We start from the raw sequence: 54,917 nt of genomic DNA on the forward strand, positions 1-54,917 counted from the left end.
GATCGCCGCCGTCGAGCGCGCCGCCCCGGACGCGAACCTCGCTAGGTACATTTGTACCTTAAAAGTTGCCTGATGTTTGCAGAGTGTGGCATGAATCGCTTTAGGTACATATGTACCGCTGAGGGCACGGCTGTACGTGCAATGAAATCGGACTACACCGGGACGATCTCCACCATGCTTTCCAGCCCGCGAAAGTCGGCGCTGTTGCGGGTGAACAGCGGCAGCGCGCGCGACGACGCGATGGCCGCGATCATCAGATCCATCTTGCGCGGGCGCGGGTCGCGTTTCGATGCCAGGGCGAGGGCGACCAGCGTGCCGTAGCGGGTCGCCGCATTGTCATCGAACGGCAGGGGATCGAACTCGACGATCGCGACACCCAACCGCTCCGACCGTTCCGCACGTGCGATCGGGTCCTTGGCCATCGCCACGCCTTGGTGGAGTTCGGCGAGCGTGATCGCGGTGAGCTCGGGCACCTTGGGCAGCGAAACCGGTTCGAGCTCGTAAAGATCGATGTAGGTGCAGGTATCCAGAATGCCGCTGTCGCGTCGTTCGCTCACCAGCGCGCTCCCCACGTGTCGTCATCGCCGATGCGGTCCTCGGTCCCGAAGAACTCGTCGGCTTCCTTGCGCATCTCCGCGTAGTTCAGGCGCGGTAACTTGCGATGCTTTTCGACCAGCTCTTCCGCGGTCAGCCGGCGTCGGCGGTTGACCGGCCGCAACTCGGCGATTTCGACCCCGTTGCGAGTGACCCGAAACGTTTCCCCGGCCTCGACCGCATCCATGACCGCCGCGGAGTTGTTCCGAAATTCCCGCTGCGTGATCACCTTCATTGCGCAAGTGTAGCCCCCTGTAGCACACGGGGCTACACGCGCTTTGTCGTGTCCCGGGCTAGCTTTGGGGGCGGCTGTGGGCCAGCGCGGTTGCTGAGGCGCGGAGGAGGGCGACCAGCTGGGCTCGGTCGGTGCGGGGGAGGCGGGCGCGCAGTTCTTGTTCGAAAGCGTCCCGGATGTCGGAGCCCATCGTTCGGCCCTGCCCGGTGATGATGACCCGAGTTACCCGGCGATCCGCGGAATCGGTTTGCCGAGACACGAAGCCTCGCCGCTCCAGCCGGTCTACCAGGCCTGTGACGTTGGTCTTGTCGCAGCCCAGCGCACTTGCCAGCTCGCCGAAAGAGGGTGGCTCGCCGTGTAGCTGGCACAGCAGTTCGGCCTGCTGCATGGTCAAGCCGAACCGCCGGGCGATCAAGTGGTATAGCGCGTTGACCTCGCGATTCAGCGCCGAGAAGGCGGCCGACAGCTCATGCTCTTCGATCGTCACGAGACAAGTTTAGGGAACCAACTGTTGACACCCTCAACAATTTAGTTGAGCATCTCTACTATCTATCTAATGGACTAATTGGGGAGGCGTTATGCCGGTCGCGATCGTTACCGGAGGATCCCGCGGGATCGGGCGGGCCATCGCAGAGCGATTGGGTGCGGAGGGCGCGTCGGTCGTCGTCAACTACCAGACGAACCGATCCGCCGCAGCGCAGGTGGTCGACACGATCGAGAGGGCGGGCGGGCGAGGCTTCGCGGTACCGGCGGACGTGGCCGACCCGGCACAGCTGCGGAGCTTGTTCGACAGCGCCGAGGAGCGGTTCGGCGGCGTGGACGTGCTGGTCAACAACGTCGGCACGGCCAGATTCGCCGCGATCGCCGAGGCGACCGACGACGACTACGAGCTGATGTTCTCGATCAACACCAGGGCCACGTTCGTCGCGTTGCGTGAAGCAGCGAATCGTTTGCGGGACAACGGCCGGATTATCGTCGTCTCATCCGGGGTGACGGCGACGCATCGTCCTGGGTCCGGTCTCTACAGTGCCAGCAAGGCGGCGGCAGAGGAACTGGTCCGGGTCTTGGCGAAAGAACTCGGCGCCCGCGGCGTCACCGTCAACAACGTGCTGCCGGGCGCGATAAAGACCGAGGCACTGGCGGCGGCGCGCAGCCCGGAGCTGACCGAACAGATCGTCGCCGCAACACCTCTCGGTCGTATCGGCGAACCCGATGATATCGCCCGCGTCGTCGCCTTCCTGGCGTCCCAGGCGGGTGGCTGGATCACCGGCGAAACAGTCCATGCGGGTGGGGGACTCTTCTGAGACCCCACCCGTGGCTCCGACTGCCCGTGTGTCACCTTGTCCGGCACAGGGTTCCGCGGCGTGTCCTCATAACCACGTGTCGAGGGTGGTGGTGGTGAGGAAGTGTTCGAGGTCGGCGCGCCAGGGGGCGGGGGTGGTCTTGTCGGGTTCGATGGCGGTGTATTGGCCTCGGTAGAACAGCAGGGGGCGGCCCGTGTCGGTGGACTCGGAGAGGGCTTGGACGCGGCCGATGACGATGTAATGGTCGCCGCCGTCGACGACGCGGTCCACCGTGCATTCGATGGTGGCCAGGGCGTCGTCGAGGACGGGCAGGGCGCGCGGGGAGGCGTGCCAGGCGGCGCCGGCGAACTTGTCGGGTTCGCGGGAACCGAAGCGGGCGCACACTTCTCGCTGCTCTTCGGCCAGGACGTTCACACAGAAGCGGCCGGAGCGCTCGATCGCCGCCCAGGAGCGTGACGCCTTGGTGGGGCAGAACAGGACCAACGGCGGATCCAGGGAGAGGGCGGCGAAGGATTGGCAGGCGAAACCGATCGGCGCGTCGGCCTCGTCGAAGGTGGTGATCACCGTGATGCCGGTGCAGAACTGCCCGAGCACATTCCGGAACTGCCTGCCGTCGATCTCGGGGTGGGCCATGGCCTCGTGCGCACCTACCCCGCCGTCCGCCGTCCTCTCGGCGGTCACTGCGGACGCTGCCCGACGGAGAAGTCGTGGCCCCACAGGCTCACCGCGGTGGATTCCCGGGCGATCCAGTCGTGGTCGTCGACTTCGAGTCCCTCACAACCGAATTCGACGTCGAAACCGCCGGGCGTCTTCATGTAGAAGGAGAGCATCTTGTCGTTGACGTGCCTGCCGAGCGTCGCCGACATCCGAACCTTCTTGCGCAGTGCGCGATCCAGGCACAGGCCGACGTCGTCGGCGTTCTCCACCTCGAGCATCAGGTGCACGATGCCGCTCGGTGTCGGCATGGGCAGGAACGCGAGCGAATGGTGCCGCGGGTTGCAGCCGAAGAACCGCAGCCAGGCGGGTTCGCCGTCGGCCGGGCGGCCCACCATCTGCGGTGGCAGCCGCATGGAGTCACGCAACCGGAAGCCGAGCACGTCACGGTAGAACTCGAGCGCGGCCTTGTCGTCTTTGGTGCTGAGCACGACGTGACCGAGCCCCTGCTCCTCGGTGACGAACCGATGCCCGTACGGGCTGACCACGCGCCGATGTTCCAGTGCCGCACCGTGAAACGCCTCCAGCGTGTTCCCGGAGGGGTCGTCGAAGCGGATCAGCTCGTACACCCGGCGGTCGGCGAGTTCGGCGGCGGTGCCCTCCTTGTAGGGCACGCCCGCGCCTTCGAGCCGGGTCCGGATATCCTGCAGCTCTTCGGCATTGGCGGTCTCCCAGCCGGAGATCTGCAACCGGTCGTGTTCGCCGGGCGAGATCACCAGCCGGGCCGGGAATTCGTCCATGCGCAGATACAGCGCGTCCGGGTCGGTGCCCTTGCCTTCGACCATGCCGAGCACTTTGAGTCCGTATTCACGCCAGGCGGCCATGTCGGTCGCCTCGATGCGCAGATACGCCAGTGATCGAATCCCCATCACTTCTCCTTGGAACCGGCCAGGAAATCGATGGCCAGTCGGTTGAATTCGTGGAACTTCTCCAACTGTGCCCAGTGTCCACACCCGCCGAACACATGCAACTGTGCCCGCGGAATCACCTTGGTCGCGATGAGCGCGCCGTCGAGCGGGTTGACCCGGTCTTCGCGGCCCCAGATCAACAATACGGGCTGGCGCAGCTTGTAGGCGTCGCGCCAGAGCATGCCCTTCTCGAAATCCGCACTGGCGAAGGACTTTCCCATCGCGCGGGTCGCGGCGAGCGATTCCGGCGTGCTGGCCGAGGCGAACCGTTCTTCGATCAACTCGTCGGTGATCAGCGACTGGTCGAAGACCATGATGCGCAGGAACGCTTCCAGGTTCTCCCTGGTCGGCTCGTAGTTGAACTTGCCGAGCAGCTTCACGCCCTCGGTGGGATCGGGCGCGAACAGGTTGTTGCTCAACCCACCCGGGCCCATCAGCACCAGTTTTCCGGCGCGCTCGGGATAGTCGAGCGCGAACCGCACGGCCGCCCCGCCGCCGAGTGAATTGCCGAGCAGGTGCACCCGTGCGGTGATCTCCAGGTGGTCGAGCAGATCATTCAGCGCCGAGGCGCTGTGCACGAAGTACTGCGGATGCTCGGTGGGCTTGTCCGAGCGGCCGTAGCCGGGCTGATCCACGGCGATCACGTGAAAGTGCTCCGCCAGCACCGGGATATTGCGGGCGAAGTTCGACCAGGAGGACGCGCCGGGACCGCCGCCGTGCAGCAGCACGATCGTCGGGCCGTTGCCGACGCCCGCCTCGTGGTAGTGCAGCTTCAGGTCCGGACGCACCTGGGCGTACCGGGAGGTCGATTCGGCGGTCAGTGCCACGGTGGAAGTCAAGGCAGCTCCTACACCATGCCGTCGGTGACGGGCAGTCCGAATTCGTGTGTGCCGTACATCAGGTAGGCCCGCTCGGGATCGTTCGCGGCGTGCACCCGGCCCGCGTGCGCGTCCCGCCAGAAGCGTTGCAGCGGTGTGCCGTTCGCGAGGGCGGTGGCGCCGGAGCTCTCGAAGAGCTTGTCGATCGCGGCGATCGAGCGGCCGGTGGCGCGCACCTGATCGCGCCGCGCCCGCACCCGCAGGTCGAACGGTACTTCCTGACCGGCGGCGAGCAGCGCGTATTCGTCGGCCACGTTGCCGGACAACTGCCGCCAGGCCGCGTCGATATCGCTGGACGCCTCGGCGATGCGCACCTTGGCGAACGGATCGTCCTTGGCCTTCTCGCCCGCGTAGGCCGCGCGCACCCGCTTGCCCTGGTGCTCGACGTGCGCCTCGTACGCGCCGTAGGCCATGCCGACGATGGGGGTGGAGATGGTGGTGGGATGGATGGTGCCCCACGGCATCTTGTACACCGGATCCGTGTTCTGTTCCAGGCCGGGCGATTTCATCTCGCTCATCGCGCGGAAGCTGAGGAACCGGTGCGACGGGACGAAGATGTCTTTCACCACAACGGTATTCGAGCCGGTGCCGCGCAGGCCGACCACGTTCCAGACGTCGTCGATGCGGTAGTCGTCGCGCGGGATGAGGAAGCTGCCGAAGTCGACCGGCTTGCCGTCCTTGATCACCGGTCCGCCGAGCACCGCCCAGCTGGCGTGGTCGCAGCCCGAGGACCAGGCCCACGCGCCGTTGACGAGGTAACCGCCGTCGGTCACCACGCCCGCGCCCATCGGGGCGTAGGACGAGGAGATCCGCACCTCGGTGTCCTCGCCCCAGACGTCCTCCTGGGCCTGCTGTGCGAAGAGCGCGAGGTGCCAATTGTGTACGCCGACAATGCCGGCCACCCAGCCGGTGGAACCGCAGGCGCTGGCGATCTTGCGCACCGTGTCGTAGAAGACGACCGGGTCGGCCGCGTGCCCGCCCCACTGCTTGGGCTGCAGCAGCCGGAAGAACCCGGTCTCCTGCAGGGCCTTCATGGATTCGTCGGGGATGCGCCGCAGGTCCTCGGCTTCTTGTGCGCGCTCGCGCAGGGTCGGCAACAGCGCGTCGACCCGTTCGGTCACTTCTTGCGTCATCTCGGGACCTGCTCCTGCCTGGTCGATTGATAACCGGTAGTCATTTGCCTCTGAGACTAGAACAGGTTCCTATTTATGTCGAGAACGGGTGCCGATCCCATCGCATTGATGGACATGTGCAGGAAGTGACCGGAATCGCTGGCATGGAACGCGACATTTTTGTAACGTGTTCTAGTACAGAAGGAGGAGGATTCGCGATGGCAGTTACCCCACAGGGGGGCGGTGCGAAGGCCAAGGGGTCGGCAGTCTGCGTAGCCGACGGGGTGGGTAAGCCCCGGGAGCTCGATGTCGGCACCGCACCCACCCGTTATGCACGGGGATGGCATTGCCTCGGCCTGGCCAAGACGTTCCGCGACGGGAAGCCGCACGCGGTCAACGTTTTCGGCACCAAGCTCGTGATCTGGGCCGACAGCAACGGTGAACTGCGCGTGCTCGACGCCTACTGCAGGCACATGGGTGGCGACTTGAGCATGGGCGAGGTCAAGGGTGACGACATCGCCTGCCCGTTCCACGACTGGCGCTGGTCCGGCACGAACGGCAAATGCACCGCGATCCCGTACGGCCGGCGGGTGCCACCGCTCGCACGTACCCGGAAGTGGACCACGCTCGAACGCAACGGGCAGCTGTTCGTCTGGCAGGACTTCGAAGGCAGCCAGCCGCCGCCGGAGGTGACGATCCCGCACATCGAGGGCCCGTACACCGACGCGGACGGCAACCCGACCGAGCAGCTCGACAGCGGCTGGACCGACTGGACCTGGAACTCGATGCTGATCGAGGGCGCCAACTGCCGCGAGATCATCGACAACGTGGTCGACATGGCGCACTTCTTCTACATCCACTTCGCCTTCCCGACCTACTTCAAGAACGTCTTCGAGGGGCATATCGCCACCCAGTTCCTGGAGACCAAGGGCAGGCCGGACATCGGGATGGCGTCCAAGTACGGCGGCGACACCCTGCTCAAATCGGAAGCGTCCTACTTCGGGCCGTCCTACATGATCAATCCGCTGATCAACATCTACAGCGGTTACGAGGTCAAGAGCGTCCTGATCAACTGCCACTACCCGGTCACCCAGGATTCCTTCGTCCTGCAGTGGGGAATCACGCTGGAGAAGCCGCAGGGCGTCGAGGGCGAGATGGCCGACAAGCTGGCCGCGAAGATGACCGAGGGCATCAGCGTCGGCTTCCTGCAGGACGTGGAGATCTGGAAGCACAAGTCCAAGGTCGAGAACCCGCTGCTGTGCGAGGAAGACGGCCCGGTGTACCAGCTGCGCCGCTGGTACGACCAGTTCTACGTGGACGCGGCCGACGTCACCGAGAAGATGACGCAGCGCTTCGAGTTCGAGGTGGACACCACCAAGGCGAACGAGGCGTGGGAGGCCGAGGTCGCGGAGAACCTGCGGCGCAAGCGCGAGGCCGACGAGGCCGAGGGCAAGCAGGCGGAGGCCGGGGTCTGATGGTCCGCTGGGCGAAAGCACCCGACTTCGCCGATCAGCCCGCTCGGCAGGCCGAAGTGCGCGCCCAGACGGTGGTCGACAAGCAGCGCTATCTGGAGCAGGGCCTGACACCGCTGCGGTGCCAGGCCTGCCAGAGCCAGGTGCTGGTGCGCAAGAGCAGCGCGCACCAGACCTCGGTGCAGTGGACCGAACCGCCGCAGACGCACTGCCCGGTCTTCGCCGAACTCAGCAAGAACGGCGCGCAGCCCGGCCGCCCCGACACCTGCGCACAGTTGGAGAAGACCATCAAGTGGGCCGTGGACGAGGGCGTGCTCGAGGTGCCGGAGTAGCGGACGGCGGACACTCGGCTAGGTTGAGGCCGAGAGCGTACTCGGCCGAGGGAGATCCGCGATGAAGGTGCACCATCTCGATTGCGCGACGATGTGCCCGCTCGGCGGGCGGGCGCTGCTCGGCAGCGGCGGGCTGCTGACTGCGGAGCTGGTCGCGCACTGCCTGCTCGTCGAAACCGAGAGCGGACTCGTGCTGGTGGACACCGGTTTCGGCACCGCGGAGATCGCGGACCCGAAGCGTCTCGGGTTCGGCACGCAGGCCATGCTGCGGCCCGCGCTGCGCTTGGAACAGACCGCGCTGCACCAGGTTCGCGCGCTCGGCTATCAGCGCGAGGACGTCCGCCACATCGTGGTCACCCACCTCGATTTCGATCACGCGGGCGGTCTCGCGGACTTCCCGGACGCCACGGTGCACGTGTTCGCGGACGAACTCGCGGCCGCGACCGCGCGCGCGACGCGGCTGGAGAAGAGCCGCTATGTGCCCCGGCAGTGGGCCCACGGCGCGCACTGGCAGACCCATGAGACCAGTGCCGAATCGTGGTTCGAGTTCAGCGCGGCGCCGTTGCTCGACGGCATCGTGCTGGTTCCGCTGGTGGGACACACGCGCGGGCACAGCGGTGTCGCGGTCCAGCAGGGCGAGCGCTGGCTGCTGCACTGCGGCGACGCGTTCATGCATCGCGGTCAGCTGCTCGACGACGGCACCGCGCCGGTGGGCCTGAAGTTCTATCAGCGCGCGACCGACGTCATGCACGAGCGCCGGGTGCACAACCTCGAGCGCCTGCGGAGCCTGCGCGCCGAGCACGGCGACGAGATCACGCTGTTCTGCGCGCACGACGCGCAGCAACTCGCGGATTTGCAAACGGTCTCCTGAGTATTGCCGGTTCGGGCAGGGCGATCGGCCGAATTCGCTTGTCGTCCTCTGGGCACTCCGCCAAAAGGTGTCGCGCGGCTTCTGCTCGCCGCGCCGGTTCCCTTAATGTCCGGGCATGGCTGTTCCGGAAAGGGGCGCACATGTCCGATGACGCGACGACCGCGGGGTTCGCCGAACTCACCGCACGGCTGACGGTGCCGTTGATCGCCGCGCCGATGTTCCGGGTCTCCGGGCCGGAGTTGGTGATCGCGGCCTGCCGGGCGGGCGTGGTCGGCTCGTTCCCGACGGTGAATGCCCGTACGCCGGAACAGTTGTCGCAGTGGCTGACCGAGATCGACGCCGCGCTGACCGCCGACGGCGCGCGTCCGGCGCCCGTCGCGGCGAATCTGATCGTGCATCCGGGGAACGCCCGGTTGCAGCCGGACCTGCGGGTGCTGTGCGAGCAGCCGACCGAGGTCGTGATCACCTCGGTCGGCACGCCGCGCGAGGTGGTGCGGCCGCTGCACGAGGTCGGCTCGCTGGTGCTGGCCGACGTCGCGTCGGTGCACCACGCGGTGCGCGCGCTCGAATGCGGGGCCGACGGACTGATCCTGCTCACCGCCGGCGCGGGCGGGCAGACCGGCTGGGCCAATCCGTTCGCCTTCGTCCGCGCGGTGCGCGAATTCTTCGACGGGCCGGTGGTTTTGGCGGGCGGGGTGGCCGACGGTGTCGCGTTGCGCGCCGCGATCACCCTGGGTGCGGACCTGGCCTACATGGGCACCAAGTTCCTCGCGACGGCCGAGAGCATGGCCGACCCCGCGCACAAGGAGTTGGTGGCCGCCTCCGGTCTCGACGACGTAGTGCTCACCTCCGCCTTCACCGGCCTGCCGACCAACATGCTGGCGGGCTCGATGCGGGCGCTCGGCATCGACGTCGCCGCGCTACGCGCCGGCACCTTCGACCTCGCGGCGCATTTCGCCGGCGCCGACGCGCCGAAGAACTGGACCGACGTCTGGAGTGCGGGGCATTCCGCCTCCGGGGTCGGCGAGATCCTCGGCGTCGCGGCACTGGTCGAGCGGACCCGCCGCGAGTACGTCGGCGACTGAGGTCAATCCATGTGGAAGTCGGCGAAATCGAAGCCGGGCGAGACGATGCAGCTGACCAGGACGTATTCGTCGCTCGCGGGGCGCGCGGCTTGGACGACTCCGCCGGGCACGACAGCCTGCAGCACCTGTCCGCGCTCCACTTCGGGGCCGAGGATGATCTCCTCGCCGCCGATATTCAGCACCAGCGGCCCGCCGCGATGCCACAACCACAGCTCGTCGGAGCGCACGGTATGCGGGGCGGACTGTTCGCCGGGGAACAGCAGGAAGTGGATCGCGGTCGCACTCGCGCGGCTGCCCACATAGCCTTCGGGCGTGAATTCCACAGCGCTGCGCCAGGTTTCGCGAAACCAGCCGCCCTCCGGGTGCGGGGCGAGGTCCAGTGTGGCGGCGAGTTCGGGTCGGGTGTCTGTCACCGTTCCGACTATGCCCGATGATGGGCGAACGCGCCGGTTGCGTGCGCGGAAAATGAGGGCGATCATGTTGCCATGAGTGGCGTCTATGGCGACTGCCTGAGACGATCAATGGCTTTATCGCGCTCATCTATATTTCGAACACTCACCGAGAGAGCGCTATGGTGAGCGAGTGGACGTGCTCAGTGAAACCATCGCCGCGATCCGTACGGGCAGCCCGACCTCCGGCATGTTCGTCCGGCATGCGCCGTGGGGGCGTCGCTATCCGGTTGTCCCGGGTGCGGGCTTCCATGTGGTGCTGCAGGGTTCGTGCTGGCTGGTGCCGCCGACCGGCGCCGAACCGATGGCGCTCGGGACCGGTGACGTGGTCTTCATGCCGCGGGGCGCCGATCACGATCTGGTCGACCATCTGGACAGCCCGGTCACCGAAACCGCGCGCCCTGGTGAGCCGCGGGAAGTCGAGGGTCCCGGCGTGCGGACCGCATTGCTTTGTGGCGCCTACGAACTCGGCAGGCAGCGAAGTCATCCGCTGCTCGACGAGCTGCCCGAGTTCATCCATCTCCCCGCGCGTCCCGGCCGGCACCCGGCCTTGCGTGGCGCGGTCGACCTGCTCGCCGCGGAGATCGCCGCGCCGCGCCTGGGGAGCGACGCCGCGGTCCCCGCATTGCTCGAAATGCTGCTCCTGTTCGTCCTGCGCGCCTGGTTCGAGGAGCAGGCCGGTGCCCGAACCACCGGCTGGGCAGGCGCTTTCGCGGACCCGGCGGTCGCCGCGGCGCTCCGGGCGGTCCACGAAGAACCCGCCCGCCCGTGGACCGTCCCCGATCTGAGCGACGTCGCCGGCGTCTCCCGCGCCACCCTCGCCCGCCGTTTCACCGCCACAGTGGGCGAACCACCACTCGCCTACGTCACCAGATGGCGCATGCTCACCGCGGCCCGCCTCCTGCGCGAGACCAACGCTGCACTCGGCACCGTCGCCCGCAAAGTCGGCTACACCTCAGAATTCGCCTTCGCCAAAGCCTTCAAACGCGAGTACGGCCTAGCCCCCGGCCGCTACCGCAGCACCGACGACAAACCACCCCTCGTCGCGGTCTGATCCCGCACCCTTTCTGACTTCCCGCACTGCTCCTGACTTCCCGCACCCGCTCTGGCATGCGAAAGCGCGTGCGACAAGACAGAAACGGTGCGGGAAATCGGTGGTGTATGGGGGCGCCACCGGTAAGAGTGGACGGGTGGACGCGGTGATCGAGGGACATCGGGAGTTGCTGGAGCGTGTGCTGCCTGGTGCGCGTTTGCCTGAGCTGACGGTGCGCGAAGGGCAGTTCCACTATCTGGTGATCGGTGCCGACCGGGTGGTCTGCCTGGCCCGCACGGCGGCCGCCGCGGCGCGGCTGCCACTGCGTGCGGCTGCGCTGCGCGCCGTCGCGGGGCTGGAGCTGGTTGCGGCGCAAGGGATAGCGGTGCCGCGGCTGGTGGACGTGTCCGGCGACCCGCCGTACCTGGTCATGACGCGGGTCGGTGGCGAACCGTTGGCGGCGACTGTGCTGAGCGACGCGTGTGCCGTGGAATCGGTTGCGCGGCAGTGCCATGCGCTCCTATCCGCATTGTGCACGGCTGGCGCCGACCAGCAGTCGGCATTGCCTCTGGCACCCGCCGACCGCTGGACCCAGTTCGCCGCCGACGTCCGTGCCGAACTGTATCCGCTGATGAACGCTGCCGGACGCGCCCGCGCCGACCGCGAACTCGCCGGGCTCGATACCTTGCCGCACCGCACCGATGCCGTCGTGCACGGTGACCTGGGCGGTGAAAACCTGCTGTGGGACAACGACACTCATAACCCGGCGCTCCGCGGCGTCGTCGATTGGGACGGTGTGTGCCTCGGTGACCAGGCCGAAGACTTCGCCGCGATCGCCGCGAGCTACGGCGACGAGGTCTTCCAGACGATCATGCAAATGACCGAGCATGCCGCCGACCTAGCCGCCCGAACAGCCATCATCCGAGGAACTTTCGCCCTGCAACAAGCCCTGGACGCCCACCGCGACGGTGACGCGGACGAACTCGCCGACGGCCTCACCGGTTACCGCTGAGCGGGTTTCAGCTGAACGGACTGCGCGGGCGTTCCTGGAGTTCGCCGTCGAGATAGATGTCGACCTTCTCGTTGTAGAAGCAGACCAGACCGGCGATCTTCTGGCTCTCGGGTAGTGGCGTGCGATAGCCCCAGACGTAGTCCTGGTAGTCCTGCTCGCCGACACGGACGGTCCAGTAGTCCGCGGTGCCTTTGTAGGGGCAGCTGGTGTGCGTGTCCGAGGGGCGCAGCAGATCGATCCGGACGTCGGTCATCGGCAGGTAATACCTTGCGGGAAGGCCGGTTTCGAAGAGGATGCGGGGCGAATGCGAATCGGCGACGGTGACGCCGTCGATCGCTACGCGCACGTGCCGGGAACTGCCGAGGATGTCGACCCTGGTGTAGGGGTCGCGCGGATGGACGTAGACCGGCTCGTCCTCCTCGAACCATTCGTCCATCGTGTGCCACTCCAGCCGGACCAGCTCGTTCAGCTCGGGTAGCGGCGAATCGTGGTAGCGCAGCGCGGCCGCCGGCGCCGTAGTGCCGTCCACCACCACGTCGTACTCCGTCGCGTCGCCGCGGCTCGGGGAGTGGTGGGTTTTGCCGGTCGGCTCGAGTTTCGCGTGCAGATCGGCGGCCGGCAGGTAATACGTCGGATAGTGCGGGCCCTCCCAGACCAGCACCGGATGCGCGGTATCGGCGACCACGTGGCCGCCGAGGAATGTCCGCACCCGCTTCTGGCTCGTCTCGATCTTCACCCGGCCGCGCTGCGTATTGCCCATACCACCCGAGGGTACGCGGCACGGCTGCCCGAATTCGGTGGACCGATCCAGGCAGCCGTGCGTAGCGGAAGTCTCAGTCGCCGACGGTGATCGCCTCGGCTTCGTCGACGCTGTGCGGCGCGGGATCGTGCTCGTCGATGTGTGCGAGCGCAGCGCGACCGGCGAGCAGGACGAGCACCGCGGCCGCGGTACAGGCGGCGCCGACCCAGAACGGCAGCGCGATGCTGTGCTCACCCAGCTTGCCCGCCAGGTAGGGCGCGGCCGCGCCACCGGCGAAGCGCACGAAGCTGTAGGCCGCCGACGCGGTCGACCGCTCGACCGGCGCGGAGATCATCACGGCCTCGGTGATCAGGGTGTTGTTCACCCCGAGGAACAGTCCGGCGAGCACGGTCCCGGCGATCAGCACCGGCTTGTGCTCCGCGAATGCCGCCATCACCGCGAGATCGGCGGCGAACAGCCCCAGCGACAGACCCATCATCGGCAGTGAACCGAACCGCCGCTGCAGGCGCGGCGCCAGGAAGACCGAGGCGAGCGCGAGCAGCACGCCCCAGCCGCAGAAGATGAAGCCGATCGCATAGGTGCCCATGTCCAGCGGGAACGGGGTGTACGCGAGCAGGGTGAAGAAGCCGAAGTTGTAGAGCAGCGCGGTGAGGCTGACGGTCAGCAACCCGCGGTGCCGAAGCGCCAGGAACGGTGCGGCGATCGAGGTGTGATGCGTCGGCTTCGGTCCCTCGGGCAGCAGCGTCACGATGCTGATCAGCGCGACGGCCATCAGCACGGACACACCGAAAAATGGTCCACGCCAGCTGATTCCGCCGAGCACACCGCCCAGCAGCGGACCGGTGGCGATGCCGATACCGAGCGCCGCCTCGTAGAGGATGATCGCGCGGGCGACGCCGCCGCTGGCCGCGCCGACGATGGTGGCCAGCGCCGTCGCGATGAACAGGGCGTTACCCAGACCCCAGCCTGCGCGGAAACCGACGATCTGCGTGACAGTGCTGGACATTCCGGCCAGCGCCGCGAACACGATGATGATGGCCAGCCCGGCCAGCAGCGTCTTCTTCGCGCCGAACCGGCTCGACACCACGCCGGTGATCAGCATGGCCACGCCCGTCACCAGCATGTAGCTGGTGAACAGCAGCGACACCTGCGAGGGTGAGGCGTGTAATTGCTCGCCGATCGGTTTCAGGATGGGGTCGACCAGCCCGATGCCCATGAACGCGATCACGCTCGCGAAGGCAACGGCCCAAACGGCTTTCGGTTGCCGGGCCGGCTCGGTGGGTTCCGTGCCCGCGCCGCGGGTGGATGCCAAAGTACTACTCATCGGTGTTCCCTCGATATCGGATGTTGCTGTCGCGTAGCCGTTTTCAGGGCCTCCAGCAGTTCGTTGAGATCGGTGTCCAGTTGCGCGAGCCGCGCGGTGTCGAAGCCTTCGAGCCGGGTGGTGAGCGCGGTCGCGAAGGCTTGACGCGCCTGGGTGAGCCGAGTGCGCCCGGCCGGGGTGAGTTCGACGACGACCGCCCTGGAATCGTCCGGGTCTCTGCGCCGGGTCGCGAATCCGTCCGCGACCAGCCGCCCGATCAGCGTCGTTGCCGCCGGTTGCGAACACCGATCGATCCTGGCGAACTCGCTCACCCGCACCGCGCCGTGCTCGTCGAGCACGGCGAGCGCGCGCAATACGGCTCGCGGTAGGTCGTCGCCGCTGATCACCCCGGCCAGCCGAGTGAGCCTGCCCGCGGTCACGAGTAGATCGACGACGATGTCATCCGCTGTGGTTTCCTGAGCATGCTGCACCAGAATATTATTACATAAGCTAACTATATAAGTCTCGTGAACCTGATCACGACCCGGAAAGGCCCGGTCGGCGCCGGTTCCCGCCGAGGCGGCTATGCGTCCGCTGCTTCCCGACGGTAGCTTTCATGGTGTCCCCGGGAGGAGCCGCACCGTGACCGACCCCGCCGTTACGTTCGCCCTGGTGCCCGACGAAGTGACCGATGCCGGGCGCTACGTCCAACAGGCCGCCGCCAACCTGATCGCAGGCCTGCGGTCCGGCTCGGCCGAGGTCGACGGGTTGATGACGACCTGGCACGGCACCGCCGCCACCGCCTACGCCGCCGCCTGGGACGAAACTCATCGCGCCGCCCTCTCGGTGTTCGAGGCTCTCGCCGACATGGCCGAACTGCTCGGGGTGGTGGTCGACCGCAGTCAAGCCACCGACACCGGCACCGCCACGGCGGTGAGCTCGCTGGATCTGCCCTGAGTCTTAGAAACCGAAGGGGGACAACAGAAATGACTGAACAGTATCGAGCCGACCTGGCCCATATCGAAGCCGTGACGGCGAAATTGGCCGGTCTCGACGAGTTCGTCACCGAGTCGCTGCGCGAGGTCGAAGAGCGTATCGCCGCCGTGCAGCGCAACTGGTCCGGCAAGTCGGCCGACGCGCACGCCACCGCGCACACCGAATGGACCACCGCGGCCGCCGAAATCGCCGCGGGCTTGGCGAAGATGCATCAAGCCGCCGCCGCGGCCCGGACCTCCTACGCCGACGGCACCGTGACCATCCTCTCCGCCCTCGGCCGCGGCGGATCCACGCAATGACCGGCACGGTCCTCGACGTCGACACCGCCGTCTACTACGACACCGCCACCAAGATCGCGGCCGGCGCCGCCGCCTGGTGGTCGGCGATCGATGCCCGCTGGCCGGAAATGGCCAAGGCCACCGACATGGCCGGCTCGTACACCGACGGCAAGGAGTGGGGCAAGAGCTACGACCAGCGGGCCAAAGACATCCTGGCCATGGTCACCAAGGTGGCTTCGGCGGCGCACGCCTATGCCATCGTGCTCAACAACTGCGGCTATCAGCGGGCTCTCGACGAACACGGCGCCACGATCGACGCCGGACCCGCGCCGGTCAAACCCCCGACTCCGATGTACCCGGTCCTCAACTGCCGAGTCCCGCTGCCGTCGGCGGGCGGCCCGGGCAGTGGGCTGCTCGACGAGGGCCTGGGTCTGGTCGAGAAGATCGGGCTCACCGTGCCCGACGGCAACGCCACCACGATTTCCAACGCGGCATTGACCTGGGACGCGGCCCGCAATGCCGAAGGCGCGGCAGGGTTTCCGGCGATTCTCGAGGCCGCCGCGGTCGCATTCCAGGACGTAGCCGCGCCGGAGGTCGAGTTCATCGACGAGGACCTGCGCGCCCTGAAAGCCGCCGCCGAGGCCGCGCTCACAGCCATGGGCGACCTGGCCCAATCGTGCCGCGACCACCGCGCCGCCCTCGACGAACTCCGCGACCTGCTCAAACAACAGCTCGAAATGGTGCGCGACGCCCTCATCCAAGAGCTGGCGATCACCGCCGCCATCTCCGTCGCCTCCTCCTTCATCACCTTCGGCGCAGGCGCCGCGATCGGCCTGGCCGGCGCCGCCGCCATCTGCGCCCGCTACGCCCGCCCCATGCGCCTCATCGTCGAGCAATGGCAGGCCCGCCGCCGCCTCGCCGCCGGCGTGAAGTTCGACCAAGACCTGGCCCGTCACGTCCGCGAATGCGAACGGTTGGAGGAGTTGGGCCCGGCGGGGAAGTTGAAGCCGAAGGCGGATCCGCCCGCGAAACCTGCCGATGTAGAACTCGGCCCGATTCAGCACCCGCCGGGCATTCCCAAAGTTGAACTGTCCCAAGCGGAGCGCGACGTGATCTCCAAGTACACCAGCAATTCCTACGACATCAATACCGCTCTACGATCTGGTGACAAACTCACCGACGCTCAACGTGCCGAAGTGGAACAGCTCGACACGGTCCTGGACAAGATGCCGGCATTCACGGGAGAGGTGACCCGGCGAACCGATTTACCTGCGGACATACTCGAGCGATATCAGATCGGCGGACAAGTCACCGAGGCGGCGTTCACGTCGTCCTCGGCAACAGCCAAGGCTGCCAAGGACCTACCGGTGGAGTTCCAGATCATTTCTGACACAGGGCGTTACATCGGCCACCACTCGACCGCACCACAAGAGCTCGAGGTCTTGTTCAAGAGTGGTACACCGTTCCGCATCGTCGACCGGTTCCCGGCCGACGACGGAAGGCTCATCATCCAAATGCGAGAAATGCCGCGGTAGCGGTGTGGGGAGATGGAGACACATGCCTGAAGAAATCGATGGAAAGATCTTCTACTCACCTGACGAGGTCGAGCCACTGCCGCCCGAGGAGATCGCCCGATTGAAGGAGCGGTTCGCGGCGTTCAACAAGAAGCGTGACGCTGTGCCGGAAGAGGAACGCATCCACCTGCGTGACCGCTTCGGTGATGATGCCGTCGGCACCGACCGGGAAGCGGAGTACTGGGTTCAGGTGGAAGAACGGAAGAAACGAGGGGAGTACTGGGGATAGATCTCCTCAGGGCGCTCGGGCACTCGAGGGGTGGCGGACTGATCGAACTCCCGCACCCTTCGTTGTTCTGAACCCGGCGTGTCTTCCGGCAAGTCGGGGTGCGGGAACACGGAACGGGTGCGGGAACCTCGCTCTCGCGAAAGCGAGGGGTTCAGGCGGTTTGGGCTTGGGGGCGGGGTGGGGTGCCGAAGAGGTGGGCATCTCCGTGGGCGCGTTTGAAGAAGAGGTGGGCGTCGTGTTCCCAGGTGATGGCGATGCCGCCGTGTAGTTGAACGGTTTCGGCGACGATGGTGGTGAGGGCGTCGGAGCAGTGCAGGCGGGCGACCCAGACGTCTTCGGCGGCGCCGGGGGACTGCTCGGTGACCGCGAGGGCTGCGGCCTGAGCGGCGGACTTGGCGGATTCCAGCAGCACGTACATGTCGGCCATGCGGTGTTTGAGTGCTTGGAAGCTGCCGATGGCGCGGCCGAACTGGACGCGGGATTTGGTGTAGTCGACGGTCAGCTCGAGGCAGCGTTCGGCGGCGCCCACCTGCTCGGCCGCGATTGCGGCCCAAGCGATTTCCCGCAGCTGCGTGCGCACGGCGACCGGGTCTCCGGTGCCGAGGCGGCGCGCTTTCACCTCGGTGAAGGTAACGCTGCTCAATTTCCGGGTCGGGTCCATGGTGGGCACCGTCCGCCGCGATACGCCTGCGGTGTCCGCCGGTACTTCGAAAAGCCCGCTCGCGGTGACCACGAGGAAGGTGTCGGCCCCCACGCCGTCGAGCACGTAATGGGCGGTACCGGTGAGCTTTCCGTCCGCCTCGCGGACTCCGGCTTCGTCCCACCCGCTTTCACCTGCCCAGCAGACCGCCAACGTCCGGGTGCCCTCGGCGACCTCGGGGAGGAGCCGTGCGGACGCCTCGGTATCGCCGGACAGCAACACGGCTTGCACGCCGAGCACGGCAGACCCGAGCATCGGCACCCCGGCCAGCGTGCGCCCGAGTTCGCCTACGACCAGCAGGGATTCGACCAAGCTGGCCCCGATCCCGCCGTACTCCTCGGGCACGGCGAGCGCCGCGACGCCGATCTGCTCGCACAGCAGCCGCCACAGCGCGGGGTCGTAGCCGAGTTCGGTGTCCATCGCCTTACGCACCGCCGCGGATCCGGCGTGCTTGGTGAGCAGTGCGCGCACCGAGGCGGTGAACTCCTGGTGTTCGGTGTTCGTCATGCTGTTCCTCGCTCGGCCGTCGCCTCGTCGCGCAATGCGCGGGCGATCCGGCCGCGATGCAGATCCGTTGTGCCCCAGGCGGAGCGCAGCGCGGTGACCCGGGTGAGCCACAGCGAAAGGTCGTATTCGGCGGTGTAACCGATCGCGCCGTGCACCTGCAGGGCAGCGCGCGAAGCCCGGTAAGCCGCATCACCGCAGGCGATCACGGCTGCCGAGACGTCCCGCCCGCGGGTCGGTGTCGCCATGGTGAGCGCGGCGCGGTAGAGCAGCGGTTCGGCCAGATCGAGTCCGATCAGCACGTCGGCGAGCTTCTGCTTGACGGCTTGGAATTCGCCGATCGGTTTGCCGAACTGCTTGCGCTGCTTGGCATATCCGGTGGTGGCGTCGAGCAGCGCCCGGCCCGCGCCGAGCAGCTGTGCCGCACAGGCGAGCGCCCCGGTGTCGAAGGCGGCGGCCACGGCCGCGGGCACCGCGTCGCCCTCGGCGACCGGTTCGTCCGCCGCGACGGTGAACAGTCGCCGAGCCGGATCGATCGATCGGATGGTTCCGGTGCGTTGCGCGGTGGACAGCCGCGCGCCGTCGGCGATCAGCACCACTTCGGCGGTGTCGGCGTCCAGCGCGACGCTGCCCTGCTCCGGCGCGGTGAACGCGAGGGTGCCCAGCGCGCTGCCTTCGGCGAGGCCGGGCAGCCAGCGCGCAGCCGGTTCGTCATCCGGAAGTGCCTGCAGGAGAGCAGGTATCGCGGCTGCCGTCTCGATCAGCGGTCCGGGCGCGGCGGCGCGGCCGAGTTCGATGAACGCCACCACCAGATCGATCGGTTCGGCCCCGACCCCGCCGTGTTCGTCAGCGGTGGCCAGGCCGAGCACCCCGGCACCGGCCAGCTGTCGGATGAGCGCGCGGCCGGGCCGCGGATCGCCGGTCGCCCAATGGCGCACGGCCGCGGGTGTGCGCCCGGCGTCGAGCAGCTTGCGTACGCTGCCGCCGAAGTCGAGCTGCTCGGGACTGAGCGCGAATCTCATCGGCTGCTTCCTCTCGGTAGTCCGAGCAGCCGCTCGGCGATGATGTTGCGCTGAATCTCGTTGGTACCCGCGTAGATCGGGCCGGAGAGCGAGAACAGATAGCCGTCGGTCCAGGGCCCGGATCGTTCGGCGGCGGCGCCGAGCACGTCGAGCCCGGTCTCGTGCATCGCGATATCGAGTTCGGACCAGAACACCTTGGTGATCGACGATTCCGCGCCGAGTTTGCCGCCCTCGTTGAGCCGGGTGACCGTGCCGAAGGTGTGGAGCCGGTAAGCCTCGCTGCCGATCCAGGCGTCCACCACGGCATCTCGCTGCGCGGTGTTGGCCTGGTCGCCCTGGTCGAGCCAGAGGTCGATCAAGCGTTGCGCGGTCGCACTGAACCGCCCCGGGCTGCGCAGGGACAGCCCGCGCTCGTTGCTCGAGGTGCTCATCGCGACCCGCCAGCCTTCGCCGGGCGCGCCGATCACGTCACGGTCGGGCACGAACACCTCGTCGAGGAAGATCTCGGCGAAGCCGGGTTCCCCGTCCAGCTGGGGAATCGGCCGGACCGAAACACCGTCGGCGGTGAGCGGGAACATGACGTAGGTCAGTCCCTTGTGCCGTTCGGCTTCGGGGTCGCTGCGGAACAGGCCGAAGGCCCAATCCGCGTACGCCGCACGGGAACTCCAGGTCTTCTGGCCGCTCAGCAGCCAGCCGCCGCTGGTACGGCGGGCGGTGGAGCGGATGCCCGCGAGGTCGCTGCCCGCTTCGGGTTCAGACCAGGCCTGGGCCCAGATATCGTCACCGCGCGCCATCCGCGGCATGATCCGGTCCAGCTGCTCGGTGGTGCCGTGTTCGAAAAGCGTTGGTGCCAGCAGGAAGATGCCGTTCTGGCTCACCCGGCCCGGCGCGTTCGCCGCGTAGTACTCCTGCTCGAACAGCACCCACTCCAGCAGGGACACGTCGCGGCCGCCGTACTCGTCCGGCCACGCGACCACGGACAGGCGCGCCTCGGCGAGGGTGCGCTCCCACGCACGGTGGGCCTCGAATCCCGCCTTGGTGTCCATCGAGGGGAGCGGTTGCGCGGGTTTGTGCGCGGCCAGGAAGTCGCGGACTTCGGCCTGGAACTCTTGTGTCGCCTGGTCGATCTCGAGGTCCACTTACTTCGCCCCGTTCTCGCCGGTCGCGGTGGCCTTCATCGACTTGGCGTTCATGCCGCCGAGCGAATCGGCGCCGACTTCGGCGTTGTGTGCGTGGGCGAAGTGATGCAGGCCGAACACCGAGTCCATCCCGGCCCGCATGCCCATCAGGTCTTCGGCCTGATTGACCGCCTTCTTGGTCAGTGCGAGGCCGAAGCGCGGCATGGTGGCGATCTTTTCGGCCAGCGCGAGCGTCTCGGTTTCCAGCTCCGCGCGGGGCACGACCCGGTTCACCATGCCCCACTCCTTGGCCTGGGCCGCGCCGAATCGGTCGCCGGTGAACAGGAACTCCTTGGCCGCACGCGGTCCCATCACCCAGGGGTGCGCGAAATACTCCACACCCGGAATGCCCATCCGCACAACGGGGTCGGAGAAGAATGCGTCGTCGGACGCGATGATCAGATCGCACACCCAGGCGAGCATGAGTCCGCCCGCGATGCACGCGCCCTGCACCATGGCGATGGTCGGCTTGGGGATCTCCCGCCAGCGCCGGCACATGCCGAGGTACACCTCGAGCTCGCGCGCGAAACGCTGGTCACCGCCGGCCTTGTCGACGTGGTCCCACCACAGCGTCGCCTTGTTCGGGTAGTGCACGTGGTGGTCGCGGCCCGGCGTGCCGATATCGTGGCCGGCACTGAAGTGTTTTCCGTTGCCCGCCAACACGATCACCCCGACCTCGGGGTCCTCGACGGCTCGCTCGAACGCGGCGTCGAGCGCGTAGGTCATCACCGAGTTCTGCGCGTTGCGGTAGTCCGGCCGGTTCAGCGTCACGATCGCGACGCGGCCACGCACCTCGTAGGTGACGACTTCCCCCTCGTCCGGGACAGCCGGTTCCGACATCACGAAATCTCCTCACGTAGTTGACGCTTGAGCACTTTCCCGGCGGCGCTGTAGGGCAGCTGATCGCGGAATTCCACGAATCGCGGCACCTTGAAGTTGGCCAGCACGGTGGTGGCGTGCGCGCGCACCTGTTCTTCGGTGAGCGTCGCGCCCGCCTTGCGGACGACGAAAGCCTTGCCCACCTCGCCCATCCGGGTGTCCGGCACCCCGACGACCGCGGATTCGGCCACGCCGTCCAACCGGGCGAGGGCCTGCTCGACTTCGGCCGGGTACACGTTGAATCCGCCGGAGATGTACATGTCCTTGAGCCGGTCGGTGATCTTCAGATAGCCGCGCTCGTCGACGGTGCCGATATCGCCGGTGTGCAGCCAGCCGTCGGAATCGATGGCGGCAGCGGTGCTTTCGGGGTCGTCGAGGTAGCCGAGCATCACGTTCGGCCCGCGCAGCAGCACCTCACCGTCGCCGGCGAGGCGCAGTTCGAAGTCCGCGATCGGCCTGCCGCAGGTGCCCGCGATGGTCGCCGCGTCGTCGTCGGTGCGGCACATGGTGCCGAACCCGGAGGCTTCGGACAGGCCGTAGGCGGTGAGCACGATGTCGAAATCGAGTTCGTCGCGCATCCGTTCGATGAGCACCACCGGCACGGTCGCCGCGCCGGTCACCGCGATTCGCAGCGTGCCGAGATCGAAGTCGCCACGCCGGGGGTGGTCGAGGATCGTCTGATAGATCGTCGGCGGGCCGGGCAGGACGGTGATCTGCTCTTCGCTGATCAGCCGCAACGTGACGGGCACATCGAAGACCGCCTGCGGCACGATCGTGGCGCCGGTGACCAGGCAGGCCAGAATGCCCGCCTTGTAGCCGAAGTTGTGGAAGAACGGATTCACCACGAGATACCGGTCGTCGCTGCGCAGCGTGGTGCACTCGGCCCAGGCCCGGACCACCGAGAGCGCTTGGCGGTGCGCCACGAGCGTGCCCTTGCTGCGCCCGGTGGTGCCGGAGGTGAACAGGATGTCGGCGATATCGTCCGGCCGGACCGCCGACGCGCGGTCCTCGGCCTCGGTGAGTGTGGCCTTTTCCGCGATCCCGGCCAATTCCGACCAGTCGAACGCAGTGGCGTCGGTGGTCGCGGTGTCCGGTTCGACCGGGATGACGACCACCGTCTCGATGCTGAGATCCGGTGCGGTCGCGCGTAATTCGGCCAGGCGGTCGCGCCCGAGGAAGGTGCCGGCGATGAACAGCGCCCGTGCGTCCACCCGGGCGAGCACGTCCGCGGCCTCCGCGGCGACATAGCGGGTGTTCAACGGCACCAGGGCAGCGCCGACGTAGTGCGCGCCGAGCGCGGCGACCACCCAGTGGTGGGTGTTCGGCGCCCACATCGCGACGCGGTCGCCGGCTTGCACACCGCGCGCGATCAGCGCCCGCGCCACGTCCAGGACCGCGGCGTGCAGCTGTGTCCAGTCCAGCCGGACCGCGCCGTCGGCGAGCGCGGGCGCGGCGCCGAAGGTCTGCGCGGCCTGCCGCAGCGCCAGCGGTGTCGTCTGTGCAGGGGTTGTCACGGTTGTCCTTACCGTTCGTGCAGGGCACTTATGTGCGCGCCCTACAAAGCAAGTGCTTGGTAGGTTATCCTACCGGCGTGGGTGCGATCCAGACCTCAGAATCCGATACCGCCGGTTCGGGCGGGCGGTTTTCCGCGAGCGCGGACCAGCAATTCGCCGCCGACGTGCGCGAGTGGCTCGCGGACAACCTGAACGGCGAGTTCCGCGAGCTGCGCGGACTCGGCGGGCCGGGCCGCGAGCACGAGGCGTTCGACGAGCGCCTCGCCTGGGACCGGCATCTCGCCGCCGCCGGCTGGACCTGCCTCGGCTGGCCGGAGGAATACGGCGGCCGGGCCGCCAGCGTGCGCCAGCAGGTGATCTTCCACGAGGAGTACGCGAAAGCGAATGCGCCCGCGCGGGTTTCGCATGTCGGTGAAGAACTGCTCGGACCGACGGTGCTCGCCTTCGGCACCCAGGCGCAGCGCGACCGCTTCCTGCCCGGCATCCGTACCGTGTCCGAACTGTGGTGCCAGGGGTACTCCGAACCCGGCGCGGGCTCGGACCTGGCCGCGATCACCACCTCGGCCCGCCGCGACGGCGACGAGTGGTCGATCAACGGACAGAAGATCTGGACGTCGCTGGCCCACGTCGCCGACTGGTGCTTCGTGATCGCCCGGACCGAACCCGGCTCCACCCGCCACCACGGCCTGTCCTACCTGCTCGTGCCGATGCAGCAGCCGGGCATCGACGTGCGGCCGATCATCCAGCTGACCGGCACCTCGGAGTTCAACGAGGTCTTCTTCGACGACGCGCGCACCGCCGCGGATCTGGTCGTCGGCGAACCGGGCGATGGCTGGCGGATCGCCATGGGCACATTGACCTTCGAGCGGGGCATCTCCACTCTCGGCCAGCAGATCCGGTTCGCCAGGGAACTGGCGGATGTCGAGGCCTTGGCCCGGCGTACCGGTGCCGCGACCGATCCGTTGATCGCGGAGCGGATCGACCGCGCCTGGGTCGGCCTGCGGGTGTTGCGCGCGCACGCCATCCGCACCATGCAGGGTGCGGGTGTCACCGACGGCGGTCAGGCCTCGGTCGCGAAACTGTTGTGGGCCAACTGGCATCGCGGACTCGGCGAACTGGCGATGGCCGTGCTGGGGCCCGCGGGCCTGGTGGCCGACGAGGACGATCTGAACGAATGGCAGCGGCTGTACCTGTTCACCCGCGCCGACACCATCTACGGAGGTTCGAACGAAGTGCAGCGCAACATCATCGCCGAGCGGGTGCTCGGCCTACCGCGTGAGGCACGAGGATGACCGACCTCTCCGTGGCGCCGCCGCCGGTTCCGGGACACGGCCTGCTCACCGGACGGGCCGCCGTCATCACCGCGGCCGCGGGCACCGGCATCGGCTCGGCCACCGCGCGCAGGCTGCTCGCCGAGGGCGCCGATGTGGTCGTCTCCGATTGGCACGAGCGACGTTTGGCCGAGACGGCGGCCGACCTCGCGGCCGAATTCCCGGACCGCAAGGTCGCCTCGATCGCCTGCGACGTGCAGAGCACCGAGCAGGTGAACGCGTTGGTGCGCGGGGCGGCCGAGGCGATCGGGCGGATCGACATCATGGTCAACAATGCCGGCCTCGGCGGGGAGACGCCGGTCGTCGACATGACCGACGAACAGTGGGATCGCGTGCTCGACATCACCCTCAACGGCACCTTCCGCTGCACGCGCGCGGCACTCAACTACTTCCGGGCCGCCGGGCACGGCGGCGTGATCGTCAACAACGCGAGCGTGCTCGGCTGGCGCGCGCAGCACGGCCAGGCGCACTACGCCGCGGCCAAGGCGGGCGTGATGGCGCTGACGCGGTGCAGCGCCGTCGAAGCCGCCGCACTGGGGGTCCGGATCAACGCGGTCGCGCCCAGCATCGCGCGGCACGCTTTTCTGGACAAGGTCAGCTCGACCGAGCTGCTCGATCGGCTCTCCGAGCGCGAGGCGTTCGGCCGGGCGGCCGAGCCGTGGGAGGTCGCGGCCACCATCGCCATGCTCGCCAGCGACTACACCACGTACCTGACCGGTGAGGTGGTGTCGGTCAGCAGCCAACGAGCCTGAGCCGGTTCGGGTTTGCGGTCACTCGCCCCGGTTCGCATCGGGTAGCCGACCGGTGGCTCGCGGCCCGGAACAGTCCGGTCGGGACGGACTGGACGGACCGTCGAGCACGCCAGAATGCGGTCGCGAGCACGCTCGGGCGCACCTCCGGCAAATGGGCGGCTGATCAGGTAGAAAAGCCGACGGCAGATGTCGCCGGGTTGTGCCATGCTGGTTGAGATCGGAACCCGCACTCTCCAAAGGGGCGATGGCTATGGGCCTTGATAGCCCAGCTGCCCGCGAACAACTGGAACTCGAATTGGTGCGCGAAGTGGTGCTGGCTCGGCGCAGGCTGGACAGCTTGGTGCTCGCCGCACTCACCCTCGGCGCCGAGCTGATCGAGCACACCTCCGAATGTGCGACCGCGATGCGTGCCGCGCAGATTCTCGAGCAGTTCGCGATCGATGAGGCCGCTGTGGCCCGTGATCCGCGCGGCGCACTACGGGCCGACCTGGCCCGAGATCACGAGCGCGCCAAACAGATCGGTCTCGAACCCGATCCCGACGACCTGTCCGCCGCGGAGTCCGAACAGGATCGGCGCAGGCATCGCCAGGCCGCGCTGCTGTGCGAGGTGCGCGCGGACCTGCTCGACGTGGTGGCCAAGTGCCGGAAGTTCCGCCTCGACCGCGTCGCCTTCGACGAGGAGATCGCGCAGGGGCTGTGCGCCGCCACCGACAAGCTGGTGATCGGTGCCGATATGGATACCTACCAGGCGTGGCAGCGCGGCATGGTGCTCAAGCTGATCGAAGAGCCGGTGCCCTCCGGCCCGCCGCGCGTCATGGCGACCGTGGACGCGGGGCCGGGCCGCGGACAGCTCACCGTCGAATGGGACAGCTGCGAAAGACGGCTGGCGCTGGTCGCGCGCATGGCCAGAGCCGGGGTGGCGCCGGTGGTCATCTGCGACCGGTTGCTCGCGGACCTATCGGTGTCCTCGCCCCTGCGTTATTCGGTGCGCTGATCGGGTCCTCGCGGCCTGGCGAAGCCGTGATCCGCCGCCTCCCTGCGTGCCGCTCTGTACCAAGCAAACGCTTGGTTGTATTATGGCCGGTGTGACGGCACCCGACGCTTCGAAATCAGCACGGCGCAATGAACTGCTCACGCTGGCGGCCGAACTGTTCGCCGAACGCGGACTGCGCGCCACCACCGTGCGCGATATCGCCGACGCGGCCGGGATTCTATCCGGGAGCCTCTACCACCACTTCGATTCCAAGGAGTCGATGGTGGACGAGATCCTGCGCGGCTTCCTGGACGACCTGTTCGGGCACTACCGCGAGATCGTCGCCGCCGGGCTCAGCTCGCGAGACACCTTGGAAGCCTTGGTGATCGCGTCCTACCAGTCCTTCGACCGGCATCATGCCGCGGTGGCGATCTATCAGGCCGAGGCGAAGCGGCTGCGCACCGCCGAACGGTTCACCTACATCGCCGACTACAACCGCGAATTCCGCGAGCTGTGGCACCGCGTATTGACCAACGGCGTGCAGGACGGCAGCTTCCGGCCCGAGATCGACGTCGAACTGGCGTACCGATTCCTGCGCGACACGGTGTGGGTGGCGGTGCGGTGGTACCAGCCCGGTGGCCCGATCACCGTCGACAACCTCGCCAAGCAGTATCTGACCATCGTGCTCGACGGGCTCACCGCCTCCGAAAACGGCTAGGCCGAGCACATCACGTAGGAGTACTCCGATGTCTGCACCCTCCGCTCCCCGCCGCCCCTACACCCCGCTGCGGGACGCCTACGTGATCGATGCGGTGCGCACGCCGGTCGGTAAGCGCGGCGGCGCCCTCGCCGCCGTGCACCCGGCCGACCTCGGCGCCGCCGCGCTGCGCGGGCTGCTGGATCGCCACTCGATCGACCCCGGCAATGTCGACGACGTGATCGTCGGCTGTGTCGACAACGTAGGCCCGCAGGCCGGCAACGTCGGCCGGACTGCTTGGCTGGCCGCCGGATACCCGGAAGAAGTACCCGGCGTCACCGTCGACCGGCAGTGCGGATCGAGCCAGCAGGCCATCAATTTCGGCGCGCAGGCCATCATGAGCGGCACCGCCGAGGTGATCGTCGCGGGCGGCCTGCAGAACATGAGCGCCATCCCGATCTCCGCCGCCATGTACGCGGGCAAGGAGTACGGCTTCGATTCGCCGTTCGTCGGCTCCGCCGGCTGGGACCACCGCTACGGCACCGCCGAGGTCACCCAGTTTCGTGCCGCTCAGTTGATCGCCGAGAAGTGGGGCATCAGCCGGGAAGACATGGAGCACTGGGCTTTGCGCAGCCACGAGCGGGCCCGCGACGCGATCAAGAACGGCCGTTTCGATCGCGAGATCGTGCCGGTCGGCGACTTCTGGATCGATCAGGGGCCGCGCGAGACCACCCTGGAGAAGATGGCGTCGCTGCCGCCGCTGGCCGAGGGCAGCCCATTGACCGCGGCCGTCGCGAGCCAGATCTCCGACGGCGCCAGCGCCACCCTGCTCGCCTCCGACTGGGCCGTCGAGGCTTACGGTTTGACCCCGCGCGCCCGCATCCATCACGTCAGCGCGCGCGGCGCCGACCCGATCTTCATGCTCACCGCGCCGATCCCGGCCACCAAGTGGGCGCTCGAAAAAACCGGCCTCACCATCGAGGACATCGACGTCATCGAGATCAACGAGGCCTTCGCCCCCGTCGTCCTGGCCTGGCTGAAGGAAACCGGCGCCGACCCCGAAAAGGTCAACGTCAACGGCGGCGCCATCGCCCTGGGCCACCCCCTCGGCGCCACCGGCGCCAAGCTTTTCGCCACCCTCCTCAACGAACTGGAACGCCGCAACGGCCGCTACGGCCTCCTCACCATCTGCGAAGGCGGCGGCACCGCCAACGCAACCATCATCGAGCGCCTCCCCAACTGATCCTCCTGCGGCGGGGTCGGTAGCAGATCCCGCCGCGTGGCGGTCAGTTCTTTTCGGCGGGTTCCAGGAGGACCGCGGTGCCGTAGGCGGCTACTTCGCTCATGGTGTTGGCGATCTCGTTGCAGTCGAAGCGCATGGCGAGGATGCCGTTGGCGCCGAAGGACATGGCGTGCTGGCACATTCGCATGATCGCCTCGTGGCGGGAGTGGTAGAGCAGCTGGGTGTATTCGGTGATCTCGCCGCCGCCGAGGGAGCGGAAGCCGGCGGCGAGGTTCGAGCCGAGGCCGCGGCTGCGCACGGTCAGGCCCGCGACCTCACCGAACACCCGGACGACCCGGTGGCCGGGCACGTCGTTCATGGTGGAGACGAGGATCGGGAACTGCGGGCCGGGCTGCTGCTGCGGAGGTTGCTGGTATCCCGGCGGCGGCTGCTGGAATCCGGGCTGCTGCTGCGGGTAGTGCGGTTGTTGCGGCGGCATGGGCTGGTTCATGAGCGGGATCGTACGGCCCGGGCGAACTCGACCACCAGGTAGTTTGCCCGCCCGGCCGCAACACGGACCGGCAGAACCGAGCAATAGGCCCTGAGCACGCGAAATGCCCCGGCTTCCGGTAGGAACGGGGCATTCGCGGTAGGTGTTCAGAGGTTCTTCTGCAACGCCTCGATCCGGCCGACCGCGTCGGCGACGATCCGATCGATCAGCTCCTTACAGGTGGGCAGGTCCTCGATGATGCCGGTGACCTGACCGGCGGCGAGCACGCCCGCCCCGGTGTTGCCCTCGACCAGCCCGGCGCGCAACAGCATCGGCGTATTGGCCGCCATGACGACCTGAGACCAGCTGAGGTCCTTGGCCTTTCGCATGGTCAACCCGTCGCGCACCAGGGTGGACCATTTCATGCCGGTCATGCTCTTGAACTTCGCCGCGTTGGCGACCGCCGCGGCGAGCCCGCGGGCGCGACCCGAATGTTCCAGGCGCTGCACCAGTTCGGTGTTCAGCACCCGGTGCGGCATGCCGTCGACTTTGGTGGAGACGACGGTGTCCTGCAACTGCCGGGTGAGGTACTCCTTTTTGACCGCGTCCGGCACGGTGCTCTCCTGGGTCAGCAGGAATCGGGTGCCCATCGCGACGCCCGCCGCCCCGTAGGAGAGGGCGGCGGCCAGCCCGCGCCCGTCGAAGAACCCACCCGCCGCGACGACCGGAATATCGACCGCGTCCAGCACCGAGGGCAGCAGCAGTGTGGTGGCCACCGGTCCGGTGTGCCCGCCGCCCTCGCCACCCTGCACGATCACCGCGTCCGCGCCCCAGGACGCCACCTTCACGGCGTGCTTGGCCGCACCGATCGACGGAATCACCACCACGCCCGCATCTTTCAGCTTCGCGATGAGCTCCTGCTTGGGTGCCAGGGCGAACGAGGCGACGGCGACCTTTTCTCGGATCAACAGGTCGATGCGTTCGGGTGCGTCCGAGGCATCGGCGCGGATGTTCACACCGAACGGTTTCGCGGTGTGCGCCTTGGTCTTCGCGATCGCCGCCTCGAGCTCCGCATAGGTCATCGTGGCGGAGGCGAGGATGCCCAGCCCGCCCGCCTCGGCGGTGGCTGCGACCAGACTCGGCCCGGCGACCCAGCCCATGCCGGTCTGCACGATGGGATGGTCGATGCCGACCAGTTCGGTCAGCGCGGTGCGCAACCGCGGCGTGGGCGCGCTCATGCCGGTACCTCGGCTTCCCGGATCTTCTTGGGATCGAGCACATCCCGGATCAGTCGCAGTTCTTCGGCGGTCGGCAGCCGGGTCTCGCCCGCCGCGGCGAGTCCGTCGATCTCGAAGCCGGTGTTCTCGGCGACCTCGGCGGCGGTGACGCCGGGATGCAGGCTGCGCGCCCGCATCGTGTGGCCCGGACCGGTGAAGTCGAAGACGCCGAGGTTGGTCACCACCCGGTGCAGGTGGTGGAACCGGTACGCCGGGTTCGCCGGATCGATCTTGTCGTAGCCGACGCCGGAGACGATGTCGACCTGGTCGGTGAAGACCCGGCTCGTGTGCCGCGAAACCCAATAGCTGGTCGCGTGATTGAGGGTGTTGCCCGGCGCACCTCGGACCCCGAACATCTGCCGGGTGGGTTGCTGCAGGGCGCCGAACGCGGACAGGTTCTGATTGCCGTACCGGTCGATCTGGTTGGCGCCCATCACCACGTGCCGCCGCCCGGAGGCGACCACGTCGAACACCTTTCGGAACGGAATCCACCCCTCGATCGGCGCTTTACCACCGATCGGCGGGGTGTCGGCGAAAAGCAGCGCCTCGCCGTCGGAGAGCAGCAGATCGGGTTCGGTGGTGAGTTTCGCCAGCCGCGCGCCGATGATCGACATGGGCGACATCGGGCTGGCCATGATTTCGCCTGCGCCGCTGAAGATCTCCGCGCAAGCCACCGCGCACACCTCGGCGCGGGTGCAGGTCTCGGCCGCGCCCGCTACGGAATCGCCTTGCGCTGCGGTCATTTCTGGGCCTCCTGGGCGAACTCGCGAACGGCGGCCTGGTACTCGTCTTCGGAGACCGCCAGGTACTTGTCGACGAACCGCTGCCACGTCTCGGGCGTCTTCGCCGACTGCACGTAGTGTTTCTGGAACTTCTCGTCGCGGCCGTAGCTGTCGCCCGCGAGCGTGAAGTGGGCCCCGCCGGGCGCCTCGACCACGCCGTCCACCATCATCCGGTTGAGCAGCAGCGATTGCAGCGGCACGGTTTTCACCAGCTCGTCGGTGTCGACGAGGCGCTCCACCGAGACGTACCGGCGCTCGGCGGCCAGGCAGTACAGGTCGTCGAAGTACGGGTCGACACCGGTGTAGGCGGCGTTGCCGTGCTTGTCACCGAGGTTCAGATGCACCAGCGCCGCATCGAGATTCAGCGCGGGCATCGCGATCAGGGTTTCGGTGCGACCGTCGCCGTCGGGATAGGGTGAAGCGACCGTGCGCAATTCGCCGTCCCAGAAGTTGGGCACATCCGAGCCGAGCCCGGCCCGGATCGGCAGGAACGGCAGCCGGGCGGCGGCGGCCTCCAACCCGCATTTGAGCATGCCTTCGTCCATTTCGCGGGCCACCAGCGCGCCGGTGGTGCGCGCGTGCGCGAACCACGGATCGTAGAACGGCGGCGAATCCAGGGAGACGAACCCGTAGTACGCCTTGCGGACCTTCCCGGCCGAGCACAGCAGCCCGAGGTCCGGCCCGCCGTAGCTGACCACGGTCAGGTCGGTGAGGTCCGAGCGCAGGATGGCGCGCACCAGCGCCATCGGCTTGCGTCGCGAACCCCAGCCGCCGATGCCGATTGTCATCCCGCTGCGCAGTTCGCCGACGACCTCGTCGAGCGACATTCGCTTGTCTCGCATGAGTGCTGAACTCCCTATTTCTCGGCCTTGCGCGCGGCCAGGTCGTCGTCGAACCGGGCGCGGATCTCGTCGGCGACACCGGCGAGGTTGAGTTCGAAGGTGAATCCCTGTTCGTAGCGGTAGCTGCGGTGCACGTCCTGCCCGTCGATACCGTTGAGCGCGCGTTTTGCCGCACGGATCACCCGGCCGTCCTTGGCGGCGATGTTCTTGGCGACTTCCATTGCCGCGGCGTCGAGTTCGGCGCGCGGCACCACCTGATACACCGAGCCGAAGTGCTGCAACTGCTGGGCGGTGATGGTGCTCGCCGTATAGAACAGGGCGCGCATCAGGTGCTGCGGCACCAGCCGGGACAGATGGGTGGCGGCGCCGAGCGCGCCGCGGTCCACCTCGGGCAGCCCGAAAGTGGCGTCGTCGGAAGCGATCACGACGTCGGCATTGCCGACCAGGCCGATGCCGCCGCCGAGGCAGAAGCCCTGGACCACCGCGATCACGGGCACCGGGCAGTCGTAGACCGCCGCGAACGCCTCGAAACAACCATGATTCGCGTCGATCAGTGCCTGATGGCCGGGCTTGCTCTGGATCTCCTTGATATCGACACCGGCGTTGAAACCGCGATTCTCCGCGCGCAGCACCACAACCCGGGTCTCCGGATCGCGCCCGGCCTCGCGCAGCGCGTCGGCGATGGCGAACCAGCCGTCCGTCGGTATCGCGTTGACCGGCGGGTAGTCGACCGTGACCACGGTGATGCCGGTTGATTCGGAGTGACGGTTGATCCCCATCGCCTATCCCATCGTGAGTAGCTCGGCTCGTGATAAATCCAACACAGTGGCAAAGCAAGCAGTTGCTTGGTAGATTAGCACGGTGGCACTCGAAATCGATCTGGTCGATCGCGTCGTCCTGGTGACCGGCGGCGTCCGTGGCGTGGGCGCCGGGGTGAGCCGGACGTTCCTCGCGGCGGGTGCGACCGTGATCGCCTGTGCCCGGCGTCCCGCCGAGGCCCCGATCGAGGTCGACGGCCGCGGCATCGAGTTCCTGCCCTGCGACGTCCGGGACGCGGACGCGGTACAGGGCCTGGTCGACACCGTCGTCGAGCGGCACGGCCGCCTCGACCATCTGGTCAACAACGCCGGTGGCGCGCCCTTCGCCCTCGCCGCCACGGCGAGCAAGAACTTCCACGCCAAGATCGTCGAGCTGAATCTGCTTGCGCCGCTGCTGGTCTCCCAGGCCGCCAACGCGGTGATGCAGCAGCAGCCGGACGGCGGTTCCATCGTGAACATCTCCAGCGTGAGCGGGCACCGCCCGTCGCCGGGTACCGCCGCCTACGGCGCGGCCAAGGCGGGCATGGACAGCCTGACCGCCTCGCTCGCCGTGGAATGGGCGCCCAAGGTGCGGGTCAACTCGCTCGTCGTCGGACCGGTGGTCACCGAGCTGAGCCAACTGCACTACGGCGACCAAGACGGCATCGACGCGGTGGGGGAGACGATCCCGCTGGGCCGGATGGCGCACCCGGACGATATCGGCCGCTGTGCGGTCTTCCTGGCCTCGGAATTGGCCGGCTACGTCAGCGGGGCGAGCCTGCTCGTGCACGGCGGCGGCGAACGCCCGGCCTTCCTCGCCGCGTCCACCGCGGACGTAGGCCGACAGCAGTCCTGAACACATCGGACCCACACGAAGAGGACACAGGTATGGACACCGAGCAGATCTGCGCAGGACGCACCGTCATCGTGACCGGTGCGGGCCGCGGTATCGGCCGGGCGCACGCGCTCGCCTTCGCCGCCGCCGGGGCGCGGGTGGTGGTCAACGATCTCGGCTCGGCGCTCGACGGCGCGGCGACGGGGGAGACCCCCGCCGAGCAGGTCGTCGCGGAGATCGAGGCGCTCGGCGGCGCGGCCGTGGCCAACGGCGATGATGTCGCGGATTGGCAAGGCGCGCAACGTCTTGTCCGGCAGGCGGTGGACACCTTCGGCGGGTTGGACGTGCTGGTCAACAACGCCGGGTTCGTGCGCGACCGGATGCTGGTCAATCTCGGCGAAGACGAATGGGACGCGGTTATCCGCGTGCACCTCAAGGGTCACTTCGTCACCATGCGGCACGCGATCGAGTACTGGCGCGGCGAGTCGAAGGCCGGTCGGCCGGTCGATGGCCGCATAATCAACACCAGCTCCGGCGCCGGCCTGCAGGGCAGCGTCGGGCAGGGCAACTACGGTGCGGCCAAAGCGGGTATCGCCGGCCTCACACTCACCGCCGCCGCGGAGTTCGCGCGCTACGGCGTCACTGTGAATTCCATCGCACCGGCGGCGCGCACCCGGATGACCGAAACGGTGTTTGCCGAGACCATGGCGCGGCCGGACGCCGGCTTCGACGCGATGGCGCCGGAGAACATTTCTCCGCTGGTCGTCTGGCTCGGCAGCGCGCAGTCCAAGGGCGTCACAGGCCGCATGTTCGAGGTCGAGGGCGGTAAAGTGGCCTTGGCAGACGGGTGGCGGCACGGCGTCGCGGTGGACCGGGGCGCACGGTGGGATCCGGCCGAGCTCGGCCCGGTGGTGGCCGACCTGATTGCCAAGGGGATGCCGCCCGAACCGGTGTACGGGGCCTGACCTGGCACCACCCTTCTTTCTGCGCAGGTAACGATAGGGGTTTACTATGGCCCCCGTCCGTTAAAAATCCCGTGTGAGCGTCGTGACCGGGGAAGTTCTGCGCTTTGCAAATGAGGGGAAGGCTCGACGCATGGCCGTTGGTCGCACGTTACGTGTGCTTGCAGTAGCGGGGACCGTGGCCGGTTTCGCGCTACTCGGCCCGGTAGCGGCCGAGGCACAGCCCGTCGGTGGCTGCCCCCAGTGCGCCCTGGACCCCGCTCCGCCGCCGTATGACACCGGTGGTCCCTGGTACCCCCTTTCGGTGCCCGGACAGCCCAGTGACGTCAGTGCGGTGCCTACCAACCCCGCGATCGGTACCGGTTCGGCGGCCGGGTCCGCGGCGGCCGGCGGTTCGGCTGCGGCCGGGTCCGCGGCGGCCGGTGGCTCGGCCGCAGGCGGGTCCGCGGCTGCGGCCGGCTCCGCGGGCCTGGGCATCGTGCTCGGTTCCGGTTCGGCCGGACTCGGTCTGACCCTCGGCAGCGGCTCGGCCGGGCTCGGTGTCGTGCTCGGTTCCGGCTCGGCCGCGCTAGCCGCGACCGGGTCCGCCGGATTGGGCGCCGCCGCAACGGGTTCGGCCGCGGTCGGGTCCGCCGGTGTCGGCGTCGGTACGACCGGTTCGGCCGCGGTGGGTTCGGCCGGTGTCGGTTCGGCCGCGGTGGGTTCCGCCGGGGTCGGGTCCGCGGGCGTCGGGTCCGCGGGCGTCGGTTCCGCCGCAACCGGTTCTGCCGCAGTCGGTTCCGCGGCGGTGGGTTCGGCCGCGGTCGGTTCCGCGGCTCCGCTGCTCCTGCTGCTGATCCCCATTCCGCCGCCGCCCGCCCCGGTGCTGCCCCCGATCGCGGTGCCGCCGGTGCCCTCGCCGGTGCTGCCCGCCATCCCGCTGCCCGTGCTCGCTCCGGTGCCCGCCGCGGCCCCGGCCGCCGTGCCGCCGCCCGCACCGCCCGCTCCCGCGGCGCCGCCACAGGCCGCGCCCGCCAAGCCCAACCCCGACGTGCGCCCGACGAGCGCCAACGACGGTCTCCCGAAACCGAAGCTGCTCTCGGTGATCGGCGGCCTGATCGCGCTCGGGCTCGCCGGTGCGGGTTCCGGCGCAGTCAGCTTCCAGGGCGCCTCGGCCGCACAGGCCCGAGTCGACGCCGCCCGTGCCATGTTCTTCCCGAGGCCGTGAGGGGTGTGGCATGAGTGAGCGGAGCGAACGAATCGTGTCACAGCGTGCGTCGCGCATGCCGGAACCGAGCGGCAGCGAGGTGCAGGCATGAGTGAGCGGAGCGAACGAATCGTGTCACAGCGTGCGTCGCGCATGCCGGAACCGAGCGGCAGCGAGGTGCAGGCATGAGTGACTCGAAGACTCAGAGCAGTTCGCGGTCTTACCGTCGGGTGGCCGCGGCCGTCGATGCTGTGTGCGCGGTGGCGGCGGACTCCGACGCCACCACGTTGGACGAGGTCGTGCTCGCCATCGCGAGCGAGCGGCGGCGCGAAATCGAAATCGCCAGTGCGCATTTGGGGCCCGGCGTGTGCGGTCAGCGCCGGTTCTATCCCGATCGGGACGTGATCGTGCTGGCCGAATCGCTGCCGAGCCGCGAGCACACGCTCGCGCACGAGCTCGGCCACATCGTGTTCGATCACGAGGGCGCACCCGCGCCCGAGGTGACGCTCGAGGCCAGCGACGACCTGATCGCCTACATGCTGAGTCAGCGGGCGCACCAGCAGATCGTCGACGACGGCGCGGACGAGCTCGCCGAGTGGGAGGCGGAGACCTTCGCCGCCATGCTGATGACCCGGCTCCGGGTGTTCAACAGCCGAGGCGCAGGCGTCTCGGTCCTTCGATTCGATGAGGCGCTGGGATGACCCTCTGGTTGACGGCACTGCTGGTCTGGATGGCGGCAGGCGCCCGGGTGGGGCGCGTGCTGGTGAAGCCGGCCACGACGGCCCGGGTGGCCATCGTGATCGCGGTCGCCGCCGTTGCGCTGGCCGCAACCGTGGCGGTGCCGGAGATCGCGGTCGCGATCGACAACCTGCTGCCGGGTGGCGTGCACGCCGGCTGGCTTTCCGACGGTGTCGTGGTGTCCGCGTGGATCGCCTTCGTGACGGCCACCTCGGTGGTGGCTTCGGCGGCTTGGCCGGTGGTGTCGCGCCGAAACCTGCGCCAGGTCGCGCTGGTGATCTACAGCCTCGGCCTGTTCGCGGTGGCCGCGACCATCGCGTGGTCGTTCACCTTCGGCTGGGAGGTGGTCGCGTTCGGCGCGGTGTTCATCGTCATCACCGGTCTGCGCAACCTCGACTGGACCACGCTCGGCCGCGGTATCGCGATCTACACCACGGGCACCGCGGTCGTCGCAGTGCTTGCGGTGCTGCAGGTTCGGCGCGCGTTCGACCATGTGCCGCGGGTCGCGCCGGGGAATCCGACCTGGGCGTGGCCGGCCTGGGAGGCAGCGAGTCTGCTGATCGCGTTCGGCGCGGTCTGGATCGTGGTGGAGCTCTGGGTGCGAGCCCGGGTGCTGCTGCGCCAGATCCGGCTGTTGCACAAGATCATGGTCGGGCGCTTCCCCGAAGTCGTCGCGCACGACCAGACCGGTACCTCGACTCAGCTACGTGCTTCCGATCAAGTGGCCCAGATCATGGACGCGCTGTATCTGCAGTCCGGCGGCGGCGTGGTGCTCGCCGCGGTGGCCCCGCCGCCGCGGTCGATCGCGGAGCGGGCGGGCACGGTGGCGGAGTGGGCGAGAAACCCTTTGGGCGACGTGGCAATCGATGCGCGGTGGATTGCTCCGCCGGAGGGCATTAGTCCGCGTGGCTGGGTCCAGGCCATCGCGCGGGCATATGACGCGACAAGCCTGGAGCACGCCCGAAATTGAGCTGAGCGGTCTGTTCCGCCGGTATTTGGTGCACCCGTAGACACCCCGGGATCCGCGTTGCGGGCCCCGGGTCGAGTTCTGCCCGGTGAACGCTGACTTATCGAAGCATGCACAAAATCAGGGGTCCGGGATAACCGGTGCGGCAGTCTGTTCCGAGATAGTCGAATGCGGGTCCGCACGCGCGCGTGATCGGATACCGCAAGCACCCTTGACAGGGCAAGCCCCTATTACCCGGGGCGCGCCATCATGCATTGTCCAGGGTGTGAACGCATAACACAGCACAGTGCGACCCGTGGGGCCGCACTGTGCTTCGTGCAAGTGAACCTATTCGGTTCCATCCGGAGGAATTTCGGGCAAGCCTTCACTTGCCCGCAACTTCTCCGCCATGGAGGTGAGGAGGTTCTGTGATTCTTCGGACAGGTCGAACGCTCTACTCGACAGCCGTCGCAGTCCGTAGCCCTGCAGCTGGGACAGCAACTCCAGATCGTGATCGATCTTGGCGGCATAGATGTCGTTGAAGAAGTAGTCCGGCTTGACCTTGAAGAACTTCGCCAGGGCGGCCACCGTCTCATCGGACGGGTTCGTCCGTTGTCCCGACCGCAACTGCGACAGGTACGGTTTCGAGATCGGATGTCCGGAGGCCGTCAGCGCAGCCGCAACCTCCGCGTTGGTGTGCGGCTTACGCCCCGGGGGATGCACGGTTTCGAACAGCTTGTTCAGCCGCGCCGCGAAATCAGCCATTGTGAGCCGCCCAATTCCCTTCGCTGTACTAACAGTCGTTATCTCGGATACGTATCATTGATATTAGCGGCTCAGTAACTGAAAACCTACGCCTGATTCCGGATTTCCTTGAAGCTTCTAGGTGCCGGTTGGGCGAAGGTACTGGGACCGTTGCGTTTGCGGGTCACCCCAACGGCTCTCGAGAAGCCGAGGTACGGACCGGTTCTGGCCCGTCCTGGAGGTCTTCCCCGCGACACCCATGATAGCGGAAAGATAGCTGACGTCTCATCTAGTTGACGAAGCTCACTCATGTGTGGCGTACGACACGTTTTCGAGCCTGGGGGATGAACGTTCAACAAACCCGTTTCGTGGAGTTGAACACCCTATAGACGCTCGATGATCGTGCCTGTCGCCAATGCGCCACCGGCACACATCAGCACCATCGCGGTGCTGTTGCCGGTGCGCTCCAGCTCGTGCAAAGCCGTTGTGATCAGCCGGGATCCGGTCGAACCGACCGGATGTCCCAGCGCGATCGCGCCGCCGTTGACGTTGACCCGATCCAGGTCCGGCCGGTGCACCGAAGCCCAGGAGAGCGCGACCGAGGCGAAGGCCTCGTTGATCTCGAACAGGTCGATGTCGCCGATGCTCATCCCGGAACGTTCCAGCAGGCGCGAGCAGGCCTGCACCGGTCCGTCGAGGTGGAACTCGGGCTCGGAGCCGACCAGGGCCTGGGTGACGATCCGCGCCCGCGGCCGCAGGCCCGCTCGCTGCGCCGCCTGTTCGTCCATCAGCAGGACCGCGGCGGCGCCGTCGGAGATCTGCGAGGAGCTGCCCGCGGTGTGGACGCCGCCCTCGAGTACCGGCTTCAGCTTGGCCAGTCCCTCGACTGTCGTCTCCCGCAGACCCTGGTCGCGCGACACGTCCAGTTTCTCGCCGGTCGCGTTGCCTTCCTTGTCCACCGCCGGAGCGGTGATCGTGAGCACCTCGCGGTCGAAGCGGCCCTCGGCCCAGGCCTGGCCGGCCAGGCGCTGTGAGCGCGCGCCGAACTCGTCGACGTCGGCGCGAGTGATGCCGCGGCGCTTGGCAATCCGCTCGGCCGCTTCGAACTGGTTGGGCAGGTCGATGTTCCAGGAGGCCGGCCTGCGTGCGCCCGCGTGCTCGCCGACGTTGGCGCCCAGCGGAACTCGGCTCATCGCCTCGACGCCGCAGGCGATGCCGACATCGATCGCCCCGGTGGCGATGAGCCCGGCGACGAGATGGTTGGCCTGCTGGGCCGAACCGCACTGGGTGTCGATGGTGGTCGCGCCGACCTGCCACGGCAGTCCGGCGTGCAGCCACGCGACGCGGGTCACGTTGTTGGACTGTTCGCCCGCCTGGGTGACGCAGCCGCCGATCACCTGCTCGACCTGTGCCGGGTCCAGGTGGGCGCGTTCCAGCAGCCCGCGCTGCGCGAGGCCGAGCAGTTCCGCGGCGTGTAGGCCGGACAGCCAGCCGCCGCGCTTGCCGATAGGGGTGCGCGCGGCCTCGACGATGACGGGTGTGCCCATGTCCAACCTTTCGTATGGGACAGAAACTGTAACGAGTTCAGGGATGTTTCTGGCGGTTCTGTCCGGTTTCTTTCCTGATACTGCCGCCTATGCTTCAATGATTATAGAACGTGTTTCAGTTTGTCGAAGGAGACATCTGGTGGTAGACCCTCGGAATGTCCGGCCGAATCTGCCGGACGGATTCGACGTCACAGACCCCGGCATCTATGCCGAACGAGTCCCGGTCGAGGAGTTCGCCGAACTGCGCCGAACCGCCCCGGTCTGGTGGAATCCGCAACCGGCCGAGGTCAGTGGCTTCCATGACGAGGGCTTCTGGGTGGTGAGCAAGCACGCCGATGTCAAAGAGGTGTCCCGGCGCAGCGAGGTGTTCTCCACCTACGAGAACACCGCGATCCCGCGCTTCAACGACGACATCACCCGCGAGCAGATCGAACTACAGCGCTTCGTGCTGATCAACAAGGACGCGCCGGAGCACACCAAGCTGCGCAAGATCATCTCCCGGGGCTTCACCCCGCGTGCGATTAACGGTCTGCGCGCGGAACTTTCGGCGCGGGCCGAATCGATCGTCAAGGCCGCGGCCGAATCCGGTAGCGGCGACTTCGTCACCCAGATCGCGTGTGAACTGCCGTTGCAGGCGATCGCCGAGTTGATCGGGGTGCCGCAGGAAGATCGGATGAAGGTCTTCACTTGGTCCAACGACATGACCGGATACGACGACCCGGACAACGACGCGGACCCGGTCATGGCCTCGGCCGAAATCCTCGGCTACGCATACCAAATGGCCGCCGCGCGCAAGGAATGCCCGGCCAACGACCTCGTCACCACGCTGATCGAGGCCGACGTCGACGGCGACAAGCTGAGCGAGGAAGAGTTCGGCTTCTTCGTCATCATGCTGGCCGTCGCGGGCAACGAGACCACCCGCAACGCCATCACGCACGGCATGAACGCCTTCATGGAGCACCCCGAGCAGTGGGAGCTGTTCAAGAAGGAGCGCCCGGCCACCGCCGCCGACGAGATCATCCGGTGGGCCACGCCGGTCACCTCCTTCCAGCGGACCGCGCTGGAAGACACCGAGCTCGGCGGCGTGCAGATCAAGAAGGGTGACCGGGTCGTCATGCTGTACCGCTCGGCCAATTTCGACGAGGACGTCTTCGACGAGCCGGAGAAGTTCGACATCCTGCGAAAGGACAACCAGCACTTGTCCTTCGGCGGCACCGGCGCGCACTTCTGTATCGGCGCGAACCTGGCCCGGCTCGAGGTGGACCTGATCTTCAACGCCATCGCCGATCATCTGCCGGACATCACCAAGCTCGGCGACCCGAAGCGGCTGCGTTCCGGCTGGCTCAACGGGATCAAGGAATTCCCGGTGGACTACAAGAGCTGCCCGGTCGCGCACTGAGCGCACCGAAACCACAAAGGCCCTCGGCCCGGTAGTCCCCACTCCGGTCCGAGGGCCTTTCGCCGGTCGGTCTGTCAGTCGATCTTCTTCGCGGTCGCCATGGCGCGGTCGACCTCCCAAAACGCGCGCAGCGCGGCGATTTTGCCGGTCTCGTCCACCCGGTAGGTGAACACCCCGTCGGCGTCGATCCGATGGCCGCCGAGCGTGCTGCGGATGGTGCCGGTGAACGCGATCTCGTTGCCGCACGCGAACGAGTCACCGAACAGGAACTCGATCGAAGTGGTCTGCGCGATCGCCTTGTCCCAGAACGCCGCGATCGCTTCCTTACCGCGGTGACCCTTGCCTTCCGGGTCGAAACCGGAAGGGCCGATGGGATCTTCGACGATGCCGTCCTCGGCGAACAGGGCGACCCAGGCCGCCTTGTCCCGGGCGCGCACCGCGGCCTGCGACGCGAGCCCGGCGGTGCGGGCGGGATGGTCGGTGGTGGTGGTCATGCCGGTACCTCCGCGACGATCGGGTCCTCGATATGCGCCGCGGCGAATCGGCGCAGCGAGTCCTGTTTGGCGGCGAGTTCGCCGTCGAAGCCGATGCCGTCCATCAGCCACGGCACCACGATCGCATCGGTGACGCCGGCATCGGCCAGGTCCTGATAGCCCGACCGGCCGTACCGGTCGACGCATACCGCCTGGATCTCGAACGGTTCGGCGCCCCGGCCGAATTCGGCACGCAGGGCGTCGAGTTTGCCGATGGTCCGGCGCAGCTCGTCGTAGGTCATCATCGCCGAGGCCCATCCGTCGCCGACCCGCGCCGCCCGGCGCAGTGCCGCCTCCGTGTGCCCGCCGATATAGAACGGCACCGGCTCGGTGGGCGCCGGGCTGACCTGCAACGGATCGAAATCGAAGAATTCGCCGTGGTATTCGACCATGCCGCCGCCCAGCACCAGCTTGATGACCTCGATCATCTCGTCGACCCGGGCCCCGCGGCGCGCGTACGGCACGCCGCACCACTCGAATTCCTCCGGCGCCCAGCCGATGCCGACACCGAAGCCGAACCGGTTGCCGGACATGGCCGCCACCGACCCCACCTGGCGTGCCAGCAGCAGCGGGTTGCGGGAGCCGAGCTTGAGCACGTTGGTGTAGAAGCGGATCCGGGTCGTCGCCATGGCCATCGCGGTCGCCCCGATCAGCGGGTCGACCCAGGGTGTCTCCGGTCCCCAGAACCTGCTCCCGTCGGCGGTGTAGGGGTACTTCGCCGCCGCGGACTTCATGTAGAACAGCGAGTCCGGCAGTGCGATCGACGAGAAGCCGCACTCCTCAGCGGTTTTCGCGAGTTCCGGCAGCTGCTCCAGCGGACTGAGCGCGATGCCGAGGGTGAACTGCAGTGGGCTCATCGCCGCTCCGAGCCGACGACCCAGAGCGAGAAGTACTGGGAGCCACCGCCGTAGGCATGGCCGACGGCCTTGCGGGCGCCTTCCACCTGGTACGCACCGGCGCGGCCCATGACCTGCTTGGCTGCCTCGGCGAACCGGATGAGCCCGGACGCGCCGATCGGGTTCGAGGAGAGCACGCCGCCGGACGGGTTGACCGGCAGAATGCCACCGATCTCGGTTTCGCCCTTGTCGGTGAGTTTCCAGCCGTCGCCCTGCGGCACGAAGCCGAGGTTCTCCAGCCACATCGGCTCGAACCAGGAGAACGGCACGTAGATCTCCGCGACGTCGATCTCGTTGAGCGGGTCGGTGATTCCCGCGGCCTGCCAGAGTGCGGCCGCCGCGTCCTGACCGGCCTGCGGGTTCACCTGATCGCGTCCGGCGAAGGTGGTCGGCTCGGTGCGCATCGCGGTGCCGTGCACCCAGGCCACCTTCTTGCCGGTCGCCTCCACCGCGGTCGCCGCTTCCTCGTCGCCGATCACGATGGCGCAGGCGCCGTCCGAAGACGGGCAGGTCTCGTCGAAACGAATGGGGTCCCAGAGCATTTGCGACGCCAGCACGGATTCGAGCGTGATATCGGGCTGCTTGAGGTGGGCGAGTGGGTTTTTCGCGCCGTTGCGGCGATCCTTGACCGCGACCATCGCGCCGATGTGGCTCGGCGCGTTCGAGCGCCGGATGTAGGAGCGCACGTGCGGGGCGAAGTAGCCGCCCGCGCCCGCGCCGACCGGCATGGTGAACGGCACCGGAATCGACAGTGCCCACATGGCATTGGACTCCGACTGCTTCTCCCAGGCGATCGCGAGCACACGCTTGTGCACGCCGGCCTGCACCAGGTTGGCCGCGACCACGCCGGTGGAGCCGCCGACCGAGCCCGCGGTATGCACGCGCAACAGCGGTTTTCCGGTGGCGCCCAACGCATCCGCGAGATACAGCTCGGGCATCATGACGCCCTCGAACAGATCCGGTGCCTTGCCGACCACCACGGCATCGATATCGGCGATGGTCAGGCCCGCGTCGACCAGCGCGCGGTCGATGGCCTCGCGGCACATGCCCGCCATCGATACATCGGTTCTTTTCGTCACGTGATGGGTTTGGCCGGTGCCGAGCACCGCAGCGGGATTGGTCATCGGCTCGCCTCCGAATCCAGGACTGTCACAAGGTTCTGCTGCAGCGCGGGGCCGCTGGTGGCATGGGCGAGTGCGCGATTCGCGGTGCCGCCCATGATCGCCTCGGCCGCGAAGCCGATCCGTTCGAGCCCGGCGGCGAACATCGGATTCGCGGCGAGCGCGCCACCCGACGGATTCACCCTGGTCCCGTTCTTCAGGCCGATCGCCTCGGTGAGGATCAGCTGCTGATGGCTGAACGGCGCGTGCAGCTCCGCGATATCGAATCCGCCGGTGTCGCCGCCGGTAACCGCCTGTGCCGCAGCCGCGGTCGAGGGGGAGACGGTGAGGTCGCGGGCGCCGAGATTCGGCGTGTCCACCCGATGCGCCATACCGGTGATCCAGGCGGGCCGCTCGCACAGTTCGCGCGCGCGGTCACCGACCGCGAGCACAATGGCCGCCGCGCCGTCGGTGACCGGCGCGATGTCGTGGGCACGCAGCGGATCGGCGACATACGGTGTGCCGAGCAGACTTTCGACGTCGCCGTCATTTGCCGCGGCGACCGCGGCCATGTCCTGCTCGGTCCAACGGCCCGCGTCCAGGCCCGCCCGGGCCTGCAAACCCGCGATCGACCAGGCGTCCGGCCAGAGCGGTGTCACCAGGTACGGGTCCAGCTGCATGGTGAGCACCTGGCGCAGCGTGCCGGCCGAGGACTTGCCGAAGCCGTACACCAGCGCGGTCTCCGCCTGTCCCGAACGCAGTTTCACCCACGCCTCGTACAGCGCCCAAGCCGCGTCCATCTCCACATGGGACTCGTTGATCGGCGGCACCGCGCCGATCGCGTCGATCGCCGAGATGAACGAAAATGCGCGTCCGGCAAGATAATCCGAGGAGCCGGAGCACCAGAAGCCGATATCGGACTTGGTGATCCCGAGCCGGCTGTAGAGCTGCTGGAAGCAGGGCACCAGCATCTCGACGCCATTGGTGGTGCCGAAGGTCTCCGGCACGTGCGGCGCATGGGCGAAGCCCACGACCGCGATGTCCGTTCCGTGGTCAGTCAACGTGGGCCTCTCAGAGGTGGTGCTTGTAGGTCTCGTAGTCGGCATCCGGCTCGCCGGTGGGGCGGAAGTGGTCCACGTTCTCGAGCCCGAAGCCCCACTGCTCGCGCGGCTTCCACACCGCCTCCACCCGCATGCCCATCCGCACTTCGCTTGCCTCGCAACCGAGTACGAGGTGCAGCACCGGGATGTCGGCGCCGTCGAGCAGCACGTACGCCGCGACATAGGGCGGCTTGATCCGCTGGCCGAGGAACGGCACGTTCACGATGCAGAACGTGGTGACGGTGCCGCGGTCGGGCAGTTCGACGGTCTGGTCGGTCGGCCTGCCGTCGGTCGGATTGGCGCCGCGCGGCGGGAAGTACACCTTGCCCGCGGCGTCGGTGCGCCCGCCGAGCAGCTTGCCTTCGGCGAGTCCGCGCAGGTAGACGGTCTCCTGCGGCGACGCGGTGTGCTTATAGCTGAGATCGACGGGCGTGGTGATGACCGAGATCGGCTCGCCGCCTGTCTCGGTCGCCGCGGTGGTCGCTTCCGGTTGTTCGCCCGGGACGAAGCAGGCGATGTCATGGATGCTGCCGCTGGTCTCGGCGGCCCATCGGACGGCAACCCGCATGCCGGTCCGGATGTCCCCCGGCGCCGCGACATCGACGGCGTGCAGCAGTGTGGTGTCCGCGCCGTCCAGCTGGATCAACGCCCAGGCGAACGGGCGGTCGAACGGCTGGCCGGGCAGCGGTTCGCGCACCCAGGTCCACGATGCGACGGTGCCGACCGCGGCCACGTCGACGAAATCGGTGAGCGGCTCCGCGCTGACCGGGTCGTACTCGGGCGGCGGCACCAGCACCCGGCCGTCCGTGCCGCGCACACCGACGATCTTGCGGTCGCGCAGGGCGGTCAAGAACTTGCCGATCGTCGGTCCGACGGACCGGGTGTAGTCGAATTGCACCCTTAGGGGCGCACTGAGTACATCAGGTGCGGTGGTGTTCAAATCCGACCCTCTCTCATCCGCGATTACGCCGGATGCGGTATTCCCCTGAGTCACAATGTCGAGTAGAACAGGTTCTTATTCTGCTGGCAAGATGCGGTGTCGGTGACGGGCTGTGCAAACGGCTCGGAGGTCGGTCGGAAGGGTCGAGCATGAAGTTCGGATTGCAACTCGGGTACTGGATGGCGCAGCCGCCGCAGCACGCGGGGGAGTTGGTGCTGGCGGCGGAGGCGGCGGGTTTCGATGCCGTGTTCGCCGCGGAATCGTGGGGCTCGGATGCGTTCGGCCCGCTGACCTGGTGGGGTTCGGCCACGCAGCGGGTCCGGCTCGGCACGTCCGTCGTGCAGATGTCGGCGCGCACCCCGGCCGCGACCGCGATGCACGCGCTGACCCTGGATCACCTCAGCGGCGGCCGGGCCGTGCTCGGGCTCGGCGTATCCGGCCCGCAGGTCGTCGAGGGCTGGTACGGCCAGCCGTTCGCCAAACCGCTGCAGCGGACCCGCGAATATGTCGGGATCATCCGGCGCATTCTGGAGCGGGCGGCGCCGGTGACCAACGACGGGCCGAACTACCCGCTGCCCTACACCGGCCCGGGGGCGACCGGGCTCGGCAAGCCGCTCAAGCCGATCGTGCACCCGCTACGTGCGGATCTGCCGATCTGGCTCGGTGCCGAAGGGCCGAAGAACGTCGCGCTCACCGCGGAGATCGCCGACGGCTGGCTCGCGATCTACTACGCGCCGCGGCTGGCGAACATGTACAACGACTGGCTCGACGAGGGCTTCGCCCGGGCCGGTGCGCGCCGGTCGCGGGCGGACTTCGAGATCGCCGCGAGTTGTCAGGTGGTGATCACCGACGACGCCGCGAGCGAACTCGAGCGGATGCGCTGGGTCATGTCGCTCTACATCGGCGGGATGGGCGCGCCGGAACAGAATTTCCACGCGCAGGTCTACCGCCGGATGGGCTACGAACGCGAGGTCGACGAGATCGGCCGGCTGTTTCAGGCGGGCAAAAAGGCCGAGGCGGCCGCCGTCGTGCCGGACGAAATGATTCTCGATACCGCGATCATCGGCGACGAGGCGCATGTGCGTGAACAACTGAAGGTGTGGGAGGCGGCCGGGGTCACCATGATGCTGGTGTCCGCGGCGGATGCCGAGCAATTACGTCGGCTCGCCCCCCTTGTCGATATGTAGAACACGTTCTAGATTCATAAAGATGACGGCGCAGGAGTCAACGAAAATTCTCGGTCTGTGGAACATCGCCGAAGCCGAACCGGATCGCATCGCCTTGGTCGATCCGGCGGGCCGGGAGGTGACGTATCGCGAATTGGCCACGCTCGCCGACCGATACGCCACCGGCCTGCGCGGGCTCGGCCTGGAAACCGGTGACGTGCTGGTCAGCATGGTGCACAACTGCACGGAGGCGGTCGCCGCGTACTTCGCGGCGTATCAGGCCGGGCTGTACATCGTCGCGGTGAACTGGCACCTGACCGGCCCCGAGGTCGCCTACATCCTCCAGGACAGCGAGGCGAAGGCGTTCTTGGCCAGCGACCGCTTCGCCGCCACCGCGACCGCCGCGGCCGATGAGGCGAAACTGCCTGCCACGGCGCGCTTTTCGGTCGGCGAGATCGAAGGGTTCCGGTCGGTGGCCTGGCTCGGCGCCGCCGACACCGGACGGCCGTCCGACCGCAGCACCGGCGCGCCGATGCTCTACACCTCCGGTACCACCGGGCGGCCCAAGGGCGTTCGCCGCCCGCTCACCGGCGCCGACCCGGATGTCGTGCCGCCGCATACGACGGCCTTCTTCGGATTGTTCGAACTCGCGCCGTACGACGAGCACGTGCACATCTGTGGCTCGCCGCTCTATCACACGGCCGTGCTGAACTTCGCGACCATCTCGATCCAGTTGGGGCACAAGCTCGTTCTGATGGATCGGTGGGAAGCCGAGGAAATGCTGCGGCTCATCGACCGGTACCGGGTGACGCACAGTCACATGGTGCCCACCCAGTTCCATCGGCTGCTCGCCCTGCCCGAGGCGGTGCGCGCCAAATACGACGTCTCCTCCCTGCGCAGCATGGTGCACGGCGCGGCCCCCTGTCCGCAGGAAACCAAGCGGCAGATGCTGGACTGGTGGGGTCCGACGGTCACCGAGTACTACGCGGCCACCGAGGGCGGCGGCACGGTGATCAACGGCACCGACTGGCTGCGCAAGCCCGGTTCGGTCGGCAAGGCCTGGCCCTGGTCGGTGATCAAGGTGCTCAGCGAGGAGGACGGCACCGAGGTGCCCACCGGGGAACCCGGCCTCGTCTACATGCGCATGGGCGCTTCGAGTTTCGAATACCACCACGACAAGGCCAAGACCGAGGACTCGCGCGTCGGTGACCTGTTCACCGTCGGCGACATCGGCCACCTCGACGAGGACGGCTACCTCTACCTGCACGACCGTCGCTCCGACCTGATCCTGTCCGGCGGTGTGAACATCTATCCCGCCGAGATCGAGAACGTGCTCGTCACCCACCCCAAGGTCGCCGACGTCGCCGTCTTCGGCATCCCGCACCCCGACTGGGGCGCCGAGGTCAAAGCCGTCGTCCAGCCCGCTCCCGGCGTCGAAGGCGACGACGCCCTCACCACCGAACTCTTGGCCTTCGCCGCCACCCAACTCGCCAAATACAAGATGCCCAAATCAATCGACTACCTCCCCGAACTCCCCCGCGACCCCAACGGCAAGCTCTACAAGCGCAAACTCCGCGACCGCTACGTACCCGCCACCTAGCGGACCCGCCCCCGCGCCCTCCGCCTGTCGCGTCGTCTGGCCATGCGAGGACCCGCGCGGCACGCGAGAACCCGCGCGGCACGCGAGAAACGCGTGGCACGCGAGATTCCGTGCGGCACGCGAGATTCCGCGCGGCGCAGCATCGCACGCGTGCCCCGCGGGGCTGCAGGTGCAAACGGAACGTCCCCTCGCGCGTCTCCGCGGCTCTTCCGGTGTGTCGTCCGGCAAGCCGTCGCGCGCGGTGCGAGAACGAGCGCGGAACGCGAAACGTGCGCGGCGCAGCACGGCGCAGGCGAGACCCGGTGCGGCAGTTTGGGCGTCGCGCCCACGTTTTCGCCAGCCTTCGGGCGCGTTGCCCGGCAAGTCGTCGCGCGGGGCGCGAAAACGTGCGCGGCAGAGCCGGGCGGGTGCCCGGAGAGGCATGCTGGGACAAACGGACTGCTCCCCGCGCGCGTCTTCGTCAGCGTTCCGGTGTGTCGCCCGGCAAGTCGTCGTGCGCGGTGCGAAACGTGCGCGGGGGGCGAAGACCTGCGCAGCGTTGCGTCGGGCGGGTGCCAGGTGGCGCCCGCCGCGGCTAACGGGTTGCTCCCGCGCGCGTTTTCGTCAGCCTCCCGGTGTGTCGCTCGGCAAGTCGTCGCGCGGGGCGCGAAAACGTGCGCGGGGTGCGAAAAACATGCGCGGCGGCGTCGGGTGGGTGTCCGGCGGGGGCTGCTGGTGCTAATGGAGCGCTCCCGCGCGCGTTTTCGTCAGCCTCCCGGTGTGTCCCTCGGCAAGTCGTCGTGCGTGGCGCGAAAACGTGCGCGGGGCAGTGTCGGGTCGGTGCCTGGGGAGGCCTGCTGGTGTCAACGGATTGCTCCCGCGCGCGTCTTCATGACCCTCCCGGTGTCGCACGGCAAGTTCATCGCGTGGCACCCGTGAACCCGCGCGGCGCGCGAAGACGTGTGCGGCACGCGAAGGCATGTGCGGCACGCGAAGGCATGTGCGGTGCGCGAAGACATGTGCGGCGCACGGGCCGTACCCGCTCGCGCGCAGGCGCAATCCCAGCCCGCAACGGGCTGGGCGCAACGCCGTCTGCCCCATACCCTTCCGGGAGCGGCGGGGCGGAACCTACACCGCTTCCCGCAGTTCCGGAGCCAGCCCGAACAGCGGGAACAGTTTTTCGGTGTCGAGGAAGAAGTTGAGGCCGGAGATGGTGTCGCCGTCGAGTTCCAGGACCGTGATCGACCAGGGCACCCAGACGCCGGGCTCGCCGCTCGGCTTGTAGTGGCCGAAGGCGGGGTGACCGTTGGCGCCCTCGAGGCGGATCATCCGGGAGTCGCGGCAACCGCTGCCGTGGCCGAGCATGAACGCGACCACGTTCTCCGGGCCGGAGATCCACAGCTCGATCGGCGGCATGGACAGCGCCACATCGGTTTTCAGCAGCGAGGTCAGGGTGTCCATGTCGTAGGCCTCGAAGGCCTTGACGAAGTTGTCGACCAGCTTGCGCTGGTCGTCGTCGGACTCGTCGTAGTTGTCCGAGGTGGTCGGCTGCACCTTGGACATGGTCGCCCTGGCCCGCTGCAGCGCGCTGTTGACCGACGCGGGCGACATGGTGAGGGCCTCAGCGGTCTCGTTGGCGGAGAACCGCAGCACCTCGCGCATGATCAGGATGGCGCGCTGGGTGGCGGGCAGGTGCTGGCAGGCGGCGACGAAGGCCAGCCGCAGGGTGTCCTTGGCCGAGGCGTGGTCGGCCGGGTCGGCGCCGAAGGCCAGGGCGTTCGGGATCGGCTCGATCCAGACGTAGTCCGGCTGGGGCGCGGGTAGGGGCGAGTCCGGTCGCGACGGACCGGACAGGTCCATCGGCCTGGCCCGCCGCTGCGGGCCGTCGAGCATGTCCAGGCAGACATTGGTGGTGATCCGATACAGCCAGGAGCGCAGGCTCGCGCGACCCTCGAACGAGTCGTAGGACTTCCACGCGCGGGTGAAGGTCTCCTGGACCGCGTCTTCGGCCTCGAAGGAGGAGCCGAGCATGCGGTAGGCGTAAGCGCACAATTCCCGGCGGTGCTTCTCGAAGGATTCGAGGACGTCGGGAGCGAGGCCGGCGGTATGGCCGGACAAGTCGTTCATGGATGTCACCCTGCCACAGCCCACCGACACATCCCAGACCCAAAAGTCCGCTACCTGCGTTTTCAAGATCGCCGAACCGGGCCGTGTGCCCGGTCACATCGCCCGCTCAGCGATGAGTTCCGGCCGTGCGCGTCGTCTGCATAGATGCGCAGAAAACAGGCGGACTACGAAAAGGGACCGACACATGAGCAGCCGGATGATTTTTCTCAACTTCCCCGTCGCCGATCTGGATCGGTCGAAGAAGTTCTACGAGGCGCTCGGCTGGAAGGTCAATCAGGAGTTCACCGACGACAACGCGGCGTGCATCGTGATCTACGACAACATCTGCATCATGTTGCTGACCAGACAGTTTTTCACCACGTTCTGTCGTCGCCCGGTGGCCGAAACCACCGAAAGAATCGGCGCCTCTTACAGTTTGGCGCTGACCAGCGTCGCCGAGGTGGACTCCTACATCGGCGCGGCGCTGGCCGCGGGCGGCACCGAAGAGGTCAACGCGGAGAAGCGGGCGCAAGAAGAACAGGTCGGCATGTACAGCCGCACGTTCATCGACCCCGACGGTCACCAGTGGGAGCCGTTCTGGATGGACTACCCGGTCGGCTGAATCCGTTGCGGAAGCGCCCCCTGGTCGCCGAAAGGCGCCGGGGGCGTGCTCTTTTCAGCTACCGGTGAAGGTCGGCTTGCGTTTTTCGGCGAAGGCCTTCGGACCTTCCTTGGCATCGGTGGATTTGAACACCGCCATGCCGAGCTTCGCGTCGATCTGGAATGCCGCTTCCTCGTGCATGCCTTCGGTTTCCCGGATGGTGCGCAGGATGGCCTGCACCGCGAGCGGACCGTTCGCGGCGATTTGGGCCGCGAGCTCGAGCGCTTTGTCCAGCGCGCCGCCGTCCGGGACCACGTGCCCGATCAGGCCGATGTCCTTCGCTTCGGCCGCGGTGACGTGCCTGCCGGTCAGCAGGATGTCGGCGGCGACGGTGTAGGGGATCTGGCGGACCAGTCGCACGGCGGACCCGCCGAGCGGGAACAGTCCCCAGCGGGCTTCGGACACACCGAATTTCGCGCTTTCGCCGGCCACCCGGATGTCGGTGCCCTGCAGGATCTCGGTGCCGCCCGCGATGGCGGGGCCCTCGACCGCCGCGATCAGCGGCTTGGTGAGTCTGCGGCCCTTCAGCAGCGCCTCGATCTTCGACAGGTCCCAGCCGCCGCCCGCGAAGGAATCGCCGGGATGCTGCGCGGTCATCGCCTTCAGGTCCGCGCCCGCGCAGAACGCGCCGCCCGCACCGGTCAGGATCGCGACCCGGATGTCCGGATCGTTGTCCACCTGGTCCCAGGCGTCCCGCATGATCGCCATCATTTCGGCCGAGAGCGCGTTGCGCGCCTCGGGGCGATTCATCGTGACGATCAGGACATGATCGCGTTTCTCGACGAGACAGTGTGGCATCGGCGAATCTCCTGACTTTCGAACCTTGCCAGGAACAGTAACACGTTCTATTTTAGGGCTGTGAGCTACAACATAGCGGACCTTGTCGAACACGCCATCGACCTGATGCCCGACCGCGTCGCGCTCGCGGACGACAGCCGTGAGGTCACCTACGCCCAGCTGGAGGAGCGCGCCAACAAATTGGCTCACTACCTGCTCGAACATGGTGTTCAGCCGGGCGACAAGGTGGGCATCTACTCGCGCAACACGATCGAGGCCGTCGAGGCCATGGTCGCGGTGTTCAAGGCGCGGGCGGTGATGGTCAACGTGAACTTCCGATACGTCGAGAACGAGTTGCAATACATCTTCGACAATTCGGACATGGTCGCGCTGATTCACGAGCGCCGCTACAGCGATCGGGTGGCCGGGGTGCTCCCGAAGACGCCGCTGCTGAAGACGGTGATCGTTGTCGACGACGATACGACCGGCAGCACCGTGACCGCAGCGGATTCGGTCGAATACGAGGCTGCGCTGGCCGCCGCGTCGGGGGAGCGTGACTTCGGTGAACGCTCCGGTGACGACATCTTCATGCTCTACACCGGTGGCACCACGGGGCTGCCGAAGGGTGTGATGTGGCGGCACGAGGACTGGTGGCGGGTGCTCGGCGGCGGTATCAACTTCCTCAGCGGCGAATACGTCCAGGACGAGTGGCATCAGTCCAAGCAGGGCGCGGGTAACCCGCAGATGGTGCGGTTCCCGATTCCGCCGATGATCCACGGTGGCTCGCAGACGGCGACCTTCCACAGCCTGTTCGACGGTGGCAAGGCCGTGATGATCCCCGAGTTCACCGGGCACGGGGTGTGGCAGCACATCGACCGGCACAAGATCAACCTCATCTTCATCACCGGCGACGCGATGGCCCGGCCGATGGTCGACGCACTGCTCGAGGGGAACCCGGAAACCGGTGCGCCCTACGATCTTTCGACTCTGTACGTGATCGCCAGCAGCGCTGCGCTGTTCTCGCCGACGCTCAAGGACAAGTTCCTCGAACTGCTGCCGAACCGGATGATCACCGATTCCATCGGGTCCTCGGAGACCGGTTTCGGTGGGCTGTCGGTAATCGCCAAGGGCGCCAACCACACCGGTGGTCCGCGGGTGAAGATCGACGCCGCCACCGAGGTGCTCGACGAGGACGGCAATCCGGTGGTGCCCGGCTCCGGGCAGGTCGGGCTCATCGCGCGCAAGGGCCACATCCCGGTCGGCTACTACAAGGACGAGGCCAAGACCGCGGCAACGTTCAAGGAGTTCAACGGGATTCGCTACTCGATCCCCGGCGACTACGCCCGGGTCGAGGAGGACGGCACGGTCACCATGCTCGGCCGCGGCTCGGTCAGCATCAACAGCGGCGGCGAGAAGATCTACCCCGAAGAGGTCGAGGGCGCGCTGAAGTGCCATCCCGAGGTCTTCGACGCCCTCGTCGTCGGCGTCGAGGACGAGCGCTGGGGCCAGCGGGTCGCCGCCGTCGTCCAGTGCCGCGGCGACAAGCGCCCCACCCTCGAGGAGCTGCGCCCCGTCCTCACCCAGGAGATCGCCCCCTACAAACTCCCCCGCAGCCTCTGGTTCGTCGACCAGATCAAGCGCAACCCCGCCGGCAAGCCCGACTACCGCTGGGCCAAAGCCCAAACCGACGAACGCCCCGCCGACGAACACGCAGAAGCAAGTACCAAGTAGACCGCGCACGCATACCGAGGGCCGCCACGAATGCCGTGGCGGCCCTCGGCGTTTGCGTCACGTGTAACTCGGGCCCGTGCAAATGCGAACGGCCCGCCGGGATCGGCGGGCGGTTCGAGGGGTGGGTCAGGTGGGGTTGGTGGTGAGGAGGGTGCCGAGGGCGCGGAGGTGGTCGGTGGCGGCGCCGAGGGCGAATTCGTGGTGTTTGGCGGCGGTGAAGTAGTTGTGCACGATGTGGTCGCGGTCGATGCCGACGCCGCCGTGGATGTGTACGACGGTGTGCGCTACGCGGTGGCCGGCGTCGGCGGCCCAGAACTTGGCGGTGTGCACGGCCGCGGCGCTCGGCAGGTCCTCGGAGAGCTGCCAGGCTGCCTGGGTGACCGCCAGACGCAGGCCCTGGACATCGATGTAGGCGTCGGCGAGCCGCTGGGCCACGGCCTGGAAGCTGCCCACTGCCTTGCCGAATTGTTCACGCTCGCGGGCGTATTCGGCGACCAGGTCGAGTGCGCGCTCCACCGTGCCGAGCTGGAGCGCACTGAGGCCGAGCCAGGCCCGGGTCAGTATCCAGTCCAGGATCTCGGCACCCTGTTCGACGGTGCCGACCAATTCGCCGGGGGCATCGGCGAATTCGACGAGGTACTCGGGGCTGCGATCGACGACCTGCTGCGCGGTCACCCTCGCCGCGGCGGGATCGACCAGGAACACCGCGGGTGCGCCCGCGACGGTGGCCGGGACCAGGATGCGCTCGGCGCGATCGGCCACCGGCACCGTGGTTTTGACGCCGGTGAGCCGCCAGCCGCCCGCCGCCTCGACCGCGACGGTGGCGGGCCTGGCCATATCCCAGTTGTGCTCTTCGGTCAGCGCCGCGGTCAGGATCACCTGGCCCGCGCCCGCCTGGGTCGCCAGATCCTGTTGCGCCGCATCGCCGAACCGGGCCAGCGCGCCCGCGCCGACCGCGATCGACCAGAGGTAGGGCACGGCGGCGAGCGACTTGCCGAGTTCGCGCAGCACGGCGGTCTGTTCGAGCACGCCGAAGTCGCCGCCGCCCACGGACTCCGGCAGCGCCGCCGCGAGCACGCCGGTGTCGGCGAGCGAACTCCACAGCGCCGCGTCGAATCGTTCGTCGGCCTTGTCGAGTTCGCGCAGCCGGTCGGCGGTGACGAGCTTGGCGCACACCTCGCCGGTCAGCCGGGCCAGATCGAGTTGGGCTTCGGTGGGAGTGAAATCCATGTCAGCTCTCTGCTTTCCGGATCAGCGCGCGGCGGCGGGTTGCTTGAGGGCGGTCATCGCGATGATGTCGCGCTGCACCTCGTTGGTGCCGCCGCCGAAGGTCAGGATCAGCGCGGCCCGATGCATCCGCTCGAGCCGTCCGCGCAGTTCGGCGCCGGGGGAGTCCTGCCGCAGATAGGCCTGCGGGCCGAGCACCTCCATGAGCAGCCGGTACGCCTCGGTGGCCAGCTCGGTGCCGTACACCTTGCAGGTGGAGGCGTCCCAGGGCCGGGGCGCCGCGTCGCCGCCCGCGTCGGCCCGGCTGGCGATCTCCCAGTTCAGCAGCTTCAGGTATTCGACCTTGGCGTGCACCCGGGCCAGGTTGACCTGCACCCATTCCTGGTCGATGACCCGGGAGCCGTTGCCCGCCTTGGTGTTGCGCGCCCAGTCGACGGTCTGGCGCACCGCGAGCGCGAGCGGTCCCGCCGAGGTGAGCGCGACCCGCTCGTGGTTGAGCTGGTTCGTGATCAGCGCCCAGCCGCCGTTCTCCTGGCCGACCAGTGCGCTCGCGGGCACCCGGACGTCCTGGTAGTAGGTCGCGCTGGTGTCCGGTCCCGCCATGGTGTGCACGGGGGTCCAGGAGAAGCCTTCGGCCGTGGTCGG

At 67.9% G+C, this 54,917-nt stretch carries 58 protein-coding genes (1 of these 58 cut by a window edge); 26 read left to right on the plus strand and 32 right to left on the minus strand.

Annotated features, from left to right (window positions below):
* Positions 1–152: 152 nt before the first annotated feature.
* The 3 genes from NVU01S_RS24650 to NVU01S_RS24660 are packed head-to-tail and all read right to left on the minus strand — an operon-like array spanning position 153 to position 1,316.
* A complete protein-coding gene (locus NVU01S_RS24650) occupies positions 153–557 on the minus strand; it encodes a type II toxin-antitoxin system VapC family toxin (RefSeq protein ID WP_043676775.1) in 405 nt (134 codons plus the stop codon).
* Positions 554–829 (minus strand): type II toxin-antitoxin system Phd/YefM family antitoxin, encoded by a 276-nt coding sequence (locus tag NVU01S_RS24655; protein WP_042256333.1) that lies wholly within the window; start codon positions 827–829, stop codon positions 554–556. Before NVU01S_RS24655 ends, NVU01S_RS24650 begins: the two co-directional genes overlap by 4 nt.
* Positions 830–887: 58 nt before the next feature.
* On the minus strand, positions 888–1,316 hold the full coding sequence (locus NVU01S_RS24660) for a MarR family winged helix-turn-helix transcriptional regulator (protein ID WP_052280999.1): 429 nt from the start codon (positions 1,314–1,316) through the stop codon (positions 888–890).
* Positions 1,317–1,407: 91 nt separating this feature from the next.
* Here NVU01S_RS24660 and NVU01S_RS24665 point away from each other — a divergent pair, with 91 nt between their 5' ends.
* The gene (locus NVU01S_RS24665) at positions 1,408–2,133 is read left to right on the plus strand and encodes an SDR family oxidoreductase (protein ID WP_043676705.1); all 726 of its coding nucleotides are present in this window, start codon (positions 1,408–1,410) and stop codon (positions 2,131–2,133) included.
* A 66-nt stretch (positions 2,134–2,199) separates the two neighbouring features.
* On the opposite strand, the gene hsaB is transcribed toward NVU01S_RS24665, so the two are convergent.
* Genes hsaB through hsaA form a run of 4 tightly spaced genes read right to left on the minus strand, consistent with a single transcriptional unit; the run spans position 2,200 to position 5,766 of the window.
* Positions 2,200–2,766: a 3-hydroxy-9,10-secoandrosta-1,3,5(10)-triene-9,17-dione monooxygenase reductase subunit gene (hsaB, locus tag NVU01S_RS24670; protein WP_043676779.1), complete on the minus strand. Its 567-nt coding sequence runs from the start codon at positions 2,764–2,766 to the stop codon at positions 2,200–2,202.
* 44 nt (positions 2,767–2,810) lie between these two features.
* Positions 2,811–3,716, minus strand: a complete 906-nt coding sequence (gene hsaC / locus NVU01S_RS24675) for an iron-dependent extradiol dioxygenase HsaC (protein ID WP_043676707.1) — start codon at positions 3,714–3,716, stop codon at positions 2,811–2,813.
* A complete protein-coding gene (hsaD, locus tag NVU01S_RS24680) occupies positions 3,716–4,594 on the minus strand; it encodes a 4,5:9,10-diseco-3-hydroxy-5,9,17-trioxoandrosta-1(10),2-diene-4-oate hydrolase (protein ID WP_043676709.1) in 879 nt (292 codons plus the stop codon). Before hsaD ends, hsaC begins: the two co-directional genes overlap by 1 nt.
* An 8-nt stretch (positions 4,595–4,602) precedes the next feature.
* A complete protein-coding gene (hsaA, locus tag NVU01S_RS24685; RefSeq protein WP_043676712.1) occupies positions 4,603–5,766 on the minus strand; it encodes a 3-hydroxy-9,10-secoandrosta-1,3,5(10)-triene-9,17-dione monooxygenase oxygenase subunit in 1,164 nt (387 codons plus the stop codon).
* A 197-nt stretch (positions 5,767–5,963) separates the two neighbouring features.
* On the opposite strand from hsaA, the gene NVU01S_RS24690 reads away from it, so the two are divergent.
* From NVU01S_RS24690 to NVU01S_RS24705, 4 genes are all read left to right on the plus strand, one after another.
* A complete protein-coding gene (locus NVU01S_RS24690) occupies positions 5,964–7,220 on the plus strand; it encodes a 3-ketosteroid-9-alpha-monooxygenase, oxygenase component (RefSeq protein ID WP_373864212.1) in 1,257 nt (418 codons plus the stop codon).
* Positions 7,220–7,549, plus strand: coding sequence for a hypothetical protein (locus tag NVU01S_RS24695; protein WP_014981361.1), 330 nt, complete (start codon positions 7,220–7,222; stop codon positions 7,547–7,549). Before NVU01S_RS24690 ends, NVU01S_RS24695 begins: the two co-directional genes overlap by 1 nt.
* A 61-nt stretch (positions 7,550–7,610) precedes the next feature.
* Complete coding sequence (locus tag NVU01S_RS24700) at positions 7,611–8,420, plus strand: MBL fold metallo-hydrolase (RefSeq protein ID WP_043676716.1); 810 nt, start codon at positions 7,611–7,613, stop codon at positions 8,418–8,420.
* A gap of 140 nt (positions 8,421–8,560) precedes the next feature.
* The gene (locus tag NVU01S_RS24705; RefSeq protein ID WP_043676718.1) at positions 8,561–9,505 is read left to right on the plus strand and encodes an NAD(P)H-dependent flavin oxidoreductase; all 945 of its coding nucleotides are present in this window, start codon (positions 8,561–8,563) and stop codon (positions 9,503–9,505) included.
* Positions 9,506–9,507: 2 nt separating this feature from the next.
* Here the strand turns inward: NVU01S_RS24705 and NVU01S_RS24710 are convergent, their stop codons facing one another.
* Positions 9,508–9,918 (minus strand): cupin domain-containing protein, encoded by a 411-nt coding sequence (locus tag NVU01S_RS24710; protein WP_043676720.1) that lies wholly within the window; start codon positions 9,916–9,918, stop codon positions 9,508–9,510.
* Between the two features lie 169 nt (positions 9,919–10,087).
* Between NVU01S_RS24710 and NVU01S_RS24715 the strand changes: the two genes are divergently transcribed.
* Both NVU01S_RS24715 and NVU01S_RS24720 read left to right on the plus strand, forming a co-directional pair.
* On the plus strand, positions 10,088–11,008 hold the full coding sequence (locus NVU01S_RS24715; RefSeq protein ID WP_043676722.1) for an AraC family transcriptional regulator: 921 nt from the start codon (positions 10,088–10,090) through the stop codon (positions 11,006–11,008).
* 136 nt (positions 11,009–11,144) lie between these two features.
* Positions 11,145–11,999, plus strand: a complete 855-nt coding sequence (locus NVU01S_RS24720) for a phosphotransferase family protein (protein WP_043676724.1) — start codon at positions 11,145–11,147, stop codon at positions 11,997–11,999.
* Between the two features lie 7 nt (positions 12,000–12,006).
* Here NVU01S_RS24720 and NVU01S_RS24725 read toward each other — a convergent pair whose 3' ends face one another.
* The 3 genes from NVU01S_RS24725 to NVU01S_RS24735 form a co-directional block, all read right to left on the minus strand.
* Positions 12,007–12,759: a DUF427 domain-containing protein gene (locus NVU01S_RS24725; RefSeq protein ID WP_043676726.1), complete on the minus strand. Its 753-nt coding sequence runs from the start codon at positions 12,757–12,759 to the stop codon at positions 12,007–12,009.
* A gap of 73 nt (positions 12,760–12,832) precedes the next feature.
* Positions 12,833–14,083, minus strand: a complete 1,251-nt coding sequence (locus NVU01S_RS24730) for an MFS transporter (protein ID WP_043676728.1) — start codon at positions 14,081–14,083, stop codon at positions 12,833–12,835.
* Positions 14,080–14,553, minus strand: coding sequence for a MarR family winged helix-turn-helix transcriptional regulator (locus NVU01S_RS24735; RefSeq protein WP_043676730.1), 474 nt, complete (start codon positions 14,551–14,553; stop codon positions 14,080–14,082). Before NVU01S_RS24735 ends, NVU01S_RS24730 begins: the two co-directional genes overlap by 4 nt.
* A 151-nt stretch (positions 14,554–14,704) precedes the next feature.
* Between NVU01S_RS24735 and NVU01S_RS24740 the strand changes: the two genes are divergently transcribed.
* From NVU01S_RS24740 to NVU01S_RS24755, 4 genes are read left to right on the plus strand one after another with little or no spacing between them, the layout of a single operon-like run.
* On the plus strand, positions 14,705–15,019 hold the full coding sequence (locus NVU01S_RS24740) for a WXG100 family type VII secretion target (protein ID WP_063048164.1): 315 nt from the start codon (positions 14,705–14,707) through the stop codon (positions 15,017–15,019).
* 29 nt (positions 15,020–15,048) lie between these two features.
* Positions 15,049–15,357, plus strand: a complete 309-nt coding sequence (locus tag NVU01S_RS24745; RefSeq protein ID WP_052281000.1) for a WXG100 family type VII secretion target — start codon at positions 15,049–15,051, stop codon at positions 15,355–15,357.
* Complete coding sequence (locus NVU01S_RS24750) at positions 15,354–16,871, plus strand: ADP-ribosyltransferase (protein WP_052281001.1); 1,518 nt, start codon at positions 15,354–15,356, stop codon at positions 16,869–16,871. The genes NVU01S_RS24745 and NVU01S_RS24750 overlap by 4 nt, the downstream gene beginning before the upstream one ends.
* 22 nt (positions 16,872–16,893) lie before the next feature.
* Complete coding sequence (locus tag NVU01S_RS24755) at positions 16,894–17,139, plus strand: hypothetical protein (RefSeq protein WP_043676734.1); 246 nt, start codon at positions 16,894–16,896, stop codon at positions 17,137–17,139.
* 151 nt (positions 17,140–17,290) lie between these two features.
* On the opposite strand, the gene NVU01S_RS24760 is transcribed toward NVU01S_RS24755, so the two are convergent.
* The 5 genes from NVU01S_RS24760 to NVU01S_RS24780 are packed head-to-tail and all read right to left on the minus strand — an operon-like array spanning position 17,291 to position 22,936.
* On the minus strand, positions 17,291–18,346 hold the full coding sequence (locus NVU01S_RS24760) for an acyl-CoA dehydrogenase family protein (RefSeq protein WP_043676735.1): 1,056 nt from the start codon (positions 18,344–18,346) through the stop codon (positions 17,291–17,293).
* The gene (locus NVU01S_RS24765; protein ID WP_043676737.1) at positions 18,343–19,365 is read right to left on the minus strand and encodes an acyl-CoA dehydrogenase family protein; all 1,023 of its coding nucleotides are present in this window, start codon (positions 19,363–19,365) and stop codon (positions 18,343–18,345) included. The genes NVU01S_RS24760 and NVU01S_RS24765 overlap by 4 nt, the downstream gene beginning before the upstream one ends.
* Positions 19,362–20,504 carry an acyl-CoA dehydrogenase family protein gene (locus tag NVU01S_RS24770; RefSeq protein WP_042256316.1) on the minus strand — a complete coding sequence of 381 codons (1,143 nt, stop codon included), beginning with the start codon at positions 20,502–20,504 and terminating at the stop codon, positions 19,362–19,364. Before NVU01S_RS24770 ends, NVU01S_RS24765 begins: the two co-directional genes overlap by 4 nt.
* Positions 20,505–21,383, minus strand: coding sequence for an enoyl-CoA hydratase (locus NVU01S_RS24775; RefSeq protein ID WP_043676739.1), 879 nt, complete (start codon positions 21,381–21,383; stop codon positions 20,505–20,507). It abuts the gene before it with no gap.
* Positions 21,383–22,936 carry a FadD3 family acyl-CoA ligase gene (locus tag NVU01S_RS24780; protein ID WP_043676741.1) on the minus strand — a complete coding sequence of 518 codons (1,554 nt, stop codon included), beginning with the start codon at positions 22,934–22,936 and terminating at the stop codon, positions 21,383–21,385. The genes NVU01S_RS24775 and NVU01S_RS24780 overlap by 1 nt, the downstream gene beginning before the upstream one ends.
* A gap of 86 nt (positions 22,937–23,022) precedes the next feature.
* Between NVU01S_RS24780 and NVU01S_RS24785 the strand changes: the two genes are divergently transcribed.
* The 5 genes from NVU01S_RS24785 (at position 23,023) to NVU01S_RS24805 (ending at position 27,932) form a co-directional block, all read left to right on the plus strand.
* Positions 23,023–24,228, plus strand: coding sequence for an acyl-CoA dehydrogenase family protein (locus NVU01S_RS24785; protein WP_280140804.1), 1,206 nt, complete (start codon positions 23,023–23,025; stop codon positions 24,226–24,228).
* Positions 24,225–25,019 (plus strand): SDR family oxidoreductase, encoded by a 795-nt coding sequence (locus tag NVU01S_RS24790; RefSeq protein ID WP_043676745.1) that lies wholly within the window; start codon positions 24,225–24,227, stop codon positions 25,017–25,019. The genes NVU01S_RS24785 and NVU01S_RS24790 overlap by 4 nt, the downstream gene beginning before the upstream one ends.
* A 250-nt stretch (positions 25,020–25,269) precedes the next feature.
* On the plus strand, positions 25,270–26,013 hold the full coding sequence (locus NVU01S_RS24795) for a hypothetical protein (protein WP_043676747.1): 744 nt from the start codon (positions 25,270–25,272) through the stop codon (positions 26,011–26,013).
* Positions 26,014–26,095: 82 nt separating this feature from the next.
* Complete coding sequence (locus NVU01S_RS24800; protein WP_014981383.1) at positions 26,096–26,710, plus strand: TetR/AcrR family transcriptional regulator; 615 nt, start codon at positions 26,096–26,098, stop codon at positions 26,708–26,710.
* A 28-nt stretch (positions 26,711–26,738) separates the two neighbouring features.
* Positions 26,739–27,932: an acetyl-CoA C-acetyltransferase gene (locus NVU01S_RS24805; RefSeq protein ID WP_373864213.1), complete on the plus strand. Its 1,194-nt coding sequence runs from the start codon at positions 26,739–26,741 to the stop codon at positions 27,930–27,932.
* Positions 27,933–27,975: 43 nt separating this feature from the next.
* Here NVU01S_RS24805 and NVU01S_RS24810 read toward each other — a convergent pair whose 3' ends face one another.
* From NVU01S_RS24810 to NVU01S_RS24830, 5 genes are all read right to left on the minus strand, one after another.
* The gene (locus tag NVU01S_RS24810; RefSeq protein ID WP_202804956.1) at positions 27,976–28,305 is read right to left on the minus strand and encodes a heavy metal-binding domain-containing protein; all 330 of its coding nucleotides are present in this window, start codon (positions 28,303–28,305) and stop codon (positions 27,976–27,978) included.
* A gap of 263 nt (positions 28,306–28,568) precedes the next feature.
* Positions 28,569–29,639: an NAD(P)H-dependent flavin oxidoreductase gene (locus NVU01S_RS24815; protein WP_043676749.1), complete on the minus strand. Its 1,071-nt coding sequence runs from the start codon at positions 29,637–29,639 to the stop codon at positions 28,569–28,571.
* On the minus strand, positions 29,636–30,421 hold the full coding sequence (locus NVU01S_RS24820) for a CoA-transferase subunit beta (protein ID WP_043676751.1): 786 nt from the start codon (positions 30,419–30,421) through the stop codon (positions 29,636–29,638). The genes NVU01S_RS24815 and NVU01S_RS24820 overlap by 4 nt, the downstream gene beginning before the upstream one ends.
* Positions 30,418–31,302, minus strand: coding sequence for a CoA transferase subunit A (locus NVU01S_RS24825; protein WP_063048165.1), 885 nt, complete (start codon positions 31,300–31,302; stop codon positions 30,418–30,420). Before NVU01S_RS24825 ends, NVU01S_RS24820 begins: the two co-directional genes overlap by 4 nt.
* A gap of 14 nt (positions 31,303–31,316) precedes the next feature.
* Positions 31,317–32,081 carry an enoyl-CoA hydratase family protein gene (locus NVU01S_RS24830; RefSeq protein ID WP_014981390.1) on the minus strand — a complete coding sequence of 255 codons (765 nt, stop codon included), beginning with the start codon at positions 32,079–32,081 and terminating at the stop codon, positions 31,317–31,319.
* An 82-nt stretch (positions 32,082–32,163) separates the two neighbouring features.
* Between NVU01S_RS24830 and NVU01S_RS24835 the strand changes: the two genes are divergently transcribed.
* From NVU01S_RS24835 to NVU01S_RS24855, 5 genes are all read left to right on the plus strand, one after another.
* Positions 32,164–32,955: an SDR family oxidoreductase gene (locus NVU01S_RS24835; RefSeq protein ID WP_043676755.1), complete on the plus strand. Its 792-nt coding sequence runs from the start codon at positions 32,164–32,166 to the stop codon at positions 32,953–32,955.
* Between the two features lie 32 nt (positions 32,956–32,987).
* The gene (locus tag NVU01S_RS24840) at positions 32,988–33,899 is read left to right on the plus strand and encodes an SDR family oxidoreductase (protein ID WP_043676757.1); all 912 of its coding nucleotides are present in this window, start codon (positions 32,988–32,990) and stop codon (positions 33,897–33,899) included.
* A gap of 331 nt (positions 33,900–34,230) precedes the next feature.
* Positions 34,231–35,103, plus strand: a complete 873-nt coding sequence (locus tag NVU01S_RS24845) for a hypothetical protein (protein WP_052281002.1) — start codon at positions 34,231–34,233, stop codon at positions 35,101–35,103.
* 164 nt (positions 35,104–35,267) lie between these two features.
* Entirely contained in the window at positions 35,268–35,783 is a 516-nt protein-coding gene (locus NVU01S_RS24850) for an ImmA/IrrE family metallo-endopeptidase (protein WP_042256296.1), read from the plus strand.
* Complete coding sequence (locus NVU01S_RS24855) at positions 35,780–36,790, plus strand: hypothetical protein (RefSeq protein ID WP_043683031.1); 1,011 nt, start codon at positions 35,780–35,782, stop codon at positions 36,788–36,790. The genes NVU01S_RS24850 and NVU01S_RS24855 overlap by 4 nt, the downstream gene beginning before the upstream one ends.
* 324 nt (positions 36,791–37,114) lie before the next feature.
* Here NVU01S_RS24855 and NVU01S_RS24860 read toward each other — a convergent pair whose 3' ends face one another.
* Both NVU01S_RS24860 and NVU01S_RS24865 read right to left on the minus strand, forming a co-directional pair.
* A complete protein-coding gene (locus NVU01S_RS24860) occupies positions 37,115–37,531 on the minus strand; it encodes a helix-turn-helix domain-containing protein (protein WP_011207048.1) in 417 nt (138 codons plus the stop codon).
* A gap of 362 nt (positions 37,532–37,893) precedes the next feature.
* Positions 37,894–39,057, minus strand: a complete 1,164-nt coding sequence (locus NVU01S_RS24865) for a steroid 3-ketoacyl-CoA thiolase (protein ID WP_043683029.1) — start codon at positions 39,055–39,057, stop codon at positions 37,894–37,896.
* Positions 39,058–39,196: 139 nt separating this feature from the next.
* Between NVU01S_RS24865 and NVU01S_RS24870 the strand changes: the two genes are divergently transcribed.
* Positions 39,197–40,456, plus strand: coding sequence for a cytochrome P450 (locus tag NVU01S_RS24870; protein ID WP_043683026.1), 1,260 nt, complete (start codon positions 39,197–39,199; stop codon positions 40,454–40,456).
* 74 nt (positions 40,457–40,530) lie between these two features.
* Here the strand turns inward: NVU01S_RS24870 and NVU01S_RS24875 are convergent, their stop codons facing one another.
* From NVU01S_RS24875 to NVU01S_RS24895, 5 genes are read right to left on the minus strand one after another with little or no spacing between them, the layout of a single operon-like run.
* Positions 40,531–40,950, minus strand: coding sequence for a nuclear transport factor 2 family protein (locus NVU01S_RS24875; protein WP_029901845.1), 420 nt, complete (start codon positions 40,948–40,950; stop codon positions 40,531–40,533).
* The gene (locus NVU01S_RS24880; RefSeq protein ID WP_043683034.1) at positions 40,947–41,837 is read right to left on the minus strand and encodes a TIGR03619 family F420-dependent LLM class oxidoreductase; all 891 of its coding nucleotides are present in this window, start codon (positions 41,835–41,837) and stop codon (positions 40,947–40,949) included. The genes NVU01S_RS24875 and NVU01S_RS24880 overlap by 4 nt, the downstream gene beginning before the upstream one ends.
* A gap of 5 nt (positions 41,838–41,842) precedes the next feature.
* Complete coding sequence (locus NVU01S_RS24885; RefSeq protein WP_014981400.1) at positions 41,843–43,009, minus strand: thiolase family protein; 1,167 nt, start codon at positions 43,007–43,009, stop codon at positions 41,843–41,845.
* Positions 43,006–44,046 carry a thiolase family protein gene (locus NVU01S_RS24890; RefSeq protein ID WP_043683023.1) on the minus strand — a complete coding sequence of 347 codons (1,041 nt, stop codon included), beginning with the start codon at positions 44,044–44,046 and terminating at the stop codon, positions 43,006–43,008. Before NVU01S_RS24890 ends, NVU01S_RS24885 begins: the two co-directional genes overlap by 4 nt.
* Before the next feature lie 10 nt (positions 44,047–44,056).
* A complete protein-coding gene (locus NVU01S_RS24895; RefSeq protein WP_043683020.1) occupies positions 44,057–45,025 on the minus strand; it encodes a Zn-ribbon domain-containing OB-fold protein in 969 nt (322 codons plus the stop codon).
* A 149-nt stretch (positions 45,026–45,174) separates the two neighbouring features.
* On the opposite strand from NVU01S_RS24895, the gene NVU01S_RS24900 reads away from it, so the two are divergent.
* Both NVU01S_RS24900 and NVU01S_RS24905 read left to right on the plus strand, forming a co-directional pair.
* Positions 45,175–46,212: an LLM class F420-dependent oxidoreductase gene (locus NVU01S_RS24900; protein WP_043683017.1), complete on the plus strand. Its 1,038-nt coding sequence runs from the start codon at positions 45,175–45,177 to the stop codon at positions 46,210–46,212.
* 22 nt (positions 46,213–46,234) lie between these two features.
* Positions 46,235–47,791, plus strand: a complete 1,557-nt coding sequence (locus NVU01S_RS24905) for an acyl-CoA synthetase (protein WP_043683014.1) — start codon at positions 46,235–46,237, stop codon at positions 47,789–47,791.
* A gap of 1,107 nt (positions 47,792–48,898) precedes the next feature.
* On the opposite strand, the gene NVU01S_RS24910 is transcribed toward NVU01S_RS24905, so the two are convergent.
* On the minus strand, positions 48,899–49,897 hold the full coding sequence (locus NVU01S_RS24910) for a sigma-70 family RNA polymerase sigma factor (protein ID WP_043679906.1): 999 nt from the start codon (positions 49,895–49,897) through the stop codon (positions 48,899–48,901).
* A gap of 184 nt (positions 49,898–50,081) precedes the next feature.
* Between NVU01S_RS24910 and NVU01S_RS24915 the strand changes: the two genes are divergently transcribed.
* Entirely contained in the window at positions 50,082–50,498 is a 417-nt protein-coding gene (locus NVU01S_RS24915) for a VOC family protein (RefSeq protein WP_043679903.1), read from the plus strand.
* 54 nt (positions 50,499–50,552) lie between these two features.
* Here the strand turns inward: NVU01S_RS24915 and NVU01S_RS24920 are convergent, their stop codons facing one another.
* Positions 50,553–51,335 carry a crotonase/enoyl-CoA hydratase family protein gene (locus NVU01S_RS24920; RefSeq protein ID WP_052281263.1) on the minus strand — a complete coding sequence of 261 codons (783 nt, stop codon included), beginning with the start codon at positions 51,333–51,335 and terminating at the stop codon, positions 50,553–50,555.
* A 60-nt stretch (positions 51,336–51,395) separates the two neighbouring features.
* On the opposite strand from NVU01S_RS24920, the gene NVU01S_RS24925 reads away from it, so the two are divergent.
* Positions 51,396–53,045 (plus strand): acyl-CoA synthetase, encoded by a 1,650-nt coding sequence (locus NVU01S_RS24925; RefSeq protein ID WP_043679900.1) that lies wholly within the window; start codon positions 51,396–51,398, stop codon positions 53,043–53,045.
* Positions 53,046–53,171: 126 nt separating this feature from the next.
* Here NVU01S_RS24925 and NVU01S_RS24930 read toward each other — a convergent pair whose 3' ends face one another.
* Together NVU01S_RS24930 and NVU01S_RS24935 are read right to left on the minus strand one after the other, a co-directional pair.
* On the minus strand, positions 53,172–54,275 hold the full coding sequence (locus NVU01S_RS24930; protein ID WP_043679897.1) for an acyl-CoA dehydrogenase family protein: 1,104 nt from the start codon (positions 54,273–54,275) through the stop codon (positions 53,172–53,174).
* Between the two features lie 21 nt (positions 54,276–54,296).
* Positions 54,297–54,917: the 3' portion of an acyl-CoA dehydrogenase family protein gene (locus NVU01S_RS24935; protein WP_014981411.1), read on the minus strand. Its footprint extends 573 nt past the window's final position; 621 of the gene's 1,194 nt are visible here — the last part of the coding sequence; its start codon lies beyond the right edge, outside the window; the stop codon is at positions 54,297–54,299.

This window comes from Nocardia vulneris (genome assembly GCF_001613425.1).
Lineage (GTDB): Bacteria > Actinomycetota > Actinomycetes > Mycobacteriales > Mycobacteriaceae > Nocardia > Nocardia vulneris.

What these genes read in the sequence shown, in the direction of transcription:
- NVU01S_RS24820 (WP_043676751.1), bottom strand. Translation starts at nt 30,421, where the DNA reads ATGACCGCAGCGCAAGGCGATTCCGTAGCGGGCGCGGCCGAGACCTGC.
- NVU01S_RS24920 (WP_052281263.1), bottom strand. Translation starts at nt 51,335, where the DNA reads ATGCCACACTGTCTCGTCGAGAAACGCGATCATGTCCTGATCGTCACG.
- NVU01S_RS24655 (WP_042256333.1), bottom strand. Translation starts at nt 829, where the DNA reads ATGAAGGTGATCACGCAGCGGGAATTTCGGAACAACTCCGCGGCGGTC.
- NVU01S_RS24745 (WP_052281000.1), top strand. Translation starts at nt 15,049, where the DNA reads ATGACTGAACAGTATCGAGCCGACCTGGCCCATATCGAAGCCGTGACG.
- NVU01S_RS24760 (WP_043676735.1), bottom strand. Translation starts at nt 18,346, where the DNA reads ATGACGAACACCGAACACCAGGAGTTCACCGCCTCGGTGCGCGCACTG.
- hsaA (WP_043676712.1), bottom strand. Translation starts at nt 5,766, where the DNA reads ATGACGCAAGAAGTGACCGAACGGGTCGACGCGCTGTTGCCGACCCTG.
- NVU01S_RS24665 (WP_043676705.1), top strand. Translation starts at nt 1,408, where the DNA reads ATGCCGGTCGCGATCGTTACCGGAGGATCCCGCGGGATCGGGCGGGCC.
- NVU01S_RS24750 (WP_052281001.1), top strand. Translation starts at nt 15,354, where the DNA reads ATGACCGGCACGGTCCTCGACGTCGACACCGCCGTCTACTACGACACC.
- NVU01S_RS24860 (WP_011207048.1), bottom strand. Translation starts at nt 37,531, where the DNA reads ATGGCTGATTTCGCGGCGCGGCTGAACAAGCTGTTCGAAACCGTGCAT.
- NVU01S_RS24855 (WP_043683031.1), top strand. Translation starts at nt 35,780, where the DNA reads ATGACCCTCTGGTTGACGGCACTGCTGGTCTGGATGGCGGCAGGCGCC.
- NVU01S_RS24790 (WP_043676745.1), top strand. Translation starts at nt 24,225, where the DNA reads ATGACCGACCTCTCCGTGGCGCCGCCGCCGGTTCCGGGACACGGCCTG.
- NVU01S_RS24910 (WP_043679906.1), bottom strand. Translation starts at nt 49,897, where the DNA reads ATGAACGACTTGTCCGGCCATACCGCCGGCCTCGCTCCCGACGTCCTC.
- NVU01S_RS24830 (WP_014981390.1), bottom strand. Translation starts at nt 32,081, where the DNA reads ATGGGGATCAACCGTCACTCCGAATCAACCGGCATCACCGTGGTCACG.
- NVU01S_RS24695 (WP_014981361.1), top strand. Translation starts at nt 7,220, where the DNA reads ATGGTCCGCTGGGCGAAAGCACCCGACTTCGCCGATCAGCCCGCTCGG.
- hsaB (WP_043676779.1), bottom strand. Translation starts at nt 2,766, where the DNA reads ATGGCCCACCCCGAGATCGACGGCAGGCAGTTCCGGAATGTGCTCGGG.
- NVU01S_RS24865 (WP_043683029.1), bottom strand. Translation starts at nt 39,057, where the DNA reads ATGGGCACACCCGTCATCGTCGAGGCCGCGCGCACCCCTATCGGCAAG.
- NVU01S_RS24705 (WP_043676718.1), top strand. Translation starts at nt 8,561, where the DNA reads ATGTCCGATGACGCGACGACCGCGGGGTTCGCCGAACTCACCGCACGG.
- NVU01S_RS24805 (WP_373864213.1), top strand. Translation starts at nt 26,739, where the DNA reads ATGTCTGCACCCTCCGCTCCCCGCCGCCCCTACACCCCGCTGCGGGAC.
- NVU01S_RS24800 (WP_014981383.1), top strand. Translation starts at nt 26,096, where the DNA reads ATGGCCGGTGTGACGGCACCCGACGCTTCGAAATCAGCACGGCGCAAT.
- NVU01S_RS24725 (WP_043676726.1), bottom strand. Translation starts at nt 12,759, where the DNA reads ATGGGCAATACGCAGCGCGGCCGGGTGAAGATCGAGACGAGCCAGAAG.
- NVU01S_RS24795 (WP_043676747.1), top strand. Translation starts at nt 25,270, where the DNA reads ATGGGCCTTGATAGCCCAGCTGCCCGCGAACAACTGGAACTCGAATTG.
- NVU01S_RS24690 (WP_373864212.1), top strand. Translation starts at nt 5,964, where the DNA reads ATGGCAGTTACCCCACAGGGGGGCGGTGCGAAGGCCAAGGGGTCGGCA.
- NVU01S_RS24875 (WP_029901845.1), bottom strand. Translation starts at nt 40,950, where the DNA reads ATGACCACCACCACCGACCATCCCGCCCGCACCGCCGGGCTCGCGTCG.
- NVU01S_RS24850 (WP_042256296.1), top strand. Translation starts at nt 35,268, where the DNA reads ATGAGTGACTCGAAGACTCAGAGCAGTTCGCGGTCTTACCGTCGGGTG.
- NVU01S_RS24905 (WP_043683014.1), top strand. Translation starts at nt 46,235, where the DNA reads ATGACGGCGCAGGAGTCAACGAAAATTCTCGGTCTGTGGAACATCGCC.
- NVU01S_RS24825 (WP_063048165.1), bottom strand. Translation starts at nt 31,302, where the DNA reads ATGCGAGACAAGCGAATGTCGCTCGACGAGGTCGTCGGCGAACTGCGC.
- NVU01S_RS24930 (WP_043679897.1), bottom strand. Translation starts at nt 54,275, where the DNA reads ATGGATTTCACTCCCACCGAAGCCCAACTCGATCTGGCCCGGCTGACC.
- NVU01S_RS24775 (WP_043676739.1), bottom strand. Translation starts at nt 21,383, where the DNA reads ATGTCGGAACCGGCTGTCCCGGACGAGGGGGAAGTCGTCACCTACGAG.
- NVU01S_RS24765 (WP_043676737.1), bottom strand. Translation starts at nt 19,365, where the DNA reads ATGAGATTCGCGCTCAGTCCCGAGCAGCTCGACTTCGGCGGCAGCGTA.
- NVU01S_RS24815 (WP_043676749.1), bottom strand. Translation starts at nt 29,639, where the DNA reads ATGAGCGCGCCCACGCCGCGGTTGCGCACCGCGCTGACCGAACTGGTC.
- NVU01S_RS24915 (WP_043679903.1), top strand. Translation starts at nt 50,082, where the DNA reads ATGAGCAGCCGGATGATTTTTCTCAACTTCCCCGTCGCCGATCTGGAT.
- NVU01S_RS24840 (WP_043676757.1), top strand. Translation starts at nt 32,988, where the DNA reads ATGGACACCGAGCAGATCTGCGCAGGACGCACCGTCATCGTGACCGGT.
- NVU01S_RS24755 (WP_043676734.1), top strand. Translation starts at nt 16,894, where the DNA reads ATGCCTGAAGAAATCGATGGAAAGATCTTCTACTCACCTGACGAGGTC.
- NVU01S_RS24900 (WP_043683017.1), top strand. Translation starts at nt 45,175, where the DNA reads ATGAAGTTCGGATTGCAACTCGGGTACTGGATGGCGCAGCCGCCGCAG.
- NVU01S_RS24885 (WP_014981400.1), bottom strand. Translation starts at nt 43,009, where the DNA reads ATGACCAATCCCGCTGCGGTGCTCGGCACCGGCCAAACCCATCACGTG.
- NVU01S_RS24700 (WP_043676716.1), top strand. Translation starts at nt 7,611, where the DNA reads ATGAAGGTGCACCATCTCGATTGCGCGACGATGTGCCCGCTCGGCGGG.
- hsaC (WP_043676707.1), bottom strand. Translation starts at nt 3,716, where the DNA reads ATGGGGATTCGATCACTGGCGTATCTGCGCATCGAGGCGACCGACATG.
- NVU01S_RS24730 (WP_043676728.1), bottom strand. Translation starts at nt 14,083, where the DNA reads ATGAGTAGTACTTTGGCATCCACCCGCGGCGCGGGCACGGAACCCACC.